Consider the following 57,671-nt stretch of genomic DNA (forward strand, 5'->3'; position numbering starts at 1 on the left):
AGCGCATCGCTCGTATAGGCTTCGAACGGTGTCCGGCTTGCGCCGTCCCCCTTCCAGTCGAGCGCGTGTGCGATATCGATGGGTGAGTTCAAGAAAGCTCCTTTCAGTAAGAAATGGCTTGTACGGTGCCGGCCGGAACACCCGGTACCAGAAAGCCGACTCGGGACCGCCGTCGCGACGCAACCGCGGCGGCGAACAGCTCGATCAGTGCAACCGTGTCCTCCCAGCCGAGACAGGCGTCCGTCACGCTCTGCCCGTAGGTCAAGGCCCGGCCGGGCACGATGTCCTGCCGCCCCTCGACGAGAAACGACTCGACCATCACGCCGGCAATCGCGCGCTGCCCGTCGCGCAGTTGCCCGGCCACGTTCTCGCAGACGGCGATTTGCGCGCGCGTCTGCTTTCCGCTGTTGCCGTGACTCGCGTCGATCACGACGTGCGGCGGCAACTGCGCATCGCGCAGCGCCGCACAGGCGGCCGTCACGCTGACGTCGTCGTAGTTCGGCACGCGCCCGCCGCGCAGCACGATGTGCGTATTCGGATTGCCCCGCGTGGACGCGACCTCGAGCCCGCCTTCGTCACGCGGACGGAGATAGTGATGCGCGGCCCGCGACGTGCGGACCGCGTCGATCGCGATCTTCACGTTGCCGTCGGTGCCGTTCTTGAAGCCGATCGGCGCATCGAGGCCGGATGCGATCTGCCGGTGAATCTGCGACTCGGTCGTGCGTGCGCCGATCGCGCCCCAGGACACCAGATCGTCGAGGTAGGGCGCCGTGAGCGGATCGAGAAACTCGGTCGCGACCGGCATGCCGAGTGCGTTGACGTCGAGCAGCAGGCGACGCGCAAGACGCAGCCCGTCGTCGACGCGATAGCTTCCGTCGAGCAGCGGATCGTTGATCAACCCCTTCCAGCCGACCGTGGTGCGGGGCTTTTCGAAGTACGTGCGCATCACGACCTCGAGCGTATCGGCGTAACGCGCCCGCAGCGGCGCGAGCCGGCGTGCGAATTCGAGCGCGGCGTCCGTGTCGTGAATCGAGCACGGCCCGACGATCAACGCGAGGCGATCGTCCCTGCCCGCGAGGATGCGGGCGAGTGCGCGCTGGGCGCCCCGTACCACGCGAGTGGTCGCGGCGTCGGCATGCAACTCGCCGCGCAGTTGCATTGCCCCGGTGACCGCCGCCGTCCCTTTCAGATGAGGCTGTTCCACTTGACTCTCCGATTTCGATTCGACAATACGAAACTCACGGGGGTCAATTAAAGCTTTATCAAATTCGATTGGCGACTGTCATTTATCTCAGTCGCCAATCGAATTCCTCAATCTGCTATTTTTTACAGTATCTAAAACCATCCGATTCAATTTATTTTCATCGCGAGGACATGCGCCATTGCACCTCGCACTCTCACATGGAGATACACATGACGAAAAATCATTATGAAACTGAAATTACAGTTAAATACCGGGAGACAGACGGACTCGGGCATGTCAGCAGCCCCGTTTATTACGATTACCTTCAGCACGCATATCTGACGTTCATGCACGACCTGCTGGAGTTGCCGTATTCGGAGAAGTTGCCGCACATCATGGTCAAGACGTCGTGCGAGTACCTGAAGCCCGCCCAGTACGGGGATACGATCACGGTACGCAGCAGCATTACCCGTTTCGGCTCGAAGAGCTTCGAACTCGAACACCTGATGATGCGGGACAACGGCGCGGCCGGCGACGACGCGATCGTTGCCCGCGCGCAGTCGACGCACGTGATGTTCGACTATGCGAGCAATGCGACGATGCCGGTTCCCGAAGAGTTCAAGGCGCGCGTGCTGGCGTTCCAGGGCGCGATCTGACAAACGGCTTCCCGGGGCGGGCGCCCCGGGTCCTTTCTAAACGAATACGATCAGGCCCATCAGCACGGCTTTCACGACCGCGTTTGTCTTGTTCGAAGCATCCAGCTTGGCAATGGAGCGTGAAATGTGAAAATTGATCGTACGTTCGGTCAATCCGAGAATCATGCCTATCTCATAGGCAGTCTTCCCTTCGGCTGCCCATTTCAATACTTCACACTCTCTCGTGCTCAACGCGACCGCAGTGGGGGGTGTCATGTTCAATGCCAACCGAGTCATTCTCATCTCCAGAACAATTAACCATGCCGGCCGACTCGGCGCACGCCCGTCCTGCGAAGCGTGAATCATCCTGTTCAGCCCTCGAAAGCGCAAACGACAGTGCTTGGTGCGAAAGCACCAGCCTGTTTCTTTATTTATTAAGCCAGTAATGCACGCGATTCGGCCAGGTGCCGCTCGCGTCGCCCGGGATCATTATCAGCAACGATCGGGCAACAATCGCGGATCAAAGTGCATTGAACGAAACAATGCAATACGGATTAATTACGCCGGACGCAGCAATCGGACAAGGTTGAGCATACCGAGTTGCAATCCCGCGCGGAAGATGCGTCACGCTCAATGTATTCATGCAGTTGACGCGCGCGAACGTGACGTGTGCACCGTCATGGTTCAGGTGCGCCGACATCGTACAACGACGGCGCCTGGGTCGCGCAGACACGCCGCAGGCAGCTGCGCAGCCAGCGATGCGCGGGGTCGTTGTCGAAGCGCGGATGCCATATCTGCGAAACCGTCAACGTGGCAGTCAGCACCGGCAACGGGAAGCTGAACATTCCCCCCCGCGATTTCCCGGTCTGCCGTTCCGGAACATTGGCGATCAAATCCGAGTCGCGCGCCAGGGACAATGCGGCGGGAAAACCGGACACGATCGCCGCGACGGTTCGCTGCAGCCCCAGCGTATCAAGCACGTTGTCGATGGGACCGCTGAGTTGCCCCCGCCGCGACACGCTGATATGGCCGAACGATGCATATCGCTGCGGCGTGACCTCCTCCCGCGCAAGCGGGTGACCGGCCCGAACGACGCCGATGAAGCGGTCGCGGAACAGCGCCTGTACACGCAATTCGGGGCCCGTATGGCCCACCACGCCGATCTCGAGATCGACGGCCCCCATGCGCAACGCCTCGACACTCTTGTCCGGCTTCGGCGCGAAGCGCAGCCGCACGTTCGGCGCGGTTTCCATCACCAGCGCGAGCAGTTCGGCCGCGAACGTATCGACGAACCCTTCGTTGGCGCGGATCGTGAACGTGCGCTCGAGCCCGCCGAGGTCCGCGTTCTTGCACGGACACAGGACGGCCTGCGCGCCTTCCACGAGCGCGCGAACCTGGACCCGCAGTTCAAGCGCATGAGGCGTCGGCACCAGATCGCGTCCGGCCCTGACGAGCAGCGGATCACCCGTCGTGGCCCTCAGGCGGGCCAGGGACCGGCTCAATGCCGACGGGCTGAGGCCGAGCGTCTCCGCGGCCCGCGCGACGCTGTTCTCGGACAGCAAGGCATCCAGAACAATCAGGAGATTGAGGTCAGGTGCATTCATCTTGTTCAACTCGTGCCGATCGGGACCCGGCCTGGATTGACGATTAACGGGAACCGCGAATTCGACGTGATATCCGCGCAGCGCACGATGACGGACAACCGCGCCGGCCGATCGCCGGCACGGCGTTCCATCCGTCATCGAGCGCCGGAATACGTGAAGCGAGACGGCCCGTTTGCGCGATGTCATTCTGTTTCCGGATTGTGCACCGCACGCGATTCGATCTCAACCGCCATTCGACGTCGCCCCCTGTCCATATCGGCCGCGGACACCGGGTGACGGCAAGCAGGAACCTGTCGTCACGGGTCGACGCGATGCGCGTGCGTTCGCGCCGATGCGGTGCCCTGCTGGCGGCCGGGAATCGACAGGGCACGCAAATCGAACGGCATCCCGAACGCGATCTCGCGGTGTTCCGGCTACCTGCATCGGCCGCGCTTCGCGGGCGCGCGTCGCCACGCTACTTCGGCTTGTCGCCCATCGGATTCCGCAACCGGGCCCGCTGTCGGCGCGCGCACGAGTCGCACACGACGACGTCGCGATTCATCAGCGCCACGAGGGTTGGGTCACGCGCGTATCGCAATCGCCGCGCCCCCTGCGCGATCTGTCGATGCTCGCGCGTATACTTGAGGCGGCCGAGCGCGGGAACGGACCGCGCACGTGGCGTTACCGGTCGTGAGAGGAACCCCGGTTCCCCCGCGTCGAGTGCCCGGGTTCGGCACCGGCCGGCGCGGAAGCGGCAGAAGCAGCCAGCGGCGCGTTCATGTACGCCGGGACAGCCTTCTTTCCCTGTCGGACGCCAGGCGGCGGCGCCGTCGGGCGCTGCTCCATGTCGGCCAGCATCTGCCCGCACGGCAACGAACGACTGCGGCCCGGCTGCAGCAACGCGAGCAGACTGGCGAGCGGATTCAGCAAGCCCAGCCCGATCGCGGCACCGCCACGCGCGATCAGTGCGCCCGCCTTCACCCCGACGTGCGGTTGCTTGAAGGACCCGGTGACGTACAGCGGCGAGCGTAGCGATATCACCCGGAAGCCCTTGGTATGGGGATGGATCGTCAGGTTCATGGTCTCGTCCCGCAGGTTCACGGTGCCATCCATGCCGATCACCGCATCCTCGGTGTCGAGCGCGAATACGCGCGAGTCGAGCACGCCGTTGGTGACCACGAAGTCGGCCACACCGCAGTTGATCCTGACGTCACGCGTGCCGAACAATTTCTCGTACACCACGTTTGCAACGTTCAGCCCCGCGGCTTCCATCAGCAAGAGACTCACCGTGCCGTCGGTCACCAAGGTCTTCACTTCCCCGTTGGAAGTCGCGGCGAGCGCCGCCGGCGAATTGCCGGTGGCCGACAGCGCGGCATCGCCGTTGACCTCGCCGAGCGCCGTTTGCATCACCGGGAACGTCGGGAACAGTTGCTTGAGTTTCAGATGTCGCGCCTGCAGCGAGAACCGCCCCTTGAGCGGCATGCCGCTGCCGTCCAGGTGAATGTTCGAAGCAAGCGTGCCGCCCGCGACGCCGAAGTTCAGCGGGTTGAGCGTCAGCACGCCGTCATGCAACACGACGTGGGTCGACAGGTCGGTGATCGGCAAGCTCGCGGTCTTGACGATGCGCCGCCCGGTCAATCGAACGTCGGCGTCGATCTTCTTCCAGCGGTCCGTGCGGAACGCCTCGACCGGCAATGCCTTGTTCGCAGGCTGCGCGACGGCGGCGCCCCGCCGCGCCTTGCTGGCATTCGTGTCGGCGCCGATGAGCGGCGCAAGGTCGGAAAACTGCAGCAGCCTCGACACCAGCGTACCGGACAACAGCGGCCTCGGTTCGCGCGAAACGTACACCAACGAGCCGTTGATGTCGCTGCCGCCGACGCGTCCCGTGAAGTCCTCGTACTTGAAGACGTTGCCGGACGCCCGGAACTGGCCGACCAGTCGGCCGTCGGTCGCATAAGGCGCGGTTTCGGGAAGGGTGAGGCCCGTGACGTCATACAGCTTGGCCATGCTGGTGCCCGCGAGCCACAGTCGAAGATCGACCGCCGCCAGGTGAGCCGGATCGGTCAGCGTGCCGACGAGCGCCAGATGCGTATCGCCGAAACGCAAATCGGCTTGAACCGGAAACGGGTGTTGCGCGCCCTGCACCTCCAGCACATTGCCGATCTTGCCCGTGCCGGCGACCGCGCCTTTCCTGTAGGTCCCCTTGACGGTCCAGCCGATCGTGTACGTGCCGACGCCGGCAGATGCCGCGGATGCTGCGCCCGTCGATGCGCCCGTCGATGCGCTCGTTGTCGCCGAAGCCGTTGCGCCCGATGCGGCCGCTGCGGGCGCGCTCGATGCCATCGACGGGCCTGATGCAGCCGGAGCTATCGTGGTGCGAGACGTCATCGCCGCAGCATGTGAAGCCGCGGCCAACGCTTGCGACGCCGCGGCCGACGCGCGGGACGCCGCCTCGGCACCCGAGGCCGGCACCACCGGTTGCGCCGGGCCGGAGCGCGCCTGGGCCGCGAGCTTTTTCTGACCTGCCGGCCCGACGGCACGCGCCGATTCGTGTTGCGCCAACGCCTGCTGCTGTTTCACCACCGCGCCGAACGGGATCGGCTGGCCGAGCGTGTCGACCACGGCGCTCAAATCGAATTGCTTTTGCTGATCGTAGTAACCGAGACGACCCTGGGCAAACGCGACCTGATGCAGATCGAGCGTCCATCGGCCCGGCTGCGCGGGCCTCTTGAGCTTGAGCGTCCAGTTGACTCGCCCGTCCTTGATGCGCTCGAGGTCGACGGACGGATTGACCAGGTCGATTGCCGGAATCACGATGCGGCGTGCGATCAGCGGCAGCGCCTCGACTTCGAAGCTGATCATGTCCAGCGCGACGAAATGCTTCGTGCGCGCCCAATCGGGATTGGCGATCGTGACATCGTGTGCGCTGAATCGCGGCCACGGCACCCATGCACGCCAGCCTTGCTCGCTCACCGGCCGACGCCAATCGATACGCAAATCACCGTTGATGGCGAACTGACGCCCGATCGCGTCCGATACCTTGTCATCGATCCACGGCCGGGCTCGATTCCAGTCGAACGTGACGACGAAGATGACCAGCGCGGCAAGCGCCAGGGTGACAATGACGGCAAGCCACGCGGCCACCTTGCCGACGGTGTGGCCAATGTGCATTGCTCCCTCCCCGAGTTTGCTGCACCGTATCCAGCAATTCGTGTTCCTGAATACGGGGGCCTTTCGCGAGGTAGCGTGCGGGCATTCGAAATGGGGTTCTTACGACTTTTCAGGCGTCGATCTTCGCAGTAACGTTCCGGATCGACTGCTCTACCTGTCCTCGCCGCGTCACGCCGGCAAGCTTGCCGAGCGAGAGCAGCGGACACCTGCAGCAGTGCTTCCTGCATCCGCGGGATGCGATCGGGAGGATCAATGGATCGTCGCCATTTCCTCAAGTCGTCGGCCTTTTTTACCATTGCGGTTGCCGCCGCTGCCGTCCCGCACGACGTTTCATCAGCGGGCTTGCCGGGCAGCACCGCGCGCAAAAAAAACAGTCAATTTCCGCAAGGTGTCGCAAGCGGCGATCCGCGCGATCGCTCCATCGTGTTCTGGACACGCTGCGTGCCGGTACCGGGCGGCGACCAGCACGATGCGAGAAGTGCCGCGCGCGCGGTACCGCTACGACTCGAAGTATCGACGCTGCCGGATTTCTCGACGCTCGTCGCCAGCGTACCGCTGAGGGCGCTGGCCATCTACGATTTCACCGTGCGCGCGAAGGTGGCGGCACTCTCGCCGAAGACGACCTACCACTGCAGGTTCGTCGCCGGCGGCGACGTCAGCATGACCGGTGTCGCGCGCACGGCACCCGAGGCCGGCGAGGCCAACGAACGGGTTCGCTTCGCGTGGCTCACCTGTCAGGACTGGAGCGTCAACCACTGGCAGGCGATGACGCTGATGGCCGCCGAACGCGATCTCGATTTCGTCGTGCACGTGGGTGACTATATCTATGAAACGGTCGGGACCTCTCCCCCCGGCCAGGCCGAGCCGGCACATTCTCCGCTGCATCTGCCCGACGGCAAGCGGCTCGCGGACGGCCGCGCGTATGCCGATTCGCTCGACGACTACCGGACGCTCTATCGCACCTATCGTACCGATTCGCGCTTGCAGACACTGCACCAGCGCCTGCCGATGATCGCGATCTGGGACGACCACGAATTTTCCGACGATTGCTGGCAGGATCATCAGGTCTACACCAACGAGGAGCGACAGGAAACCCTGCGGCGGCGCAACGCCAGTCGCGCGTGGGCAGAGTACATGCCGGTGGATTGGGGCGACGTGCGCTTCGAGCCGGACGATCCGTCGTACACGAATATTCGCATCTACCGCGATTTTCGCTTCGGCATGCTGATGCATCTGGTGATGACGGACGAGCGGCTGTATCGCGACGACCATGTCGTGAGCGAATCCGCTATCGCGCGTGCGCACGGGCACGACCCGGTGCACGGTGACGATGCGGCCGGCTCGCGCTACTTCGTCAAGCAGGATGGACTGCAACGCGACGAGGCGCGTCTTGCCCGGCAGTTGGGCCGCCCGCCGTCGCTGCTCGGTCCGGAACAGACGCAATGGTGGAAAGCCGCGATGAAGGACTCGCCGGCAACCTGGAAGGTATGGGGCAACGAGGTGATGTTGAACCGTCTGTGGTTCGTGATGCCGGGTGCCCCCCAGACACCGGGGGCCCGCCTCGTGGTCGATTGCGACGCATGGGACGGTTATCCCGCGCACAAGCACGAACTGCTCGCCTACTTGAGGGAGCACGGGATCCGTAACGTCGTCGCGATCACCGGAGACCTGCATGCATTTCAGTGCGGCGTCGTGCGGGACGATCCCGATCCCGCGACGGGGGTGCCGGTCATCGTCGATTTCGTCTGCGCCGGCATCAGCAGCATGTCCTTCTATTCCTGCCTGAAGGCCGCATGGAACGGCACACCGCTCGCGTCCATCGCGGCGACGCCTGTCAGACTCGACCGCTTCCTGATGGCGAACAACCCCGATCTGTGCCACGCCGACCACGACGCGCAGGGTTACGCGTCGGCCACGGTCACGCCGGACTACTTTTCCGTCACCTTCAACAAGATGAAGCCGTTGAACCCGGACGGCACCGCGCCCGCGGATGCACTGCTGGGCCGCACGCGATTGACCGTGCCCAGGGATTCAGTCGAGGTACGCGTCGAGCACTTGTAGGTTCCGACGCGCCGCCATTTCCCGGCGGCATTGCGCGTCTCCGGAAACTCGAGCAAGCGGCCCTGTGCGGTCATGCACAGGGCCGTTCCGCGCGGCGCGTCAGTGTAAATGTCCGCCGAAAAGCCCGAGCAACCCTATGATGATCAGGTAGAGCGCAACGATGTAATTCAGCAAGCGCGGTACCACCAGAATGAGAATCCCGGCGATCAGCGAAACCAATGGGCTCCAGTTCGTGAATTCGTGCATGGCGCGGCCTCCTGACAGTGGATCGCGAAATCAGACGTGCGTCGGTGCGACGCTGATCCACGTATAGGAGCGATTTCCATGCCCGGCTCGACGCGTGCCGCGTCGGGTCATCGAATCGGCGCACGCTCTTCCGGAGCCGCGCACATCGCTCAATCAGCGGGGGGCAGCTTCGCGGACAGGTCCGGGAAGTGGAGTTCGCCTTCGTAGGTCTCGGCACCGGCTGCGAGTATCGCCTTCACACGCGCCTGTATCGCTTCGTTGGCCACGCAAAGATCGGCCTCGTGCGCTTCCACCAACAAGCCTTCGGAGAAGGAAACGTCGGACCCCATGTCCACGGACCGCTTCAGGTGTGCAATCGTGGAGGGCGGGAACGTCGCGATGCGGCGTGCCAGCTTGTCCACGAACGGGCCCAGTTCCCTGGCCGGCAATGCACGATTGATATAGCCGTAGTGATCGGCCAGCTCCGCGGAGAAGTCTTCCCCGGCCAGCAGTACCTCGAGGGCGCGGGCGCGTCCCATCCGCCGCGGCAGGCGCTGCGTGTTGCCGCCGCCGGGGACGAGCCCGCACACGACCTCCGGCTGACCGAACACGGCTTCGCCAATCGCGGCGAAACACATGTCCGCGGCCAGCGCGATTTCGCAGCCGCCGCCGCGGGCGATCCCTTCGACCTTCGCGATGACGGCCTTGGGCATGTTGCGCAAGCGCTCGCCAAGCATCTGTGTCAGGCGGAAGGTGCGCGTATTCGAAGTCGTCTTCGGCGCCGAGCCGACACGGTGCAGGCCCGAGTGGGCAATGAAGAACTTCGGCACGGCGCTCTGCAGGACAACGACACGTACGCTCGCATCTTGTTCCAGCTGCCGGGTCAGCGAGTCGAACTCCTCCGAGAGAACCTCGTCGAGCAGATTCAGCGGCGGATAGTCCAGGGTAACCGTGGCGACGCCGCTATCGCGGGTAACCCGGATATGTTTGTAATCGGCATAGCTTCCGCCTCCCCCTTGTGATGGCGCGGAAGGTTGGGGAGCGGCGCCCCCTTCCGAAGACGCGAGCAACACACCGGGCGCGAATGTGGCGGCACCGATTGACTGGACGAAGGTACGTCGAGAGATAGTCGACATGGCAGACTCCTGGGTTGGTTTCATCTCGCCTCGGCAGAGCCGCGCCCGGCTCGCAATCCGCGGCGGCATCAAGTAACGCAGTTGCAATCCCCTGGCGCGGCGGTCCCCATGTCACTGCGGATGGCAATGACTGCGCCGGCAATCCGGCGTCGTTGAGCGGCATTCGTCAGTTTGAAAAAGCAAGCTTCGCCGACGTCATGATCCTCGTCCCGTCGGGGCCTTTGCAAGAATCCTCCCTAAGTGGGGGGGGCGCCCCGATCGACCTCGCGCGGCAGCGCGGAGCGGGTCGATCCTGTACGCCCTCCCCGAACAGGGGGCTGCCTTCGCGCCGGGCCATGGGTACTTTTGGCGGCATGGCCCCTTCGACACATGATCCGGCGCGCGTCTCCCTTCCGGGGCATCCGCCCGACTCATGCCTGTTGAAGTGCGTACCGGCACGCTGTCGCTGCATGGTCGGCAGACCCTCGCGGCCGCGCACCGACGACACCACGGAATGATCCGCCCCATCCATGAACAAAAGCCCATCATCCGGCGACAAGCCGGCGCCTGAGTCAGGCCGGCGCGTATTCCTCAAGCGCGTCGCCATTGTTCCCGCCGCCGTCGCGATAGGCGGGTGCCATTCGGGCGACGACGCATCGCCGGCACCGACGGCGACGCAAAATGCCGGCAGCGGCGTTCGGCTCGACACCTATCGTCCGGTGTTCTTCACGCCCGAAGAATGGCACTTCGTGCTCGCGGCGGTGGATCGCCTGATCCCGCACGACGACGAGGGGCCCGGCGCGCTCGACCTGAACGTTCCCGTCTTCATCGACCGGCAACTGGAAACCGGTTACGGCTACGCCGCGCACTGGTACATGCAGGGTCCGTTTCGCGCGGCCTCCCCGCTGTTCGGCTATCAGTCGAGGCTCACGCCGCGCGAGCTGTACCGGGCCGGCATCCAGGCGACGAACGCACGCTGCATGCGCGCGTTCGCCGGCAAGCGCTTTGCCGAACTCCCCGTCGCGGAACAAACCGGCGTGCTCGCACGCCTGGAGTCCGGCGCGATGGCATTCGACGCGATCTCGTCGACGGATTTCTTCGCGTTTCTGCTGGAGAACACCCGCGAAGGCTATCTGTCGGACCCGATACACGGCGGCAACAAGGAGATGGGCAGCTGGAAAATGATCGGCTTTCCCGGGGCCAGGGCGGACTTCCTCGACTGGGTCGGGACCGGCAAGCGCTACCCGTATGGGCCCGTCAGCATCGAAGGTCAACAGGGTTGAGACGCATATGCCGCAAATCACGAAGCCGGAAGTGGATGCCGTCCTCGTCGGGATGGGTTGGACAGGTTCGATCATGGGGATGGAGCTGGCCGAGGCCGGCCTGACCGTGGTCGGCCTGGAGCGCGGCGCAAACCGCGATACGAGCCCCGAGTTCGCGTACCCCGCCATCGCCGACGAGCTCGCCTACATTCAGCGGCGCAAGCTGATGCAGAATCTTGCGCACGAGACGGTCACGATCCGGCATGCGCCGAACGAAGACGCGTTGCCCTACCGGCAGCTCGGCGCATTCCTGCTGGGTACCGGGGTAGGCGGCTCGGGCGTGCACTGGAACGGCACGACCTGGCGTGCCAATGCCGCCGACCTCAAGATCCGCTCGCACTACGTGCAGCGATATGGCGCCGGGTTCATCCCCGGCGACATGACGATCCAGGACTGGCCTTACTCACTGGACGAACTCGAACCGTACTTCGAGCGCCTCGAGGCCGTGATGGGCACGTCGGGCAAGGCAGGCAATCTGCGCGGCCGGATCGTCGACGGCGGGAATCCCTTCGAGGCCATGCGCCGGCGCGACTATCCGTGCCCGCCGCTCGCCGACAATTATCCGGCGACGCTGTTCCGGAACGCGGCGCGCGACGCCGGTTTTCATCCCTTTCCGATACCCGCGTCCAATGCGTCGATCGCCTATCAGAATCCGTACGGGATGCAGCTCGGCCCGTGCAACTTCTGCGGCTATTGCGAAGGTTTCGGCTGCTACATGTATGCGAAGGCCTCGCCGCAAGCCTGCATCCTGCCCGCCTTGCTGGCCAAACCCAATTTCGAGTTGCGCGACCGATCCCATGTGACGCGTGTGCAGCTCGATTCGGACGGCAAGCGCGCGACCGGCGTGACCTATCTCGATGCGCAGGGCCGGGAAGTGTTTCAGCCGGCGCGCATCGTCGTACTGTGCGCATTCCAGATGCACAACGTGCGCCTGCTGCTACTGTCCGGGATCGGCACACCGTACGATCCGGCGACGGGAACGGGAACCGTCGGCAGGAACTTCGCCTATCAGAAGAACAGCGCGGTCTCGCTGTTCTTCGACAAGGACGTCCACATCGATCCGTTCATCGGCGCCGGCTCCGGCGGCCAGGCATTCGACGACTTCAATGCGGACCACTTCGATCATTCCGCCGCGGGGTTCGTCGGCGGTGCCTATATCAGCGCGATGGTCACCGGCGGCCGCCCGATCGGACAGACCCTGCTGCCGGAAGGCACGCCCAAATGGGGCTCGGCGTGGAAGAAGGCGCTCAAGGACAACTACCTGCATTCGTTTTCCATCGGTACGGCTGGGTCGGTCATGTCTTACCGCACGAACTACCTGGATCTCGATCCGACCTATCGCGACGCATACGGCCTCCCGCTGCTGCGCATGACGTTCGACTGGCACGACAACGAGATGCGCATGACGCGCTTCGTCACCGGCAAGGCCGAGCAGGTCGCGCGCGCGATGAAGCCGAAATCGATGTCGATCCACGCCGGGAAGATCGGCGATCACTTCGACATGCGGCCGTACCAGACCACGCATACGACGGGCGGCGCGGTCTGCGGGGATCGTCCGGACACGAGCGTCGTGAACAAGTACCTGCAATCGTGGGACGTCCACAACGTATTCGTGACGGGCGCCTGCGCGTTTCCGCAAAACTGGGCCTACAACCCGACAGGCATGGTCGGCGCGCAAGCGTATTTCTCGGCGCGCGCGATTCGCGAGCAGTACCTGAAGAATCCCGGTCCGCTGCTACCGACATAGGAAAGGCAATGGGTGAGCGATACAAGAAACTGGCCGGAATCTCATTCGGTCTGCTATGCACTTTCACCGCGCTGGCTACGTGGTTGCAACCGGCCGACGCGAACGCGCAGGATGCCGGGCAGATCGCGCGCGGCGCCTATCTGGCGCGCGTCGGCGATTGCGTGGCATGCCACACGTCGCGCCGCGACCAGCCGTTTGCGGGCGGGCTGCCGATGGAAACGCCGTTCGGTACGATCTATTCGACGAACATCACGCCCGATACCACGCACGGGATCGGCCGCTACAGCTACGACGATTTCGCGGCCGCGCTGCGCCAAGGCGTCGCGAAGGACGGGCACCTGCTCTACCCGGCCATGCCGTATCCGTCGTTCTCGAAGGTCAGCGACGCCGATACCCGTGCACTCTATGCGTACTTCATGCACGGCGTGCGCCCGATCGGCCAGCCGAACACCGAGACGCGGCTCCACTTTCCGTTCAACCTGCGCGTGCTGCTCGCGGGATGGAATCTTCTGTTCCGGCCCAGTGGCACGTATCGCGAGGACCCGACGCAAAGCGCGACGTGGAATCGTGGTGCCTATCTCGTGCAAGGGCTCGCGCATTGCGGCGCATGTCATACGCCTCACGGTCCGATGGGCCAGGAGAAGGCGCTGGACGCACGCGGGACGGACCTGTACCTGAGCGGCTACACGCTCGCGGGCTGGCATGCGCCCGACCTGCGCCCCGGCGGCGGAAACGGTGCGGGCGAGCGCACACGGGACAGCATCGTTCAGCTTCTGCGCACCGGACGATCGCACGGCAGCGCCGCGTTCGGCGGAATGTCCGAAGTGGTGGAGAACAGCACGCAGTATTTCAGCGACGCCGACCTGGCCGCGGTGGCCGATTACCTCGTCAGCCCGGGCCCCGTTCGCGCAACGCGGACGTCGGCGGCACCTCCCGTCAAGTCCGATACGACCGCGGCGTTGCGCTCGGGCGTCACGCCGACAGGCGGCGCGTTGCTGTACCTCGACAACTGCAACGCGTGCCATCGCTCGGACGGCAGCGGCGCGATGAAGGCATTTCCCGCGCTGGCGGGCAACGCGGTGGTCACGTCCGACGATCCGTCGTCGGTCATTCACGTGATTCTGACCGGCTCGCGGATGCCGTCGACCCGATCCGATCCGGCGCCGCTGGCCATGCCCGCATTCGGCTGGCGGCTGTCGGACATGCAGGTCGCCGAGCTCGCGACGTTCGTCCGCGGCAGCTGGGGCAATCGCGCCGGCGAAGTGAGCGCCTCCGACGTCGCGAAAGTCCGGCGGCAGGTCGATCCGGCGCAACTGAAGCGGATTCGGGCCGCCGTCATGAACGAAGTGACCGACGACGGCGCGCCCGGTTCGACCGGCAAATGATCTCGGGCGGCGGCCCGTATCACGCGGAACCCATCGCCCGCACACGATCGAAGGTCTGCGCGGCGCGGGCCTTCCACTTGTTTGACTCGATTATCGGAAAACCATCATGCGATTCATCAGCTTTGTCCGCGACGGCGCCACCGGCGTCGCCATCCGGTCCCGTGACGGCCGTTATCTCGGACTGACGCGTAGCGACCCGGACTTTCCCGGCGATCTCGACACCCTCGTTTCCGGCGGTCATGCCGCGCTGGCGCAGGCAAGCGAACGCCTCCAGCTGGCCGGCCGGCCGCTGGACCTGGCCGATTGCACCCTGCTCCCGCCCGTGACGCGGCCGGCGAAGATCATCTGCGTCGGGCTCAACTATGTCGAGCACTCGCACGAGGCGGGATACGAGGTTCCGTCGTATCCGACACTCTTCGCACGCTTTCGCAGCAGCCTGACCGCGCACGGCGCCGCGATACGCATGCCGACGGAATCGGATCAGCTCGATTACGAAGGCGAGCTGGCGGTCGTCATCGGGCGCGGCGGCCGGCGCATCGCGCGAAGCGATGCGTTGGACCATGTGGCCGGTTATGCGGCTTTCAACGACGCGACCCTGCGGGACTATCAGTTCAAGACGCCGCAATGGACGGTCGGAAAGAATTTCGACGAAACGGGCGCACTCGGCCCCGAGCTGGTGACCGTCGACGAATTGCCTGCGGGCGCGGCCGGTCTCAGGCTTCAGACCCGGCTCAACGGTGTCGTCATGCAGGACGCCAATACGAACGACATGATCTTCGACATCGCTACGCTGATCGCCACCATCAGCGAAGTCATGACGCTCGAGCCCGGCGACGTCATCGCGACAGGCACGCCGTCGGGCATCGGCATGGCGCGCAATCCGCCGCACTGGATGCGCGCCGGCGACGTGTGCGAGATCGAGATCGAGGGGATCGGCGTACTCAGGAATACCGTCGTGCAATCGTGATCCGGTCGGGCCGGCGCAGTGCGCGCCGGCACGCGTTCAGCCAGGCTGCATGATCAGCGCGTCGTTCGCGAGGATCATCGCGCCGGCGTTGGTGGGCCTCGGCCGCTCCGCCGGACGAAACACCGCGTCGCCGGGGAAGATCGGCACATGCGTCAGCACGCAGATGCCGCGGCGCGACGCGATGACACGCCGCCAGCGCTGCTCGCCGAAGTGCCGGACGCCGGGCTCGACCCAACGAACCACCAGCACGCTTCCGTCGCATTCCAGCACCGTCACCCGGGCACCCGCGAATTCGCGGGCGGAACCCACGCGCGGCCCGTCGTCCAGTCGTGAAATCGCATCAGGCATGTCCCACCCGCAAGCCGGTGCGGTCGAGCCGTGGGCCCGGTCGACCGCGCGTGTTCAATCGGTCACGTGATCCTGACCAGCATCTTGCCGGTGTTGGTCCCGTTCATCAGCCCGATAAAGGCCTCCGGCGCGCGCGCGATACCGTCGACGATCGTTTCGTCGTGCACGATCTGCCCGGCCCTCAACCACTCCGCCATTTCGTCGACGAACGCGTCGCGGTGCTGCCGATAGTCGTGCAGCAGGAAGCCCGTCAGCGTCAGGCTCCGGTAGACGACGTTTTCCATGAACCGCGGCCCGGGCGACACGCCGACGCGGTCGTACTGCGAAATGGCACCGCAGATCGCCGCCCGTCCGCCGTAATTGAAGGCCGACAAGGCCGCCTCGAGATGATCGCCGCCGACGTTGTCGAAATAGACGTCGATACCTGCCGGTGCCGCCGCCGCCAGCTGCTCGAGCACCGGCGCGCGCCGGTAGTTGAACGCCGCATCGTATCCGTAGCGTTCGCGCATCACGGCAACTTTCTCGTCGCTCCCTGCCGAGCCGATCACGTGCGCGGCGCCTTTCAGCCGCGCGATCTGCCCCGCGAGCGAACCGACCGCGCCCGCCGCGGCGGACACGAATACGACTTCATCCTCGCGCATGCGTGCCACCACGAGCAGCCCGACGTAGGCCGTCATGCCCGTTGCGCCCATGACGCCGAGGTGAACGCTGCTCGGCAAGTCGGGCAAGTCCGCGACGCGGGTGAATTCGACTGCGGCGCCCTGCACGATGTCGCGCCAGCCGTAGCGATGCAGCACGAGATCGCCGGGTGCGAACGTGCTCGACGCGCTGTCGGTCACGCGACCCACCGCTGCGCCCGTCATCGTTTCATGCAGCTTGAACGGTTCGACATACGACGGCCGGTCGTCCATCCGGCCGCGCATGTACGGATCGACCGAAACGTATTCGTTGCGTACGCGAACCTCGCCGTCCGCCAACGCCGGAAGCGGCACCTCGACCGTCAGGAAATCGTCCGGGACCGGCTGACCGTTCGGCCGTCTCGCCAGTTGAATCTGCGTGCTGATCGTGGATAACCTCACCGCCCCTCTCTCCTTGCAAGAACCCAGGGTGCCGGCGGTGCCGGCCGGGCACGCCGCACGGATGCGGCGGCGTACCGCGCCTCATGCACCGGCGATTCGGACTTCGCTCACGTGCTCGACCGACGGCGGGCCCACGAAGAAGGGGCCGGCCAGTTCGCGCCAACGCTGAAAATCGGCTGTCTGGCGAAAGGCGTCGTGCAGCGCGACGCTTTCCCATTGCACCATCAGGCGGTAGCGCGATGGTTGCTCGATACCGCGATACAGGCGCAAGCCATGGCAACCGGGGGCGCGTTCGATGAGCGGCTTCGCCTCGGCGACCGCGCGCTCGAATCCCTGCTCTCCGTTTTCCTGGATCTCGATCTGGGCAATTTCAAAAATCATGGCGGGTTTCTCCGCGCAACGCGAACCGTCGCGCAGTGCAATTGACACGATGCCGGCATCGATCCCGGGCCGGACATTCCGGGTGGGCGGCGCGTGCATGCGCGCTGCCCTGCTGCCGGCTCGCGTGGACAGGCGAACGCGTCCGGTCGAGCAATGCAATCGTCGACGGGTTCATGCGCGGTTCAGCACGACGTCCCGGCAGTTTTTTCAGCCGCGGTCGGATCGGCAGATGAGGTCGGTGCGGAACGATCGAGCCGTTTCATGCTGCGCGGCCTCGCTCCGGAACCGGACGACGTCACCGCACCCGCTCGATACGAACCGGCCTGCATCGTTTCGGCCCGTCGCGACGATGAGCCAACGATAGCGTTGTCCTGTCGACCGCTCTACCCCCAGTACGGGGGGGTGAAAAAACCTCTGGAAGCACCGGCACCCGACGCTGACGGCAACCCGCAGCCACGCATGCCGAACTCGCCGACCGACGGGCGCTCGTTCGAGCCGGTCACTGTTTGCCGCCGACGACCCGCTGCCATGCGGCGGCCTGTTCGTCGCGCACGAGCTGCTCGGCGGATTCGGGCCTGACCGTGCGATACGGCGGCGCCTCCGCCTCGATCACCGTGACGATGGCGTCGATCATTTCCGCGGGATCGTGTTGCCGATTCAGTTCGCGCTTCGGCCAATGGGCGACGACGCGCTCGCCTTGATCCCACCACTGATCCATGCTTTCCATGCCGGTATCGTTGAAGCCGGTGCGATAGGCACCCGGATTGATCGTGACGACTTCGACGCCGTAAGGCTGCAGTTCTTCCGCCATCGCGGAGCAGATGCCTTCGACGGCATGCTTCGACGCGGCGTAAGCGCCGTCGAACGGCACCTTGATCAATCCCGCGACCGACGACATCCAGACGATCCGGCCATGCCCGCGCGCGACCATCCTGCGCGCGAAGCCCTGCGCGACCTCCAGCGCCGCAAAGACATTCGTTTCGAACACCGAACGAAACACGGAGATCGGGATCTCCACGAGCGGGCCGGACTCCATGATGGCCGCGTTGTTCAGCAGGACATCGACCTCGTGCGTCAATGCGTGCGCACGATCGATTTCGTTCGTCACATCGAACTTGATGACCTGCATGTCCACGCCGCGCGCCTTGGCCTCCTGACGCAGTGCCCAGACCTGCGGCCAGATCTGGCCGCACGCGATGACGCGATGCCCCCGCTCCGCCAGTGCGAACGCGACCCCTCGCCCGAATCCGGACCCCGCACCGGTTATCAACACCGTTCTGGTCATGCATCCTCCCGCTCGGTTCACGATGATGGCGCCGCCCGGCCGGACGACCCGCCCGGACGGCGATCTTGCCGACTACGTTACGGCGTTTCCCGCAGCCAACGGCCCCCCCGAATGGGGAGGCGGACCGCATCGACGACACGGTTCGGAAGCGGCCGCATGCCGTCAGTCGCGGCAACGCCCGATTCCGGCGAGCGCCTTATGACACGGCCCTTGCGGGGAACGGATACCCCGTTCGCCGTGGCCATGCGCGCCACGTCAACCGCAAACGGGACCGATCGGAAAGCGCGAAATCGCGCCTCCCCCTCACTAGACGACTGGTCTACTCAGCCGTATGATCCGCGTCACGGTCCGACCGCCATGTCGGCCCTCGCACTCATGCGATGCATGGCGCAACCCGGCGCACCCCCGCAGGTCATGCCCTGTGACGTTGCCCGCAAGCGTTCACGCTATAGACGACTGGTCTACTTTGTTCGTGCGTCGTGCCGTCGTGGCACGTCGTCCCGCGCATCTCGACCGTCACGCGAATAACCCGCCGCTGCCGGCCCGATCCGGGCGGCGAAACCGTTACACAGAGGTCATCCATGCCGCATTCCCCATCCGTCAATCGCCGGGTCGTCCTGGCCAGCCGCCCCGTCGGTGCGCCGGCAGCGCACGACTTCCGGCTCGAAACCACGGCGGTGCCGACGCCCGCCGACGGCGAAGTCCTCCTGCAGACGCTTTACCTGTCGCTCGATCCCTACATGCGGTGGCGCATGAGCGACGCGCCGTCCTACGCGCCGCCGGTTGCGCTCGGCGACACGATGGTGGGCGGCACCGTCAGCCGCGTCGTCGCGTCGAAGCATCCCGCGTTCGCGGTGGGCGAGCTGGTGCTGGGCGACAGCGGCTGGCAGGACTACGCGCTCTCCGACGGCACCGACCTCATGCCGCTCGGCACGGATCTCGAGCGCCCGTCCCATGCGCTTGGCGTACTTGGCATGCCGGGCTTCACCGCCTATACGGGCCTGCTGCAGATCGGGCAACCGAAGCCGGGCGAAACGGTCGTGGTCGCGGCGGCGAGCGGCGCGGTGGGCGCCGTCGTCGGCCAGATCGCGAAGCTCAAGGGCTGCCGCGTCGTCGGCATTGCGGGAGACGCGGAGAAATGCCGGTACGTCACCGAGACGCTCGGCTTCGACGTGTGCATCGACCGGCGGGCCCCCGATCTTGCACGGCAACTCGCGCAAGCCTGCCCCGACGGCATCGACATCTATTTCGAGAACGTCGGCGGCGCAATTTTCGACGCCGTGCTGCCGCTCCTCAACGTCGGCGCACGCGTGCCGCTCTGCGGCCTGATCTCGCAATACAACGACAGCGAACCGGCGCCGGGCCCCGATCGGCTGCCGCGCCTGACCGACACGCTCCTGAAGAAACGGATCCGCATGGAGGGCTTCATCATCCTCGACCACTATGCGACCGGCTATCAGGCGTTCCTGGCGGAAATGGGCCGCTGGGTCGAGGCCGGCGAGATCACGCCGCGCGAAGACGTCACCGACGGCCTGGAACGCGCGCCGGAAGCGCTCATCGGCCTGCTGGCAGGAAAGAACTTCGGCAAGGTGGTCGTGCGCGTCGCCGAAGTCGCTGCATGAAGCGAATTCGCGCATCCATCATTCATCTCCATCCCTAGACATCATGAAACTTCTGTTCGTCCTGACTTCCCACGACACCCTCGGTTCGACCGGCGAGAAAACCGGCTTCTGGCTCGAGGAATTCGCGGCCCCCTACTACACGCTGAAAGACGCGGGCGCCGACATCACGCTGGCGTCGCCGGCCGGCGGCCAGCCGCCGCTCGATCCGAAAAGCGCGGACCCCGCGTTCCAGACCGACGCCACGCGCCGCTTCGAAGCCGATCCGGACGCGCGCGCCGCGCTCGCAGCCACGCAAAAACTGTCGGAGGTCGCGGTCGACGCGTTCGATGCGGTGTTCTATCCGGGCGGCCACGGCCCCCTCTGGGATCTCGCCGAAGACGCACGGTCGGTCTCGCTGATCGAGCAGGCCATCGCACTGGGCAAGCCGGTCGCGGCCGTCTGCCACGCACCGGGTGTGCTGCGCCATGCGAAGGGGCCGGACGGCAAGCCGCTCGTCGCCGGCAGGAACGTCACCGGCTTCTCGAATTCGGAAGAGGATGCCGTCGGGTTGACGAACGTCGTGCCGTTTCTCGTCGAGGACGAACTCAAGTCGAAGGGCGGCCGTTATTCGAAAACCGATGACTGGCAACCGTATGTGGTCGTCGACGGCCTGTTGATCACCGGCCAGAATCCGGCGTCGTCCGAACCGGCCGCCCACGCGCTGTTGAAACTGCTGACGCGCGCCTGACCCGAGAAGCGCCCCCCGCACCGGCGGCGAGCACCCGGCTCGCCGCCGGCTCGCGCACGAACGAAACGCGCGGGAAGGCGGCCGTCGCGCGCTCACATCGATCCTGATCCGGAAAAAGCGTTTAACACCACGCGCAATACTCGAACGCGCCTCCGGAAAATACAATCACGGTCGTCCTGTCGCCGCACGTCTGCATCGCGCACCACATCCATCATGTCTTCGCCGCCCTCCAGATTCACGTCATCTATTTCGGATACCAAAACAGGTATCGCCGATGCGGCCCGTCATTGGGCCGGCACGAGCGGCGTCACCTGGCTGTACATCTTCAAGACCCTGCTCGCCGCGCTGCTGGCGCTCGGCGTGGCGATGAAGCTCGAACTCCCGATGCCGCGCACGGCGATGACGACGGTCTTCGTGCTGATGCAGCCGCAAAGCGGCATGGTGCTCGCCAAGAGCCTGTACCGGATCTGCGGCACGATCGTGGGCCTGCTGGCCATGCTGGTGCTGATCGGCCTGTTCGGGCAGGTACCCGAACTCTTCCTCGGCGCCACCGCGCTCTGGATCGGCATGTGCACCGCGGGTGCCGCGCGAAACCGCAACTTCCGGACCTATGGGTTCGTGCTCGCCGGCTACACGGCCGCGCTCATCGGCATCCCGTCATGGCAGCATCCGGACGCGGCCTTTCTTTCTGCGATGACGCGCGTGACGGAGGTGACGATCGGCATCCTGAGTTCGGGCGCGGTCAGCGCGCTCGTCTTTCCGCAGCATGTCAGCGAACAGATCAGCCGCGTGAACCGCACGCGGTTCACCGCGTTCGCGGACGATGTGCTGTCGATTCTGTCCGGCCGGATCGACCGGTCGTTTCTCGAGGCGCTGAGCGTGCGCATCGTCGACGAGACCGTGAGCGCCGAAGCCGCGCGCAGCGCAGCGGTGTTCGAAGGCCCCGACACGCGCTTGCGAAACGGCCGCCTGACGCGGCTCAATGCGGAGCGCATGGCGGCGTCGACACGGCTGCACGCATTGAGTCAGCTGATCGCCCGGCTGCGTGCCGCGCGAGCCGATGGGGTGCTGACGGAGATCGACGCACTGATGGCCGGTATCGCAGAGCCGCTCCGACTCATACGGCAGGACGCGACGCACGCCGACGATATCGACGCATTCGCCGCGTCGCTGGCCGCCACGCTCGAGCACTGCCGCACGGTGTTGCCCGGCCGCGCGCAGTTGGCGCGAAACCGGCTCGGCGGCGGCGCGACCGCGCTCGATTTCGACACGGCGGTCGACCTGCTCGACCGGTTCCTGGGCAGCTATGTCGCCTATGCGAGCACCTATCTGTCGCTGAACGCCACCGCGCACGAACGCGAACAGTGGGTGACGCCCTACGAGCCGCGCACCAATCCGCTCATCGCGGCAGTCGCCGGCGTCCGCGCGATGCTGCTGACGCTCGTGCTCAGCGCGTTCTGGATCGCGACCGCGTGGCCGTCGGGCGCCCTGCTCGTGCTGAACGGCGGTGCCATCTGCGCGCTGGTCGCTTCCTCCGCGCACCCGTCTCGCACGGCGTTCCAGATGGCGATCGGCACCGCGTTCGCGTCCGTCGTCGGGCTGATCGTCATGTTCGTCGTCTATCCGGTCATCGACGGCTTCCCGCTGCTCTGCGTGGTACTCGCCGCGCCGCTCGCATTGGGATGCTGGATGACGACGCGTGCGTCGCTGGCCGGTTACGGCATCGGCTACTGCATCTACTTCTGCTTTCTGACCGGCCCCGACAATGTCGTCGCCTACGATCCGACGTCCTTCATGAACGACGCGATCGCGCTGGTCCTGTCCATGCTGATGGCGTCCGTCGCGTTCGAGCTGTTCCTGCCGCCGACGATGCGCGGGTTGCGCCGGCATCTGCTGGCCGACCTGCGCAGGCAGGTCGTGTTCGCATGCACCGATTCGGTCGCAACGCTGCGCACGCGCTTCGAAAGCCGCACGCGCGACCTCATGTATCAGGTCCGGTCGATATCGCGTGACGACCCGGCGGCAAACGGCGAGTCGGTCGAATGGTTTCTGTCCGTCCTCGAGATCGGCTCGGCCGTCGCGGACCTGCGCGACGCAACGGCCATCGAGGCGGCGCGAACCGCGCCGGACACCGCACCGGCCTGGCTCGACGATTGCGCATCCGCGTGCCGCGCGATCCGGCTGCTGTTCGAGGCGCCGACACCGAAGGCCGGCGCTGCTGCCGCGCACGCGGTACAGGTTGCAATCGCCGCGCTGCAACGGACGATGCAGACCACCGATGCGGCAAGCCCGTCCGCGCCCCGCCTTCAGACGGTGCTCGGCAGCCTGCATTTCATTCACAGCGCACTCGCGGCACCCGACTCGCCGCTCTCCGCTTTCCGCCCGCACTGACCTCGCGCCGGCACCCGCCGCGCACACCGGCTCGTTCACCGGCGCGCGGCGGGCGACGCGGTTCGTTCCGGTCAATGCTCGACGGCCCGTTCCGCACCGAGCCCGGTCTGGGCGCGCACGAACTGGGCGTCGAACGCATGCCGCTCCGCGTCGGCCTTCGAACTGCGATCGAGTGTCGACATCACGTAGCTCGCCAGGAACGCCAGCGGCATCGTAAACAGCGCCGGATGATCGTACGGGAACACGGCAGCCGGATGCCCGAGCACCGACTTCCACACCGCCGGCGACAGAATGACCAGCGAGACCGACGAGACGAGCCCGACGACGCCGCCGCAGACGGCCCCGCGGTTCGTCAGCCCCTTCCAGTACATCGAAAGCACGAGCGGCGGAAAATTCGCCGAAGCGGCAACGTTGAACGCCAGTGCCACGAGAAAGGCGAGGTTCTGCCCTTTGAACAGGAGGCCGAGCACGACGGCCACGGCGCCGATCGCCAGCGTCGTCCACCGCGTGACGCGGATTTCATCGGCCCCGCTCGCTCGGCCCTTGCGCAACACGCCCGCATAGAGGTCGTGCGATACGGCCGACGCACCCGCCAGCACCAGGCCCGACACCACGGCCAGGATGGTGGCGAACGTCACCGCCGCGAGGAAACCGAGGAACAGGCTGCCGCCCGTCGCGTCGGCGAGATGCATCGCCACCATGTTGCTCCCGCCGCGCAGCACGCCGCCCACGCGTCCGCCCTCGAAGAACTGCGGATCGGTGCCGACGATCACGACGCTCGCGAGACCGATGACGAACATCGCAATGAACATGAAGCCGATGCACGTGCTCGCCACGAACACGCTCTTCCGGGCTTCCCGTGCATTCGGAACGGTAAAGAAGCGCATCAGCACGTGCGGCAGTCCGGAGAGCCCGAACACCGTTGCGAGCGACATCGAGACGGCCGAGACGGGGTCCGAGAACAGGCGGCCCGGCTCCATCAGCGCGTTCCCCGCGTGGTGTACCGAGATCGCCGACCGCGCGAGCCGTTCGAAGCTGAAACCGAAGTGACCGAGCGCCAACAGCGTCAGCAACGTGCCGCCGAACATCAGCAGGACGGCCTTGATGATCTGAACCCACGTCGTCGCGATCATCCCGCCGAACGTCACGTAGACGATCATGAGACACCCGACGCCGACCACCGCATAGTTGTAGTCGATGCCGAACAGCAGCTGAACGAGTTCCCCCGCGCCGACCATCTGGACGATGAGGTAGAAGAACACGACCGTCAACGAACTGACCACGCCCATCCAGCGCGTGCTGACCGGATCGAGCCGGTAGGCGATGATGTCGACGAACGTGAACCGGCCGAGATTGCGCAGTCGTTCGGCCATGAGGAACAGCATCACCGGCCATCCGACGAAGAAGCCGACGACATAAAGCAGGCCATCGTAGCCCTTCGCGTAGACGAGACTCACGACGCCGAGCAACGTCGCGGCGGACATGTAGTCGCCGGCGACCGCAAGGCCGTTCTGAAGCCCGCTGATTCCGCCGCCGGCGGTGAGGAAGTCGTTGACCGTCCTGGTACGGCGCGCCGCCCAGTACGTGATGCCCAGCGTCATGCAGACGAACACCATGAACATCGCGATGGCGGCCGGATTGAGTGGCTGACGCTGCCCCGCCTCCACGGCGGGGCCGGCCCATACAAGGCCGCCCGGCGCGGCGGCAAGCGCGAATGCCGCGGTCGAAACGCGTGCGATCGGTTTCATTGCCCCACCTCACCCAGCAATTCGCCGGTCAGACGTTCGAACCGGTCATTCGCGACGCGGACATACAGCCACGTCAGCCCCCATCCCGCCACGATCACGGCGATCGCGAAGATCACGCCGACGGTCGTGACGCTGCCGGCCCACGCGGCGCTGCGCAACAGGTCGGGCCGCAACGCGACCAGCGCAATCAACCCGAAATACGCGCCCAGCACGATGACCATCGACACCCGGCCCAGGCGTGCGCGTTCGTCGACCAGCTCACGAAACTTCGCGTGCTCCCGGATACGTGAAACTGCGCTTGCATTCAACGTCATTTGTCTCCTCCATCGCCAGTTTTGAGAATCGGGATCGCCTTGCGTATCCGTCATCCCGTCAATCGATTCGTCATCCATAAGACAGGGTTCGCTTCCCCACCCGGCCGGCCCTGGCTGCGCGATCGCCAGGACAACCGAGCATATTTCCGCCATCGGCGAATAACAGCCCCACAGGTGGGGGGCGTCGGCGTGCTCACGCGTCCCCCGGGGAAACACCGACGGTTCCCGTCGACGACCGTCACTCGGGGCTCGCGCACGCACGGATTCCCGGGGCGAGCGGCGCGAGGCGAACCGCCCCCCGTCCGGGGGGTGGAAAAAACGTGTCTTCGCGCGGTATTTCTCACGAATCGCCGCCGCTGCCACGCCCTCCTTTCATTCGCGACGTCATGAACCTTTTCCGTACCGACCTGAACCTGCTGGTGGTACTCGAACGCATCTACGCCCAGCAGAGCATCACGCGCGCGGCGCAGCAGCTCAGCCTCAGTCAGTCGGCGGTCAGTCATGCGCTGAACCGGCTGCGCGAGTTGCTCGGCGACCCGCTGTTCGAGCGCCACGGCAATGCCATGATGCCCACCCCGTTCACGAGGGCGATCATTGCGCGCGTGCGCAACGGCCTGCATACGCTCGAATGCACGCTGCATGAAGCCAGCCGGTTCGATGTCGCGACGACGATCAGGCGTTTCACGATCGGCATCCTCAATGCGCAGGAACCGGTGGTATTGCCGGCCATCGCGCAATACGTCGCGCAGCACGCACCGTCGATCGATATCGCCGCGGTGCAACACGACCGGCGCGCGATAGAGGCCGACCTGCTCACCGGCTCGCTCGATGCCGTGATCGACGTGCTGCTGCCGCACCCGCAATCCGTCCGCAGTACCCGGCTGTCGACCGACCGGTACGTCGTGCTGTGCCGGCGCAATCATCCGCGTGTCGGACAGCACCTCGACCTCGACGCCTATCTCGCCGAAGAGCACGTGCTCGTGACGAGCCGGCAGCGCGGCGGCGGCGTCGAGGATGCCGCGCTCGTCAGGCTCGGCGCCGAACGCCGCGTCCGCCTGCGATGCGTCCGCTACTTCGCCGCGTGCCGCGTCGTCAACCAGACCGACCTGCTGCTGACCATGCCGGAGCGGTACGCGCGGCTGCTCAACGAGATGTGCGGCAACCGGATGCTCGAATGCCCGTTCGACGCGTCGATCGATACCTATCTCTACTGGCACGCGAATTCCGATGCCGATCCCGCGAACGGCTGGCTGCGTCGGCAACTGGGCGACATATTCGATCCCGTTCGCGCGGACACGGCGAGCCACCCGTGATGCGGTGCCGCGCCGGCCGCGCGCTCACCCGCGCAACTCGCGCCGCAGGATCTTCCCCGTCATGGTCTTCGGCAGTTCGTCGATGATCTCGACGATGCGCGGATACTTGTACGCTGCCATCCGCTCCTTGCAGTAGGCGATCAACGCGTCGGGCGAGACTTCGGCATGCGGCTTCAGGCTCACGACCGCCTTGACGGTTTCGCCCCGGTAACTGTCCGCCACGCCGACGACCGCGGCCTCGCGTACCGCCGGATGCGAGTACAGGACATCCTCGACCTCGCGCGGCCAGACCTTGTAGCCGCCCGCGTTGATCATGTCCTTCTTGCGATCGACGAGATAGAACCAGCCGCGCCCGTCCATGAAGCCGACGTCGCCGGTGCGGAAGTAGCCGTCGACGATCGCTTTCGCACTCTCCGCCGGCTTGTTCCAGTAACCGGGCACGACCATCGGCCCACGCGAGATGATCTCGCCGATCTCGCCGGGCGGTAGCGGGCGGCCGGCTTCGTCGCCGATGTACGACTCCACGTTGAATACCGGTACGCCGACAGCGAGCGTGCCCGTCGACGGATCGACCGGTGCGTCGCGATCGAGCGGCACGCAGTGCGTCGGCGAGTTCGTCTCGGTCAGGCCGTAACCGTTGTGAATGTAGTGGCCGAAGCGCTCGCGGAACGCATCGATGACGCTCGGCGGAATCGGGGCGCCCCCCGAGTAGATGCGTCGCATCGACGCCAGATGCTCGCGCGTTGCATGCGGATGGTTCACCAGCGCGATGAACGCGGTGATCGAGCCGATCGTGAATTCGGCGCGATGCTCGCGGATCGCATCGAGCACGACGCCCGGCTCGAAACGGCACGCAAGTATCAGCGGTGCCGCGCAGATCAACGCGGCGCCGATATGTCCCACCAGCCCGGTGATGTGAAACAGCGGCGCGACGCCGAGGATCGGGCCGCCTTCCCGCAGCGCGATCCAGTCACGGTACACCTGCGCGTTGAACGCGATGTTGCCGTGCGTGTTCATCGCGCCCTTCGGCACGCCGGTGGTGCCCGACGTGTACACGAGCATCGCGACGTCCGTAGGCCCGAGCGTGACGGGTGGCGGCCGGTGGCCGCGATGAGCGGCAATCGTCGTCGACAGATCCTCCACACCTAGCGCCGGCTGCCGGCGCGTACCGGCAAAGAGCCGTGCGTCGTGCCGGCGCTGGTATTCGAGTTCACTCGTGGTCATCACGGCCGGCTGCACCGCCGGCTCGCCCCGCGCGGCGGCCCGCGCTTCCTCCGCGAGAAGCGGGCCGACGACGTCCGCATGCAGCGATTCGTGGCAGATCAGCAGTCGCGCGCCCGAATCCGCGAGCAATACGCGCAGCTCGCGTGAGCGGTTCATCGGATTGATCGACACCGCGATCATCCCGAGCTTCCACGCGGCCACCAGCGCGATCACGAACTGCGGCACGTTCTGCAGATACAGCGCGACGCGATCGCCGGCCACGCAGCCGCGCGCGCGCCACGCGCTTGCGAGGGCATCCGATTGCACGTCGAGTTCGGCGTAGCTCAGCACGCCGTCGAAGTACCGTATCGCGTCCCGCTCGGGCGCCCGTGCGACGGCCGCGCGGAACATCGAGAGCGCGTCGGTAAATACCGGCGCGATCGTCGCCGGATGGCCGGCCGCGTAGTTCGCGAGCCAGGGCTTGTTGTCATAGGGCGTCATGGACACTCCAGAAGCGGGCGGCGCGGCTTCACGTGCGTGCGCCGCCGGAATTGCACTGCGCGCCCGGCGCTTGCGGGCATCGGGCGCGGTCGGGCCGGAGCCGGGACGGCCTACTTGATGACCACCGGGTTGACCGGCGCGCCGCTGCCGCTGACGACCTTGAGCGGCGCCGCCGTGTAGAGGAACGACCATTGACCGTCGTCCGCACAGTCGGACGCGAGCGGATCGAGCTGCGCGATCTCGGTCAGCGTGACGCCGAGATTGCGCATCAGCGCGTTGTGCAGCGGCAGCGCAACGCCCGATTCCGGATCGATCGTCACCTCGTTCGCGATCGTATCCGTGACGAGGTTCGGGATCTCCATCCGCTGGAACCATTCGACGAGCGCCGGGCTGTAGGTCAGGCCGGGTTCGATGAAATTCTTGTAGAACTCGCTCCTGTCGCGCTCGTAGAACGAGCCGATCCAGCCGGTGCGGATCACGAGGACGTCGCGTTTTTCGATCGTCACGCGCTGCGCTTCGGCGGCCTCGAGCAGGTCGCGATGCGTGAAGGTCTCGCCCGGATCGAGCACGGCCTTGCCGCGATGCCGCGCAATGTCGATCAGCACGCCGCGCCCGACGATGCCGCGCTCCGCGATCGGCAGGACGCTCGCCTTCGCGAGGCCGCCGATCGTCGATTTCGCGTCATAGCCGTTCCAGATCTGGTCGCCGTACCACACGTGCCCCAGGGCGTCGTACTGCGTGGAGCCCTGCAGATACATGATCATCATGTCGTCCGCATACTCGAGGAGCCCGGGGAACAGCGGCCCCTTGCCGCACATGTAGTGGCCCTTGTCCATCACGTTCATGCGACAGGCCTGGGAGCGCCCCGGCCAGACAGGGTCGCCCTTCGGATTGCCCATCTGGATCTGCAGCGTGAAGGTCTTGCCGGAACGCACGGCCGCGACGCCGCGCAGTACCTCCGTCTCGGTCAGGTAATTGAGTGAACCGACTTCGTCGTCCGGCCCCCACTTGCCCCAGTTCTTCGGCGCATCGCGCAACAGTTCAGCCATCTCCGGAACGTTCTTCGACTCCATGCATCGTCTCCTTTCAAGTCCACCGCTCATATTTTCCCGGTCGGCTGCAGGCACGGAAGACTTCCGCCCAGAGCGCCGGGATTCATCGATTTTTTATGGTTGAAAGCGTAGGCAGGCAGAAAATTCGACGCAAATGAATTGTTTTCATGGCCCTCGATTTATTGCGTACATATCTAGTGCTACTACCGTATTTCAATGCGGCGGCACCATGATCTAACATCGATCGAAATGAAACGGAAATACGTGGCCGGATGATTTCCCGACTCATTTATTCAAATAGATTCAAAAATCACAAATCATTAGAAATCCACATTACATTGGAGACAATCAACGATGTCATTTCGCCCCGGAATTCGTGAAGTCGCACTGGTCACCGCCATCATGGGAGGGGCGGTACCGCAGGCCCATGCGCAGGGCAGCGTGACGCTTTACGGCATCGTCGACAGCGGCATCCTGTACACGAGCAAGACGGTCGATCCGGCGACCGGGCGAAACGCCGGCCATCAGTTTTCGCTGATCAGCGGCGGCATGACGCCCTCGCTGTTCGGCCTGAAAGGCAGCGAGGATCTCGGCGGCGGCGTGAAAGCGATTTTCACGCTGGAGAGCGGCATCGACCTGTCGAAAGGCGGTTTCACCGATTCGAACGGAAACTTCTTCGGCCGCCATGCGTGGATCGGTATCGAGAGCGGCGCGGGTACCGTCAAGGCCGGCTTGCAGTTTTCCCCGTTCGTGCTCTCGCTGATCGCGACCGACCCTCGCTCCGTCTCGTTCTTCGGCAGTCAGGTACCCGTCTATGTGGGCAACGTGTTCGTCACCGGCATCTTCAACGCGAATGCCATCTCGTATGCGAGCCCGACGATTGCAGGCTTTCAGGGCAACGCGATGCTCGCGCTGGGGGGCGCCGCCGGCAATTTCCAGGCGGGCCGTCAGTACTCGGCGAGCCTGAACTACACCTATGGGCCGATGCTCGTCAGCGCGGCGATGTATAGCGGCAACGCCGGCGGCACGGCTGCGGCCACGCCCGTGCCGAGCGCGGTCGCGTTCTCGGGCCGCACGATCGGTGCGCGTTACGAATTCAACGACCTGACCGTGAACGCGGTATTCGTCAATTACAAGGTCGCGGGCGCATTCGACAGCCGCGTCTACGGCGGCGGCCTGAGCTACCGCTTCACACCGACGATCCACGCCGACGCGGGCGTCTGGTACACGAGCGACGGGAACGATACCGCCAACCATTCGATACTGGCCGCAACGGGCCTGACCTACAGCCTGTCGAAGGCGACGCTGATTTACGGCCAGCTCGGCTTCGTCAACAACCACGGCAGGATGAACACGGGACTGTCGACCAACGGCGCGCTGGACGGCGTGTCGGGATCGACTTTCGGCACCGTCGTCGGGATTCGGCATCTCTTCTAGGTCACGTGCGGCCCGCGCGCCGAGCCGGGCGAATCGGGAGCCTGTCGATCCCGGCCATCCGATCGCCCGCCGCAGCGCGCGGGCGCCGATTCAAGCATGCGGCAGGCTCGCCGCATCGCCGTTGATCCGGCGGCGGTTCATCATGCGCGCGACGGGTCGAATGCAGCGCCCTGCATGGCGAAGATCCTCCGGATGCGAACATCCGGAGGATCCGGTATCGCTCAGCAATACGACATACGGCGAATCACTGCCCGCCTTCCATGCGCAACTGAAGCTTGCTGGTCACCGACGTGACGCCCGGCACCTGACGAGCCGCTTCCACCGCGGCCTTGTCCTGCGACTCGTCGGTAATCAGTCCCGCCAGCGTCACTTCACCCGTCTTTGCCTTGGCAAAGACGGTGACCTGTGCATTGCCGATCCCGTGCGCTTTCACGATCGCCTGACGGACCTTCTTCGCAAATGCACGGTTTTCCAGGCGCTCGGCCTTCTTGGCCGATCGAGACGGGGCAGCCGTTTGCGCGTCGGGGCTGGCGGATTGCGCGTAGGACGTGACGGACGTCAATGCGACGAAACCGGCGACAACGATCATAAGGCGTGACTTCATCATCCTCTCCTCAATTTGAACGAACGGGAAACTACGGGTGGGTGGGTACTCGAATCGGGCCCGGTATTGCGCCTGCGTCGCGCCGGCCACTGCCGGTTGCAGTGCGCAGGCCTTATGCGGCAATCGCATTCAACGCACCTTCGTCGGCTTCCAGCGCCGGCGAAAGCGTCATGCGCAGATGCTCGAGAAATGTCCGTATCTTCGCGTCCATGAACTGCCGGGATACGTACATCGCGTAAACGTCGAGCATCGTCAGGCGGTAACCCGGCAACACCCTGACGAGTTTCCCGCTCCGCAGATCGTCAATGACGGAATAGATCGCCAACGACCCGATGCCCATGCCGGCACGCAACGCGATCGCCAGCGCTTCCGGTGCATTCGCCTGGAACGGGGCCGAGAGAACGGAGTGTGATTCCACCTCGCCGCGCGTGCCATGAAGCAACCATTCATCGTTCGAGTCGGCCGGCGTGTCGAGGCGCAAGCACGTATGGTCGGCGAGATCGGCCGGCTTCGACGGCGTGCCATGCCGGTCAAGATAGTCCTGCGACGCGACCAGCACGCTGTAGCACCTTCCGTAGGTATGCGCGATGTATCCCGAATCGGGAAGACTCGACGCCGCGACCACCGAAATGTCATAACCGTCTTCCACCAGGTTCGGCATCCTCTGCGAATAGGTGATGTCGACGGCCACCTCGGGAAAAGCCGCCTGATAGGTGACGACGGCCTCGGTGACATGGCTTTGCCCCAGGCCCGGCATGGTGTGCACGCGCAACCGCCCGTATGGCCGGACGAGTGCGTTTCTCGCCTCGGCATTCGCCTGGTCGACATCGCCGAGGATGGCCAGCAGGCGCTCGAAATAACGCCGTCCGCTGTCGGTCAGCGAAATCCTCCGGGTCGTTCGATTCAACAAGCGGGTCTGTGCATATTCCTCGAGGCCGGATACCGCCCGCGATACCTGTGCAATCGCCACATCGGTCTGTTTCGCCACTGCCGTAAAGCTGCCGGCCTGCACGACGCGCACAAACGTCCGCATGTTCTCAAGGATGTCCATTTCGACCCATCATCCAGTGCTGCATCCACGCGACACGCCAGCGAGGTGCGGCGACGCGTTCGGTGCCACCGATTGTCCGGCATTCCGCGCCGACACTTCAGCCCCCCGGTCGGGGGGCTGAAGTACCGGTCGATCATGTGGAATGCTTGGCGTTTTCGTCAACGCGCTGATCGCGCAGACGCACCGGTCGCGAGCCGATATGACGACGGAACCTCATTCGCACGAGCGTGGCGCGCGCATCGTGACGAACGAACAGTCCGTACACCTATGGGTCGACGGTCGATTTCCGGATCAGTGGCTGTGTCGCCTGCTCCGGCCAATCGTCTGCGGGCGCAAGCCGTTCATTCGCCGCCGGAGCGCGTGCGGGACGCTTCGAGCGCCAACCCGCTGCGCACGGCCTGGATGCGCGACGTGACGTTGAGCTTTTCGAAGATGTTCTTCAGATGCCACTTGATCGTCTCCGGCGCGACGCGCAGCGCGCGGGCGATTTCCTTGTTCGAGAGCCCGCGCGCGACGTAGTCGAGGATCTCGACTTCCCGTGCGCTCAGGTTGCCGGCCACGCCGGGCCGCCCGGCCGGTGTTGCGCCCGCGGCGCGCTGCGCGTCGAACGCGCGCATCAGTTCGCGCGGATACCACGCCCCGAGCGCCGGAAACCGGTCGAGCCGGTTCTGCACGCGCGCCAACATGCGCTCGACCGGCGGACCTTCGTCGACGAAGGTCCGCACGAGCCCGTTGCCCTGACCGTATTCGAGCGCGCGGGCGAGCATCGCGAGCGCCGTCTCTTCGTCGCCCGCCTGTTCGCACGCGAGCGCGCGCAACACGGCCGCCTGCGCCGCCAGCCAGTCGAACCCGCGGGCGGCAAGCAACTCGTGCACGGTCGCCATGACTTGCGCGGCCTCGTCCGCGCGCGCATCGGCAAGCAGCAGGCGTGCACGTGCGGATTGCGCCATCTGCCATGTCTCGACCTGGCTCGACGCTTCTCCCGGCGGCGCCTCCGACACCAGCGACGCGAGCGCCCGCCCGACGCGATGCGCCTGCGTCGGTTTCCCGGCGTCGAGGTGAAGCCGGATGCCGGTCGCCATGCATGCAACGCGCAGCCGCAGCCATTGCCGGCTGCATGCGATGTGATCGGCCTCGTCGAGCAGTTCGTGCGCGCGCGCTTCGTGCCCGGCCTGGAACTGCAGCAATGCGGCGGTCTGCACGAACCTGAGCAGCGGCCCCAGCGAACACGCCTGCATCGCGATGTCGAAGCGGTCGGCCTGCGCGTCGCGCACCTTCTGCCAGTCGTTCCATTCGTAGTAAATGGCCGACAGGTAACCGGCCGACAGCGCCGTTGCCGCCGACAGGCGCCCCGCCGCCCGCTCCGCGGCACGCAACGCCGTTTCGAACGTCTTCGACGCGTCGTGCAAGCGGCCGGCGACGAACTCCGCGAGGCCGGACATGTTCTGGCGATACACGTTCGCAAACAGCGGTTCGTGGCCGGACGCCGCGCGCTCGGCCCGCGCCCGGAGGTCCAGCGCGTCGTCGAGGCGGCCCGCGTACCCGAGCCCGAAACTCAGCGCGGTCTGCCCGATCTGCTCGACCCACGAGCCGGACGGCGGGCCGGCCGAGAGTACGCGCTCGCCCAGGTGCAGCGCCTCGATGCTGCGATCCGACAGCGCGACGATCAGCGAGCGGACGGCCAGCAGTTCGGTCGCCGTGACGGCATCGGTGTCGAGCCGCCCCGCGTCGATGTCGGCTTCGAGCGCATCGAGTGCGTGCCGCGCGTCGATGATCTGCATCGCCAGTGCCAGCGCCCAGGCATGCGCGATCCTCAGCCGCAGCCGGCCTGCCAGCGCCTGCCCGGGCAGGCGCGACACCCAGTCGAGCACGGTGCGCACGTCGCTCGACGCGATCAGCTTCATCGCGCATGCCTCGACCCAGGCGGCGGCCGCGTCGAAATCGCCCGCTGCCAGCGCGTGCCGGACGGCGTCCGGCCACTGCCGCTCCGCCGCATACCACTCGCTCGCACGGCGATTGAGCGTCGCCACCGCATCGGGCTCGCGCAGCGCCAGTTCCTCGCGCAGGTACTGCAGAAACAACGCGTGATAGCGATAACGCTGGCGGTCGCCATCGATCGACCGGATGAAGAGGTTATGCCCGATCAGCCATTCGAGGCAGCCGAGCGCATCGTCCCGGCCGGTCAGCGCGTCGCACAGCGTCGGCGTCATCCGGTCCAGCACGGCCGTGTGCAGCAGGAAGCGACGGATCGCGTCCGGCACCTGCGTCATCACGTTCTCGTTCAGGTACGCGGCGATGCCGGCCCGGGCATGGCTGACCTGTTCGGCCACGCGCGCCGCATCGGCGTCGTCGTTCAATGCAAGCGCCGCGAGTTGCAGGCCCGACACCCAGCCCTCGGTGGCCGCGCGCAGGCGCTCCACATTTGCCGCGTTGAGCGGCTTGCCGGCGATCAGCTCGAAGAACGAGCGCGTTTCGGTATCGTCGAAACGCAAGTCGTTCTCGTCGATTCGCACGAGCTGGTCGCGCGAATCGAAGTAGCTGAGCGGCAGCGCCGGTGCCGAACGGCACGACAGCACGACGTGAAGGTTCGACGGCGCATAGCGGAGCAGACCGAACATCGCGTCGTGGATGACCGGCGACACGAGGCGATCGAAGTCGTCGAGCATCAGGAACAGTTCGACACCCGAACTTTCCAGCTCGTTGAGCAGCTCGTCGAACACGACCTTCAGCGGAATCAGTGCGCGGTCGCGCAGCATCTGCCGGGCATGCGCGCCGACCCCGCCCGTCGCGTCGACGATTGCCGCGACGACGTAGGACGAAAAGATCGACGCGTTGTCGTCGTCCTGGTCGAGGCTCACCCATGCAACCTTCCTGTCCGATTCGACCAGCGCGTTGCGCCATTCCGCCAGCAGCGTCGTCTTGCCGTACCCGGCAGGCGCGCAGACGAGCGTCAAACGGCGATCGAGGCCGCGGCGCAGCCGCCCGAGCCGCGTGATGCGCGACACGATCCCGCTGGCCGACGGCGGCGCGAGCTTGGTGCGCACGAGCACTTCGATCGTGTCGGCGTCCGCCGGGCTGGTTGATCGTCTGTTGTCCCTCGGCGTCATGCTGTTCACGTTCTCCTCGCGCACTGCGCGTATCCGCCCGTCCGGAATAAGCACCGCCGGCTGCCCGGCCGGATGCTCGACGCTCGGCGCTCGGCGCTCGGCGCTCGGCGCTCCGCAACAGCATAGCGAGTCGGCGCCGGCCGTCAAAAGTAGGTGATGTCCGTACCGATCCGCCCGCTCGCGGCGCCGCGTCGCGGTCGGCTCCAAAGGACCCGCATTGTTCTTGAACGGGCGCACAATGTTCAGCCCCCCATTCGGGGGGTACCTCGCACGACAATGTCGTTTCATTCTGGCAACTCGGCATCGCGGGTGACCCGCGCCGCCACCGACGCTGCGCTTTCCCCAGGAGCCGCCATGAACAGTCGCGACGCCGTCGCCGCGTTTTTTGACCGGTATCGCCGGCACGACATCGAAGGGATGCTCACGCTGTTCGCGCCGGATGCCACCCTCGACTACGTGCCGATCGGCGTGACCGGCCGGGCGGACGTGCAGGGCAAGGCCATCTGGGCGGCGCTGCTGGACACATTTCCGGATCTGCACAACGAGGTCGACGCCATTCATGCGGACGACGCCGGCCGTCACGCCACCGCCGAAGTCACGATCGGCGGCACGCAGGTACGCGAATTCGCCGGCATCCAGAACCGCGGACGCACGTTCTCCCTCCGGCATGCGTTCGTGTTCGAGTTCGATACCGACGGCCGCATCGAGCGGCTCGCCGCCTACTGGGACAACGTCCGGCTCTTCGAGGATCTCGGCAAGACGACCCTCGGGTGACGTCCTCGGGACGATTCCGTTGCGCCGACCCGGCGCCGCACCGCAAGGGCGAGCGGCGCCCGGCGGCAACGCCGCACTCAGTCGGGCTCGTAGCGCTCGCGCAGCGCGCGCTTGTTGATCTTCCCGACGCTCGTCTTCTCGATCGCGTCGACGATCAGCAGGCGCTCCGGCACCGCATAGCGCGAGATCAGCCCGCGGTCGGCCACCTGCTTCACATGGGCCTGCAACTCCGCCGGCCCGACACGGCCCACATGCTCGTCAGCCAGCACGACGAGCGCGAGCGGCCGCTCACCCCACCGCGCGTCCTTCACGCCGATCACGGCCGATTCCCGGACGGCCGGATGGCGCGACAGGATGTCCTCGAGCTCGAGCGACGACACCCATTCGCCGCCCGTCTTGATCACGTCCTTGATCCGGTCCGTGATCTGCAGCCGACCGTCCTTGTCGATCACGCCGATGTCGTTCGTATGAAGATATCCGCCGGCCCACAGCGCGGCCGATGCCGCCCCGTCGCCGAGATAACCCTGCGTCGCCCACGGCATCCGCACGACGATTTCGCCCGCCGAGCGGCCGTCGTGCGGCACGTCGCGAAACTGGGCGTCGACAATGCGCAGGTCGACGAGCGGCAGCGGCAAGCCTGCCTTCGTCCGGCGCGCGATATCGTCGTCGTCCGTCGTGCAGCCGGCCCCGAGCGGCGGATCGACCTGCGCGATCGTCATCAGCGGGCAGGTTTCGGACATGCCGTAACCCGTGTACACCTCGATGCCGCGCGCGAGTGCCGCCCGCGCCAGCCCCTCGGGCAGCGGCGAGCCGCCCACGATCACCTTCCACGACGACAGGTCGATCCCGGCCAGCGCCGGGCTGTCGAGGATCATCGCAAGCAGCGTCGGCACGCAGTGCGAGAACGTCACCGATTCGCGCGCGATCAATGCGAGCAATCCGTCCGGCGAATAGCGCCCCGGATAAACCTGCTTGAGGCCGAGCGCGGTCGCGATATACGGGATGCCCCAAGCGTGCACGTGGAACATCGGCGTGATCGGCATGTAGACGTCGTCACGATGGATGCGGCCGCGATCGCGCGCGCTCGACAACGCCGCCATGCCGGCCAGCGTGTGCAGCACGAGCTGACGATGGGTGAACGCCACGGCCTTCGGCAGCCCCGTGGTACCGGTCGTGTAGAACGTCGTCGCGCGGGTCTGTTCGTCGAAATCGGGGAACACGAAATCCGGCGGGCTGGCGCTGACCCAATGCTCGTACTCGTCGACGAACCCGTCCGGAAGGTCGATCTCGGCTCCGTCGCCGATCAGCACGAACCGTCTCACCGTTTCGAGCCGGTCTCGAATGCCGGCGAGCATCGGCAGAAAGTCGCGATGCACCAGTGCAACCTGCGCCCTCGAATGATTGAGGCTGTACAGGAGCTGATCGGGAGACAATCGAACGTTGGCGGTCATCAGCACCGCCCCCATCATCGGAATCGCGAAATAGCACTCGAGATAACGGTGGCTGTCCCAGTCCATCACCGCCACCGTATCTCCGGCCCCGACGCCGATCGATGCCAACCCGCTGGCAAGTTGACCGAGACGATGGCGAAAGGTCCAGTAGTCGTGGCGCACCTGGTCGCCGTAAACGATTTCCTGTTCCGGCCGCGTCGCCAGCGGGGTGTGAAGCAATTGCTTGACCAGCAGCGGATACGTGGACGCGGACGGCAATGGCTCATCCCGGGAGCCGGAATGCGAAGGGTTCATGAGAGTCTCCGTGAGCGGCGACGTGGCCCGATTCAAGGTTTCTGGCGGCCATGCAGGCCGTCGTCGACGCCGGTTCGCGTCGGCCAGGGTGACAGTCAAGATACCGTACCGGCATGCGCCGGACACCCCCACGTTTGGGGGGACAAGCCGTCCCGGCGGATCGGCCATGCCGCGCCCGATCGCGCGGGTTGCACTCGCCCGGCCGGGCGCGAACCCACCTGATCGGGGGGGCAATTAATCCCGGCCGCGTTGTAAGATCTCCGGGCATGCTCGCGCGGCCTGGCGACATCGTCGTCTTCGCCTCGAAGTGCAAAGGAGACCTACCGAGCCGACTCAAAGGCATTCGTCGGTGGAGCACGGCCAATCGTCGACGCCCCGCCGATTCCTGAACCATGTCCAGTGAAAGGAGCAGTCATGACCACCGAGCCGCAGCAAACGGACAAGATCCCCTCGCCCGATCCGGCCGAGAACAATGCGTACTTTCCGTCTCCGTATTCGTTGTCTCAGTACACGTCTTCAAAGACCGACTTCGACGGCGCGCATTACCCGAACCCGTACAAGGGCGGCAAGTGGAAGGTCCTGATGATCGCCACGGACGAACGCTACGTCCTGATGACGAACGGCAAGATGTTCTCGACCGGCAATCATCCGGTCGAGATGCTGCTGCCGATGCATCACATGGATCAGGCCGGCTTTGAAATCGATATCGCGACGCTTTCGGGCAATCCCGCCAAGCTGGAGCTGTGGGCCATGCCCGGCGACGACGAAGCCGTGCAGTCCACGTACCAGAAATACCTGACGAAGCTCAAGACGCCGCTCAAATTGTCCGACGTGCTCGAGAAGGACCTCGGCGCCGATTCGCCGTACATCGCGGTGTTCATTCCCGGCGGCCACGGCGTGCTCGCCGGGATTCCGCACAGCAAGGAGGTGAAGCGAACCCTCAAGTGGGCGCTCGACAACGACCGGCACATCATCACGCTGTGTCACGGCCCGGCGTGCCTGCTGTCGGCGGCCGTCGACGAGGATCCGCAAAACTATCCGTTCAAGGACTACGAGGTTTGCGTGTTCCCGGATGCCCTCGACAAGGGGCCGAATCTCGATATCGGTTACATGCCGGGCCCGCTGCCGTGGCTCGTCGCCGAAAGCCTCGAAAAACTCGGAGCCAAGGTGTTGAACAAGGACATGACGGGCCGGTGCCATCAGGACCGGAAACTGATCACGGGCGATAGCCCGCTTGCGTCCAACAACATCGGAAAACTGGCCGCCGCGGCACTGCTGAAGGAAGTCGGGAACTGACAACCGGCGCGCATCGCGCAATTGCACTGGTGTTACGCATCACCAGTGCAATTGCTGCCGTCATCGGCGCCGGCGACAGGCAACGGTTTCCCCCGCGACGCGTGTGCTCCGCGTTCGATCCGTTGGCGAAGCCTTCGTCGAGCATGGGTGCGCTTCAATGGCGACTAAACCGCAATCCCCGATTTGATTGGCTTCGTTTGCTGCGTGTGCTCACGCAGCATCAGGATCGGCGCCCCAGGATCCTTCGAGAATACCGAGGATGCCGAACCATCGAAAAAAGTCATTCCTGTGTTATCTGCACAGCGCATCCCGAGCAGCCTGGAGTATTTCTTCCGACAGCGCCTCGTTATCGACCACGCGCGACATCATCAGTGCACCGATCATGGCTGACGCGGCCGCCAGCGACTTGCCACGCTTGCTTGCTTCCGTGCCGCCCAACTGTGCCTCGATGAGACCTACGAGACGTAGAAACCCGTCCGTCGCGACTTGCCGTGTACGCGAATCGGCTCTCGCCATATCTCCACCCAGCGCCGCAAACGGGCAGCCTATCGACATATTGTCGCGATGCGTGACCGACAGGTAACGCTCCGCAATCTCCCGGCGCGCCTCACGAGGCGGTTTCCCCTGCACGAACGCCTCGAGCGTCCCGTACAGCGTCGCGCTGGCGACATCGCATGCTTCCGCCACGAGATGGTCCTTCGACTCGAAGTGTCGATAGAACCCGCCTGGGGTCAAGCCGGCAGCCGACATGATGTCGGCAATCCCCGCACCAACCACGCCCTTCTCGCGAAACTCCCTTGCGGCGGTTTCCACGATCCGCTTGCGGGTCTCGCTTGCCTCTTCCCTGGACTTTCTCATTTCGATCTTGCGCCTGAGCGCTCCGTGTAAAACTTCCCGTTGACACTTAGAGTGTATTCATACTCTAATTGGATGTCGACCATACTCTTATTTATCCAAGGGGGCGGAAGTGGGACAGGACTGGAAACATGGATACGTCCATACCAACGGCATTCGCATGCACTATGTGGAGCAGGGATCCGGGCCGCTGATCCTGCTCTGTCACGGGTGGCCTGAATCGTGGTTTTCGTGGCGCCATCAGATCGCGCCCTTGGCGCGGGCCGGGTACAGGGTTGTCGCAATGGATCAGCGAGGCTACGCCGACACCGATGCACCGCACGCAATCCACGCATACAACGTCCTGAATCTCGTTGCGGATCTGGTCGGCCTGGTTCATGCGTTGGGGGAAGAACACGCGATTCTCGTCGGGCACGATTGGGGATCCATGGTCGCAGCGCCCGCCGCACTGCTTCGTCCCGACATGTTCCGCAAACTGGCTTTGCTGAGCGTGCCGTACCTGCCGCGCCAGACACTGCGGCCGGCCGTCCGCTTTCAATTGCTCGCGCAAGAGCAGCATTTCTATCAACAGTATTTTCAGGAACCGGAGCGGATCGAGCGCGAGCTCGAAGCCGACGTTCGACGCGCTTTGCTCGGCATTCTGTATTCGGCCTCGGGGCAGGCTCGCTCGAGTGAAAAACACCGCCATTCCAGCTTCGTCCGTTTCGACAAGGCCAGTCGTCTTGTCGACAGTCTCGTGTTCCCCGACGAGCAACCCGCGTGGCTGACGACGGAGGAACTCGACTACTTCACCGCACAGTTCAAGATGTCGGGTTTCCGGGGCGGCATCAACTGGTATCGGAACTTCGATCGGAACTGGGAGCGGACGCCGTTCCTGGACGGCGCGCGCATCCTCCAGCCCACGGTCTTCATCGCCGGTGAACTGGATGGCGTGCTGAAGATGGCAAAGGACGAATACGAGACGCTCGAACGCAACGTGCCCAACCTGAAGGGGAAGCACCTGATTGCCGGAATCGGTCATTACGCGCAGCAAGAAGCGCCTGACGCGGTCAATCAGCTGCTGCTGTCGTTCCTGTCCGACCGGGGATAGGGACGAAGCATATGGATCAGACTTCAAACAAACCCGATGCCGGCGCGCTACGTCGCGCCCGCATTCTGGGCGGCCCCCTGTTTCGAACGCTGCTGTCGCTCGGGGTCACCACCATGGCCGTATTGATCGCCCAGACGTTCGTCGGCGTGCTGGAGACGTGGTACGTGAGTTTTCTCGGTACCGATTCGTTGGTCGGCGTGTCGCTTGTCTTCCCGATCTCGATGTTGATGACGATGATGTCCAACGGCGGCATTGGAGGTGGCGTCGCGTCCGCCGTGGCTCGAGCAATTGGCGGCGGCAAACGGCGCGATGCCGATGCGCTCGTCCTGCATGCGGTTGTCGTGGCCGTGGCGCTCGGCTGCCTTTTCACGATATCGGCGTGGTGCTACGGTCCCGAGTTGTATGCCGCACTCGGCGGCCGGGGGCCGGGACTCGCCGCGGCGGTGACCTATTCGAACTACGTATTCGCCGGCGCCATACCGGTCTGGATCGTCAACTTGCTGTGCGCAGCCCTGCGAGGCAGCGGGAACGTCAAGATTCCCGCGATCACGACCTTCGCCGGTGCGCTGGTGCTGATTCCGCTTTCGCCCTTGCTGATTTTCGGCATGGGCCCCGTACCCGGCCTGGGCATTGCCGGTGCGGGTATTGCCGTCTCCCTCTATTACAGCATCGCCGCCGTCGCGCTCCTGTTCTACATGGCCAGGGGGCACGCCGGATTGGTCCTGACACGCGCGCCGCTGAATCTGCGTTTCTTTTCGGACATTCTTCGGGTTGGTGTGCTCTCGTCGATAGGCGCACTGCAACTGAATCTGATGGTCGTATTGCTGACCGCGGTGGTCGGGCGTTTTGGCCAGGCTGCGCTGGCCGGCTACGGCATCGCTTCACGACTCGACTACGTCTTGATACCGCTGCTGTTCGGTCTAGGTACCGCCGTGCTGACCGTCGTCGGGACATGCATGGGAGCGGGCGACGTCGCGCGGGCCCGACGAGCCACCTGGCTCGGTATTGCGATGGGAGCCGGCTTCACGCAGATCATAGGGTTGGTCGTCGCCATTCATCCCCCCGTCTGGCTGGGTCTGTTCACGCATGACACGGCCACGACACACTTCGGAATCCTCTATTTGAGGATCATCGCGCCACTCTACGGTCTGGTCGGCGTGTCTTTCATCCTCTCGTTCGCGGCCCAGGGTATCGGCCGTCCTTTCTGGACAATCCTGGGTGGAACGGCTCGCTTGCTCATTGCGGCCGGTGGTGGATGGCTGGCCGTCAATCAGCTGGGGGGCGGCATGGGGACGCTGTCCGCCTTCGTCGCGGCGGGGACGATCGGTTCAGCGCTGGTATGCGCGGCCACGATGGTGCCCAAACGTATCTGGACTCGGGTCGAGGTGTGACGGATCGCGCAACGACCCGCCGTTATTGATCGGCTATATCTGGAGAATTGTGAAATGAATCGTACCGTCATCGCTGGTTATGTGCGCACGCCTTTCGCATTTGCACGCAAGGGCCCCTTTCACGCAACGCGGCCGGATGATCTCGCCGCCGTCGCACTTGCCGAACTGGTCCGACGCAGCGGAATCGATCCACACCTGATCGAGGATGTACTGATGGGGTGCGCCTATCCCGAGGGAGCCCAGGGCGACAACGTCGCACGTATCGCATCGCTGCTCGCCGGACTGCCCGTTCAAATCGGTGCCGCGACGGTCAATCGCTTTTGCGGCTCGTCGATGTATGCCATCCACATGGCGGCCGGACAGATAGCCATCGGTGCCGGCGAAGCGTTCATCGCGGCCGGTGTCGAGAGCATGACGATGGTGCCGCAAGGCGGCTTGTCGGCATCTCCGAATCCGCGTTTCGCGTCGAGAGAACATCCCGATGCAGACGTTCCGACCCAGGCGTACACGCCAATGGGCGTCACTGCCGAAAACGTGGCGGCACGCTGGGCTATTTCGCGTGAGCAACAAGACGCGTTCGCCGTCGAGTCTCAGCGCAAGGCGTCACGTGCGCAAGCCGAAGGTCGGCTGGACGATGAGCTCGTGCCGGTTATCACGCCCGATGGCACCGTGGTCGATCGCGATCTTTGTCTGCGTCCGCAGACTTCGCTCGAAGGGCTCGCTGCGCTGAAACCTGCGTTCGGGGAAGGCGGTACCGTCACGGCTGGTACTGCCTCGCCTTTGACGGATGGGGCCGTTGCCGTACTCGTCACGTCGGAAGCATTCGCGCGACAGCATGGGCTCGACATGCTCGCCCGCGTACGATCGACCGCAATTGCGGGCCTTGAACCCGAAATCATGGGGATGGGGCCGGTACACGCGACCCGCAAGGCACTTGCGCGTGCCGGCTTGCGCATCGAGGACATGGATGTGATCGAAATCAACGAAGCCTTTGCCTCGCAAGCGATCGCATGCATGCGCGAGCTCGGCATCCATCCCGATCGAACCAATATCGACGGCGGAGCAATCGCGCTTGGCCATCCGCTCGGCGCAACAGGCGCACGGATCACGGCCAAGGCAGCGACGCTACTGCGCCGTGTCAATGGTCGTTACGCGCTTGCCACGCAGTGTATCGGTGGCGGACAAGGGATCGCGACTGTTCTCGAAGCGTTGTAGTCACCCGTTCGATACTCGCCCTGCGGGCTGCGGCGCTCCGCGCGCGGCTTTGAACGTGGGGCGAAGCGACCGCCACCGACATCCATGTCGCTGCCGGCAACCAGCATCCGCACTGCGTGTTCATCTCCTCGCCGTGTAAGGGCGTATCTGGCAGACGTGTGAAGCACGGAAGGAAGACCCGGTGGAACTCATCGTGTTCGAGAACGTGCCACGGCTGGCGACGCGGGCGCCACCTGCTCGACCAGAATGGGCAGATCCTGTGCCACTACAACTACACCGTGAACGAGGCGACACACGACTGCGGCGAGATCGACGGTCTCGCACAGAGCCGGAAAGCGACTTATCCCCACCCGGCGAGCGGCTTCGAAGCATCAATCACCGCGCGAATGCCGAGGTAGCACCCAGAGCATCCGCCCCACTGCCTCGGCCTGGTTCCGGGTGTGCGTCTTCTCGTAGATCGCGCGCAACTGGGTGCGAATGGTCGCGAGCGACACGCCCGCGCTGGCCGCGCATTCGTCCGGCGTCTTGCCGCCGATCAACGCTTCGGCGACGGCGGCTTCCGCGCTCGACAAGCCGAACGCCTGCCGTAGCTGTTGCGCGGCGACGAGCGGCGCCCCGCTACGTTGCCTGGCCGTGACCAGCAGCGTCGCATCGCCGAGAACGGCATGCCGCCCGTGTCCGGACAAGGCGGCGATGCTCAGAAAGACTTCGTGCGCGGCGTTCACGGCGCTGGACAGGGCCAGACTCTCGCTTTTGCGGGTTTTCGCGACACGCCCCAGCGCCGCCTTGAGCGCGTCATTCTGAGGCGCACTTACCGCGCCAAGATGACCGTTCTCGAGCTTGATCCAGGTGGCCGCGCGAAGCATCGCTTCGGCCGCCCTGTTGACGAACACGATGCGTGCATGCCGGTCCAGCGCGAAGACGGACAGGCCCAGTTCCTCCATCAGTTCGGTACCGAGTGCCGCGTCGTGATGCAGTACCCTGGCGTCCTGCCACAGGTTGATCGAACGTTGCAGATGCCCGGCCATGCCGGTCAGCGTCGCACGCTCTTCCGGTGAATAGGGCGGGCGCCCGTGCGCGCGCAACAGCCCGAGCAAGATGTTGTCGCTACCGGGGCGGGCGAACCGGATGCCCATCAGATAGCGAATGCCCGACGGAATCTGATAGTCCTGGAAGAATTCGCTGCGTTCGATATCGCGCTCGGTCAGGTGATCCTGGCAGCAAACGAATTCGCCTAGCGGTGCATTCTCCACGAAGCCTCGGCGTGGATCGAGCGCGCCGTAATACTGGTCGTAGAGCGCGACGATCTCGTCGAATTCCGCGCGCGGAGAATAAATCGAGAATTTCGGCGCATTGCGTGCGGTGTCCCAACTGAACATGTGAAATACATTTGCACCGAGGCTTTCGGATACCCGGTGAAAGACTTCGAGAAAACCATCCGGATGCAGCGCGGCCTCGTAGAGGTCCCCGATGAGTTGGTCACGGTGCATGTTCCCCCCGTCGCTTCGCGATCTTCGTATGTTGATTTTGTCTGACGATATTGCTTCGAATACCGAATGTTTTCAGGCTAACACAGGTTATTTGCATGCAGTGCCATGTTATTTCCTGATTTTCATCCACCTGAATGATGATCAAAAAAAATGGCTTTGCGAGAATCCCGGCCATTCAGCGTGCATCAGCAGTGCATATGGCACGTATCAACCAGCAGGCTCTCGGGGGAAAAACAATGAAGCTCACACCTGTCGTATCCGGTATTGCAGTGCTCGTCCTGTCGGCTTGCGGCGGCGGTAGCAGTTCGTCCTCGTCGCCTGCCGAACCAACCGCACAGACGGTCAGCGGGGTCGCGGCCGCCGGCGCGGCGATGCAGGGTTCCACCGTGAAGCTGGTCGACGCCACCGGCAAAGCGGTTGACTGCCCGGCCGATGCGTCGACCGGCGCGTTTCATTGCACCGTGACGGGCTTGAGCGCGCCGTTCGCATTGTCCGCGTACGGCAACGTCGCCGATTCGCAAGCCACGCTGATCGCGCTCAGCGCGAAAGCCGGCACGCAGACCATCAACATCACGCCGATCACGAACGCAATCGCCGCCACGATCATCGGCGACAACCCGACGAAGCTGCTCGCCGACACCGGCTTGCTGCAGAGCAAAGTCACCGCGCAGGCGGTTGCGAGCACCGTGCAAGCTTATTCGTCTGCGCTATCGGACCTGCTGGCCGCGACCGGCAATACGGGTGTCGACCTGATTTCCGGCCCGCTGACCGCCGGCGCACCGGGCCTCGACCGGCTGCTCGACCAGGTGAAGGTCAACGTGCTGCCGGATGGCGGCGTCCAGATCAGCTCGGTGGCAGGCGCGTCCAGCGATACGCCGGTACAGCTTCAGCTCGCACCGGGTGTCGCGCCGCAGGCCAGCGACAAGGCGAGCCTGCCGGCCGCCGCGACCATCAACGGTGCGGTCGTGTCGAATTTGCCGAGCGCCAGCGATCTGGCAGCATTGCAGACCACACTCAACCAGTGCTTCGCCGGCTCGACCGGCACCGCGCGCACGGGCGGCAGCGTAGCGGCGTGCGGCCGGATCTTCGTGGACGACGTTGCAGCGAGTGCGCTGAACGCCGGCGTGCCGGCTGCATATCTCAACAACGGGATGTCGGCCGACCAGGAGTTCGGTGCAGTGGCCGGCAGAACGCCGGGTATCGTCGCCGACGATGCAATGAACAACGCCAGCTTCAGCTTGCCGGAAGTGATCCGCGTCGTTGCCGGTGACACGATGTGGGTCAAGCTCGCGTGGACGCGCAGTGACGGCATTCGCGACGGCATGCAGCAGCACGTGCAACTGGCGGTGCGGGCGGGCAGTCTCACGAGCGGCGACAACGGCTGGCGCGTGGTCGGCAATCAGCGCGCGGTACTGACCAAGGTGAACGCGAACGCACAAAAATGGGACTGGCTGAATCCGGCCAACCCGTCGACGGGAACCAATGCATTCGTCGATTCGCTCAACCTCCAGGTGGGCGCTGTCGATGCGACCGGTACCGCCGTGGACTTCGCGATCGTGAACGGCCCGGGCTTGCGCAACGGCGTGTTCCTGCAGCCGTCGAGCGGCACCTGCGACACCCTGAACATCCGGGCGCAGATCGCGAGCGGGCAGACGCCGGCGCAGCTTGCCGCGCTGTCGAAGAATGCGCTGTGCCGCAACAATTTCCGCCTCGCCGGCGTCGCGCAGGATCCGGCCACCCAGGGCCAGTTCACGTGGCCCGGCGACGCGCCGCGCAACAATACCGCGTGGGCGAAACCGCAACTGAGTGCCGCCGAGCTGGCCGACATCAAGCCGTTCAGCGCCTATACGATCGACGTATATCAGAACGGCAACACGTCGACACCAGCCAAACACTATACGGTTCGGTTGCGTACGCCGTCGCCGCTTCCCGAAGCGCTGCGCCAGTACGCGTGGCACGAGCTGGCGCAATCCACGCGCGACAAGCTGACGCCGGGCACGGCCGATACATTCGTGGGCGGCACGACCTTCCCGCTGGCATGGACGTCGAAGGCCGGACTGCCGTTCGTCAAGCGCGGCAACGTGCAGATTCGCGCAACCGCGGCCGGGCAGACGGCGGCGACGTTCGTCAACGGTTCGGCATCGGCGTTGCCGGTCCAGCCGGGCGCGGCGGCGACGCTCAACGTGCCGGGCGACCAGGGCGTGGCGTTTCCGTCGGTCGCCGGATGGACCGGCAGCACGGACTTCTCGTTCGTGAATTTGAACTGGTCCGATCCGGTCGACACGCTCTTCACCGAGTCCTTCGAGTACGACCGGTAACGGGAGGCCCAAAATCGGCGCTCGCTGACAGTCCCGTGCATGCCGGATCACCTTGGTCGTGTCCGGCTGCGAGGAAAACGGCGAGCGTCGCGTCGAACCCGGCTCCGTGTCGTCGAGTAGCGGATCGTCTCTTCCCGAGCCGTACGAAGACGGCGAGCGGACATTCCGTGAAGCGATGCCTCGCGCCTGGCCCACACGTGATGGGTCCAGGTCACCCTGAACAAGCGACGAGCATTCGCGGCATTTCCGGCACGACAGAAACAACTCGAAACCATGAGTGCCGCCGCTCTCCCCGCGACTCGCTCACTGGCCGCAAGGATCTGCGCGCATACAGGTCAAACCGATAGCCGCCGATAAGGGCGATCTATCTCAGAAACGGCGCCAACGCCTCGGATGCTTCGGAGAACTGCTTTTCGAGGAAGTCGAGCAATGTGCGCACGCGCGGTGCCATATAATGCGTGCGCTGAAAGAGTGCGTTCACTGGCACGTCCGGGCAACGCCACTCCGGCAGGAGCAGTTTCAGCCGCCCGGCCTGCAGATCTGCGCCGATGTCCCAGATCGACTTCATGGCCACGCCGCGACCCTCTATCGCCCATTCGCGGGCAAGCGAACCGTCGTTCGTTTGACGTGAACTGTCGAGCGGTGCCGTGAACAATGCTGTCTCGCCGTCGCGCGCGAAACGCCAGTTGTTCGCCGCGCCCGCTGCCGAAGAAAGTACGACGAACCGATGTTCGCGCAAATCGTCGGGATGGTTCGGCATGCCGTGCGCGGCAATGTAGTCGGGCGACGCGCATAGTGCACGGCGATTGTCGGCCATGCGCTTGGCGACCATCGAACTGTCGGCCGGCACACCGAAGCGGATCGCGAGATCGATGTCGTCCTGCAGCAAATGTGACAGCGAATCGGACAGGACCAGCGTCAGCGTGACGTTCGGGTGGCGTTCGTTGAATTCGTCGAGCCATCGACGTAGCACGGTGCGTCCGAAATCGGACGTCGCCGACACGCGCAACGCCCCACTCACCGACGCCCGTCCGGCCTGCAATGCAGCGCGCGCATCTTCCAGGGTTTGCAGCGCATGCTGGCAATGTACGAGGTACAGGCGACCTTCGTCGGTGAGGCGCAGCTTGCGGGTCGACCGCTCGAACAGCTGAGTATGGAGTTCTCCCTCGAGCTTCACGAGCCGGGCGCTCGCCGCGGCGGGGGAGAGGCCGAGCTTTCTGCCGGCAGCCGAGAGACTGCCTTGGCTTGCCGTTTCAACGAAGAGGCGAATATCACCGAGATTGTCCATGATCGCGTCACGCGAAAATAATGATGGGTTGTGCCGCGCGATGCCCCGCGTGGGCCCCGGCATGGTAACGCGATGCGGATCGCATCAGGAAAAGCCGACCGGCGGGGTCGGCCCCATGCCCATTTACCTGGCGACCACGCCGAGTTGCTGGAGGAACGTCAGATTGTCCTCGAGGTGCCAGTTGTCGGTGATCTTGCCGTCGCGAACGCGATAGATGTCCGTCGCGATGAAGTCGACCGCCTGCCCCTTTCCCTGCACGCCGTTGAAGCTGCCCGTGAAGTGACCGGTGAAGTGCAGATGGGTGATGACGCGGTCGCCTGCGACGATCATCTGTTCGACCTCGGCGCGAACGTCCGGCACGGCACCATGGAAACCCTTCGATGCCGCAAGTGGCCCCGCGATGCCCTGCGGCCGGCCGGCGGGCAAAGTGCGGTCGGTGAAATCGGCCGCCAGCGCCTCGCGAGCCTGTGCCTCGTCACCCGTGCTCCAGAAGGTATCGTAAAGACGTGCCGCACGGATCTGTTGCTCGGCCTGATGCTTCGACAGACTCTTGTCGATAATCAGCGTTTTCGGCTGTACGAGATTGTCGTCGGTGGCGGAAACGGCAGGCAATGCGGCAGCAGCTGTGGCGGCGGCCAACGCGATACGGGAAACGGCGGAAACGACGGTGCTGGTTTTCATGTCAGGCTCCTGTGCGGTGTGTTCGAAAAACGAAATGAATCCGGAAATGACGCGACTTTGAATGTTCAAGCGGGAATGCGTGCTGCGCGATCGAATCAGTGCGCAGCCGCTCGGGCAGTACCCTAGATCGTCTCGCTTTCGCGTACCGTAATAGGGCTTTTCAGGACGAACCGTGCAATGTCGTCCTTGCGCATGAACGCAACGCCGGGATGACTCTTCGCATAACGAAGAAACGCGTCCCATGCACGTGTCATCTGCGGCGTTCCGCTGATACGGTCATGCGCGCTGATCGACATCATGCGTCGACGCGATCCCGCCTCTTCGTACAGCTGATCGAAATCGAACTTGATCTGTTCGAGGAATTTTTCCGGAGAGTAATTCCGACCCTCGACCAGCAGGATGTCGTTATTGCGCAGTGTGTACGGAACCACAACGAAATCCTTGCCGTTGACCTTTTCGATGAACGGCTCATCACGGCTCGTATCGTCGATGTGATACACGTAGCCGAGCTCCTGCAGCAACGACAACGTGTTCGGGCCGCGTCGCAGCCAGTTCGCGTTGTAGCCGATCGGGCGTTGACCGGTCACCTCTTCCACCATCGATCGCGCCTGGATCAGGAACTCGCGTTCCTGTGGCCGCGACATCGCGTACTGCGAGTTCCACGTCGGCCCGTGGCCCGAAGCTTCATGGCCACGCGCCACGATCTCGCGGGCAATCTCCGGATGCCGCTTCGCCGCCTCGCCGATCATATGAGCCGTCACCTTCACGTCGTGACGATCCCAGAGATCCAGCATCCGGGGAATCCCTTCGCGATATCCATACGCAAACCACGCTTCGGCGGCCAGGTCGGCGGGGACACTCGCCGGGAAATCGACTTTCGGGAACGGATTGTCGGCCCCCTTCGGGGGCTGCCCGCCCGCCTCGAACTGCATCGAGATTGAAATGACCAGCCGCGCGCCGTCAGGCCAGAATTCTCCCCGCCCGGGCGCAGCGACCGCGTTCGATTGGGAATGACTCGTTTGCGCGTCGACCTGTGCCGTTTGAAGCATCGCACCGACGGCGAAAGCACCCGCGCCGACACCGGCCTTGGTCAGGAAGGAACGACGCGTCGGCTGATCCGGCGCCCGATTGACTGAATCACGATCCGTTTGATCGACCTGAATTGCCATAGTTGAACTCCTCACGACGCACAAGCGCGTCTCTGTCACCGCATTGCGGTGCACGATGACGAATGAACAGATATTGAATGTCGCGCCAAAACCGTGCGCGTGGAATGAATTCTCGGCAAACGCCCATATTTTGAAAATGGGCCTTGAAATGAATAGACTTTCAATCCAGACCAAAAAATTCGGATCTCACCGAGACAGGTCAGGCAAACTCGGCATGCGTCTCTTCAATGCCTCGCCACCCGCCGGTAAATGACGGTGAGTAACGCAGCCGCCAAAGCACTCAGTGCCAGCAACATGGTCGGCCCGATCGCATCGTGATGACGGTCTTTCAACCACCCGAACGCGATCGGTCCGGCGAAGCCCGCAAGGTTTCCGAAACAATTGATCGTCGCGATCCCCGCTGCCGCGGCCGTGCCGGTCAATCGCATGGTCGGCAGATGCCAGAACAAAGGCAATGCGGTCAGCGTACCCGCAGCGGCGAGTGAAAGCCCCGCGATCACTGCCGGCAGAGCGCCACTGAACGATGCGCTCAAAATGAAACCAACCGATGCCACACCGGCGCCGCCTACGACATAGGCCGCCCAGTTACCCGCTTGGTCCGCGCTACGTGCTCCGATATTCATCGCCAGCACCGCGATCAAATACGGAATCGCACTGCAAACGCCGATCCATGACAGTTTCGTCAGACCCGTGTCCTTCACGAGCGTCGGAAGCCAAAAGCCGATTCCGTACAGACCGACGAGAAGCAGGAAATAAATCGTCGTCAGCAACACCATCTCCGATGCCGGCAATCTGGATGCGCGCTGCGCCTTCCCGGCACGACCTGCACTGACATCGAGGCCTCGCAACACCGCATCCGCCTCTTCCGGCGACAGCCAGCGGGCATCGTTCGGGCGGCTCGGTAGCAGATAATGCACGGCGAGACCCACGACGACCGTCGGCAAGCCTTCAATTACAAACGTCCATTGCCATCCGGACAGCGCCGCGAATCCGTCGAGATTCGTCATGATCCAACCCGACAGCATGTTGCCGACAATGCCTGCGACCGCCGTCGCGCTCATGAACAACGTCGTCATCCGGCCGCGCCGGTGAGCAGGAAACCAGTAGGTCAGGTACAGCACGATGCCAGGGAAAAATCCGGCCTCCGCTACGCCAAGGATCAACCGCTGCAGATAGAAAGTGGCGGGAGAATGTACCCACGCCGCCGCGGCCGAAACGATCCCCCAGGTCACCATGATGCGGGCAATCCACACGCGCGCGCCCACACGATGCAGCATGAGGTTGCTCGGTACTTCGAACAAGAAATAGCCGACGAAGAATATGCCCGCGCCGATACCGTAGACGGTGTCGCTCAATCCAAGATCACCTGCCATCTGCAGTTTCGCGGCTCCGACGTTAACCCGGTCGAGATACGCAAGAACCTGAGCCACCAGAAGCAACGGCATCAGCTTCCAACCGATGCGTCGATAAAGTGCGTCGAGATCCGCAGGCGACGAGTGTGCCGGGATTGCTTTTCGTTCGTCGGGTGTCTCACACCCGGTGCTGCGCATGATGTCCATTTCAGTCTCCATGAATTGTTGTTAGCACGTGCCACGTCATGCAGAAGCACCCGTCCCGGCGTGGGTCCCGTCACGAACGGTCTTGATGTACGGCGCGCCGCTGAAATCGCAGACGAGTACGCAGCTCTGCCAGCCGAACGCCGGCTGGATACGCTCGACGTCGTCTCGCACGACGTCGTGAATCAGCCTCCCCATTTCGTGCAGTACCGGCTCGCTCCTGGGCTTCGTCAGCAACAGCCTGACGACGACGAATTCGTTTGTCGGATCATCTCCGGACAAGAACTGTTCGGCCGTATAGGTGCGGCTCTTCAATTCGGCGAGCAAAGCATGCCCTTGTGCCGCGAGCCGTTCGTGCAACGTACTCGTCAAGGATCGGAAATCGATCAGTCTCGCAATCCCGGGCGTGGATTCGATGATCAGGTGCGGCATGTCTTCACCTCTGTTGAAAGAATGCGTGGGTGAGAGGTTAGGATTCGGATCACCTGATGTAAATTTATGTTTTACGCATCGATTCATTAGCCCCTGTTATGTATTCAGCCATCGATCTTCGCCTGCTGCGCAGCTTCATTGCGGTCGCACGCTCAGGCAGTGTGACCCGCGGGGCAGCGCGGCTGCATTTGACTCAATCGGCACTCTCGCAGCACCTCCGTGAGCTCGCGGATCTGCTCGGCGTGACGCTGTTCGATCGGGTGGGTCGCGGCATTCTGCTCACTCAAGCGGGTGCGGACCTGTTCGCGGAAGTCGAGCCGATCCTGGAAAAACTCGACGTGACGCTTGCCAACGTCCGGAACCGCTCGCTCGAAGTTCACGGCACATTGCGCATTGGTGCGATCGACACCTACGCAAGATCGCTCGTGATACCGACGATATCGACGCTACTCGCCCGGCATTCTCAGCTACGCGTGTCCGTTCACGAACTCCCGGCCCCGGCGATCGATCAAGGGCTGATCGAAACTGAACTGGATATCGGCGTGTCGTTCTCTCACTTGTCGAATGCGGACATCGAGCAGAGAACGTTGTTCACGGAACGGCTGGCGCTCGTCCGGCGATCTACCCGTCGCAGGGCCGGAAAGACCGTCAGCCTGCAAGAAGTTGCGCCCCAGCCGCTCGCGCTGCTGAATCGGACATTCGCCATGCGCGGGCAAATCGACGCCGCATGCGCGAATGCAAACATTGCGCTGAACGTTCGCGTAGAGGCTGCCAATGTCGATTCGCTGATACGGCTCGTCGAGCATGCCGACTACGCAACAATCGCGAGCCCGCTGGCAGTGCAGGCCGGCTCGCGAATCGAAACGACGACTATCTCGGACGACGGCCTGGCGCGCATCGCTGCGTTGCGCTGGCGCCGCGGCAGGACCTTTACACCCGCCATGGAACGTTTTGAAGAAGCGATGTTGCAAACGATTCGTTCGTCCGGCCTGGAAACGCCAGACGACGATTCGGTACGCATGTCGGAGCCGTCCCGCCGTCCACGTATTCGACGGCGCTGACGGCATCCTGAACACGCCCGTGGCGTAGGCGGAACGGCTGTTCAGGAGGCGGATACTCCCCTTCGCCCCGACTCCGGGCGGACGTGAGCGATTCGCGAAGGAGTTCCGCGAAAACGCGGACGCGCGGTACCAGTTGAAGCTACGGGAACTGACTGACTATCGGTACGATCCATGCGCGCCCGGGTTGTCCCGGCGCAGGGTGCTACGCGAGCGCGCCACCACCGTCTACCAGCACCGTCGAACCCGTCGCATAAGGAGTCGACGCGAGGTAGAGCACAGCGTTCGCGACGTCCTCGGGTTGTCCAACTCGACCGGCCGGCAATCGCGCCGCCGCGCCTTCGTACATCCGGTCGCGCGCTTCCGCATCGATCTTCGACCAGAGAGCTGTCGCAATCAGGCCCGGGGATACCGTGTTGACACGTACCGGTGCAAGTTCGAGCGCAAGGCCTCTCGCCAACGATTCAAGCGCTGCGTTGATCGCGCCTTGCAAGACCGAATTCTTGCTCGGCCGCACGCTCAGAAAGCCCGACACAAACGTCAGGGAACCGCCTTGCCGAATGCGGACGGCCCGTGCGACGCGATACGCTCCCCAGAACTTGCTGTCCATCGCCGCGTAGGCGTCATCAAGCTCCAGACCACGCGCCGAACCCGTGGCTGTCTGGGCGGCCGATACGACAACGTGGTCGAATTCGCCCGCCGAATCGAGAAATGCACGTACGCTCGCGTCGTCGGTAATGTCCATCACGCCGGTGCTCACGTCATAACCGATCCTGTCTTTGCTCGCCGCCAGCCTGGCCGCATCGCGCGATGCAATCGTCACTGTCGCTCCGGCCTCCGCAAATGCACGTGCGGTCGCTTCACCTATCCCGGAGCTTCCGCCAACCACCAACACCCTTTGATCATCGAGTTTCATCGCCCGTTTCCTCCGTTAAGAATCTGTCCTTCGAACGCCACCGCCGATGGCACTACCGGCAACGCACCATAGTGGAAAGTCGGGTGCGACATCCTGCCTGCACGCCAAAGCTGTACAAAGATGCGCCCGCCCTCTGCATGCACCGCCTCTGTCACGTTACGCCAGCCTTCGAACTACGCGTCACAGTCCGACATACCGATTCAAGCATTCTTGATATCGCCTTGATCATTGCTTGCGAGTGTCGTCACGAACTCGACGCAAACGCCCGGCGCAATGGACACGAACAGCTGTCGCTCGTTGGAAAGCGGCACGTCGCTCAATGTGTAGTCGATCCGTCTGGTGGTCAGCCGCTCGATCAATGCCTCCCATTCGCGGCGCGCGTCGATGCGCAGCGCAATATGATCGATACGCGGTGTGCTACGAGCTTTCTGCGCAGGAAGCGTCGCGCGCGTAACGTGAATCATCGGGTGACGATCGAGGTACAACCAATAGCCGTCCACGCTGAACGGCGGTCGGGGCCCGGTGTCGAGACCAACAACCTCATCGAAAAAGCAACGGGTACCGTCGATATCATCGGTAACGATGGTGGCGTGGTCGAAATGCATGGCTCATGCCTGTACGAGGGTGCGATGTCGTATTTTGTTGCCCCCGGTCGATCTTGATAATTGGCTTTGCGATTGAATGATTTTCAACGATGACAAGAAGATGGGAAGTGCATGTTTCCACGCTCCCGATCAGCCTGGTCAGTGGCCGGGAAGATACGGGAAGGTCAACGGAAAATGAAAACGGGTGCAGACCATGGTCTGCACCCGTTACGTCTCTTCCTCATCCCGGTATACCCCGTCACGAATTGGTGGTGACTGTAGCGCGACTCCGTCACTGGATCGGCTGCGACGATCAAGCCGGGATTGCTCGTCCCGGTGTGATTCGCGACCTCGATCAGACTTCTCAAGGTGCCTGCACGATCGACGGCCGCACCTCGCGACACGCCGGTAATGGCATCAGCCAAGTGATTCGCAAGCGCATCGAAGAGCACTTTGGCTGGTGCAAGACCGTCGGCCGGATTTGGCAGTCCGCGTATCGCGGCATCAAACGGGTCGACCAGCACTTCAAGCTGACGATGCTGGCGAGCAACCTAACTCGAATAGCTCGAATACGGGAATCGATGCCGCTGGGAGTGGAACGGCGAGCCGCTCCTGCGCAGCCGTTGCGCGGCAACGCGTCGGTTGGCCCGCTGACAAGCGGGGCATCCGGCACGATCCGCCAGCGACTCAACGGCCAATTGCATACGAAACCCATTTAAGTAGCGCCTCGGTCGTCACAACGAGGCGTTTTTCAACAGCCTGCTAGAAGTCCCCGGGTTGCGCAATCGGCCGAAGCGTAGCAGCATCGTCCGGCAGGAGATAACGCTCCTTGATCGACTTTGCTTTCGCCGCCTCGAATTCCTGCTCGTAGTTCTGGTAATTTCCGTACAACTTTCTCATCTTGCTTTTCGAATACGGAATCTTCGTGTCGTAGATCAGACCGCAACCCGTTTCCTGGTCGGTCATGTAGGTCGCGGACGGCACCTGAATCCAGGGTGGACGGACTCCTCCCTCCATGTTTCCAGTTACCAGATCGCGCACCACGGCCTTTCCGTTGCGGACGACCCTCGGCGCCTTCGGCATGGTCTCGCCGTTCCGCACCCATCTATCCATCCCGTCAAGGATTGCCGATACGACGTCCTCCACCGGCTCGTCATAGAGCGTTCGGCAACGCGGATCGTTACCCTTGCCGATATCGGCGGCCACCCACTCCTTCTCACCCGTGCCGAGATCGGCCTTTCGCAAGTGCGGCATGCCCGTCACTTCGTAATAACGAAGCTTGGGGCTGTCGGTGTCCGGCGGCAGCGGAATACCGGCGAGCACATCGTGCATCAATTCGGATTCGCTGAAGACCGTCACGAACGGTGCGTCGTCCGGCATCTTGCGCGGAACGCGAATGGATTCGCCCCCCACCTCGCCATAGGCCATGCGCCCCGCCATGTACGCGTCGATCAAAGGACGACCGTCAGGCATCCGCCATTGCTGGTGACGCCCCTGGTCGAGATAGTCCATCCATACTTGCGCCGTCACGGCCCAACTATCGACATAGACCCGCCGAACCTTCAGTGGCGCGAGCGGACTTTGCGGCATATCGGACTTCAGCATCAGCGCCAATTGCGCACCGATGCCTTGCGATTGCGGAATGAAAGGGTCCGGCACGTTGCCCAACACGAAATGCTCGGGATCGTAATACACGCCCAGCGGCGCATAACGCGCGTAGTCGAAGCGACGCATGAAGTCGAAATTGACGATGTTTCCATACAACGCGATCTGTCCCGCCTGCTCCTTCGGCGTGTCCGATATGAACTTCGGATCGACCGCCGGCTTGTTGCTATTGAGCGTGTATCCCACGTAGGCGTATCCGCGACTCAGCAGATATTTCCGGGTAAGGATCCAGCCGGCGCCGCGCTCTCCGAACCAGCTGAACGGCTCGATTATCACGGTTCCATTGAAGCGGGCCGGGTCGGTCGGTGCGCGGACGAGAATCCGTGTCAGGTACGGCGCCTGGAACATCGTCTTCCCCGTCGCGGTAATGACCGGGGCGATACCGGATAGGTAGTATTCCTTCTCGGTGTACCCGTATCTGGCCAGATCGATATATTCGGTTCCAGGGCGGGAAGCCGACGACAGAGGCAGCTTACCGGAGGGTGGAACTTCGACGACGGTGGGCATTTGCGGGACCTCCGCGCGAACCGGTGCGGCCGTACCTGCCACGATCCAAACTCCCATCAAGACAACGTATCGGGTTTTCTCTAT

At 64.3% G+C, this 57,671-nt stretch carries 47 protein-coding genes and 2 pseudogenes (1 of these 49 running past the window's edge); 20 read left to right on the top strand and 29 right to left on the bottom strand.

Going from position 1 to position 57,671, the window contains the following annotated elements; genetic code table 11:
* On the bottom strand, window positions 1-92 hold the 5' end (the start) of the coding sequence (locus VK92_RS10410; RefSeq protein ID WP_048027818.1) for a Rieske 2Fe-2S domain-containing protein. Its footprint begins 1,168 nt before the window's first position; only the first 92 of its 1,260 coding nucleotides appear in the window; the start codon lies at window positions 90-92; its stop codon lies beyond the left edge, outside the window.
* An 11-nt stretch (window positions 93-103) separates the two neighbouring features.
* On the bottom strand, window positions 104-1,204 hold the full coding sequence (locus VK92_RS10415) for a 3-deoxy-7-phosphoheptulonate synthase (protein ID WP_021157711.1): 1,101 nt from the start codon (window positions 1,202-1,204) through the stop codon (window positions 104-106).
* Window positions 1,205-1,413: 209 nt separating this feature from the next.
* On the opposite strand from VK92_RS10415, the gene VK92_RS10420 reads away from it, so the two are divergent.
* A complete protein-coding gene (locus VK92_RS10420; RefSeq protein WP_021157713.1) occupies window positions 1,414-1,839 on the top strand; it encodes an acyl-CoA thioesterase in 426 nt (141 codons plus the stop codon).
* 36 nt (window positions 1,840-1,875) lie between these two features.
* On the opposite strand, the gene VK92_RS10425 is transcribed toward VK92_RS10420, so the two are convergent.
* The 3 genes from VK92_RS10425 to VK92_RS10435 form a co-directional block, all read right to left on the bottom strand.
* The gene (locus tag VK92_RS10425; RefSeq protein WP_225723211.1) at window positions 1,876-2,115 is read right to left on the bottom strand and encodes a LuxR C-terminal-related transcriptional regulator; all 240 of its coding nucleotides are present in this window, start codon (window positions 2,113-2,115) and stop codon (window positions 1,876-1,878) included.
* Window positions 2,116-2,495: 380 nt separating this feature from the next.
* Window positions 2,496-3,422 (bottom strand): LysR family transcriptional regulator, encoded by a 927-nt coding sequence (locus VK92_RS10430; protein WP_042973685.1) that lies wholly within the window; start codon window positions 3,420-3,422, stop codon window positions 2,496-2,498.
* A 660-nt stretch (window positions 3,423-4,082) separates the two neighbouring features.
* Entirely contained in the window at window positions 4,083-6,572 is a 2,490-nt protein-coding gene (locus tag VK92_RS10435; RefSeq protein ID WP_048027819.1) for an AsmA family protein, read from the bottom strand.
* Window positions 6,573-6,824: 252 nt separating this feature from the next.
* Here VK92_RS10435 and VK92_RS10440 point away from each other — a divergent pair, with 252 nt between their 5' ends.
* Window positions 6,825-8,633 carry an alkaline phosphatase D family protein gene (locus tag VK92_RS10440; protein WP_048027821.1) on the top strand — a complete coding sequence of 603 codons (1,809 nt, stop codon included), beginning with the start codon at window positions 6,825-6,827 and terminating at the stop codon, window positions 8,631-8,633.
* Window positions 8,634-8,732: 99 nt separating this feature from the next.
* Here VK92_RS10440 and VK92_RS39770 read toward each other — a convergent pair whose 3' ends face one another.
* Both VK92_RS39770 and VK92_RS10445 read right to left on the bottom strand, forming a co-directional pair.
* A complete protein-coding gene (locus tag VK92_RS39770) occupies window positions 8,733-8,879 on the bottom strand; it encodes a DUF3096 domain-containing protein (protein WP_081062303.1) in 147 nt (48 codons plus the stop codon).
* A 149-nt stretch (window positions 8,880-9,028) separates the two neighbouring features.
* Window positions 9,029-9,994, bottom strand: coding sequence for an enoyl-CoA hydratase/isomerase family protein (locus tag VK92_RS10445; RefSeq protein WP_053077851.1), 966 nt, complete (start codon window positions 9,992-9,994; stop codon window positions 9,029-9,031).
* A gap of 509 nt (window positions 9,995-10,503) precedes the next feature.
* Here VK92_RS10445 and VK92_RS10450 point away from each other — a divergent pair.
* The 4 genes from VK92_RS10450 to VK92_RS10465 all read left to right on the top strand — a co-directional run bounded on the left by VK92_RS10450 (window position 10,504) and on the right by VK92_RS10465 (window position 15,394).
* Window positions 10,504-11,256 carry a gluconate 2-dehydrogenase subunit 3 family protein gene (locus tag VK92_RS10450; protein WP_048027823.1) on the top strand — a complete coding sequence of 251 codons (753 nt, stop codon included), beginning with the start codon at window positions 10,504-10,506 and terminating at the stop codon, window positions 11,254-11,256.
* 7 nt (window positions 11,257-11,263) lie between these two features.
* A complete protein-coding gene (locus tag VK92_RS10455) occupies window positions 11,264-13,042 on the top strand; it encodes a GMC family oxidoreductase (RefSeq protein WP_048027824.1) in 1,779 nt (592 codons plus the stop codon).
* Between the two features lie 8 nt (window positions 13,043-13,050).
* Window positions 13,051-14,427 carry a c-type cytochrome gene (locus VK92_RS10460; protein WP_048027826.1) on the top strand — a complete coding sequence of 459 codons (1,377 nt, stop codon included), beginning with the start codon at window positions 13,051-13,053 and terminating at the stop codon, window positions 14,425-14,427.
* A gap of 106 nt (window positions 14,428-14,533) precedes the next feature.
* Window positions 14,534-15,394: a fumarylacetoacetate hydrolase family protein gene (locus VK92_RS10465; protein ID WP_048027827.1), complete on the top strand. Its 861-nt coding sequence runs from the start codon at window positions 14,534-14,536 to the stop codon at window positions 15,392-15,394.
* Between the two features lie 36 nt (window positions 15,395-15,430).
* Here VK92_RS10465 and VK92_RS10470 read toward each other — a convergent pair whose 3' ends face one another.
* The 4 genes from VK92_RS10470 to VK92_RS10485 all read right to left on the bottom strand — a co-directional run bounded on the left by VK92_RS10470 (window position 15,431) and on the right by VK92_RS10485 (window position 18,487).
* Window positions 15,431-15,742: a DUF3331 domain-containing protein gene (locus VK92_RS10470; RefSeq protein ID WP_081072764.1), complete on the bottom strand. Its 312-nt coding sequence runs from the start codon at window positions 15,740-15,742 to the stop codon at window positions 15,431-15,433.
* Between the two features lie 62 nt (window positions 15,743-15,804).
* Window positions 15,805-16,821, bottom strand: a complete 1,017-nt coding sequence (locus VK92_RS10475; RefSeq protein WP_048027830.1) for an NADP-dependent oxidoreductase — start codon at window positions 16,819-16,821, stop codon at window positions 15,805-15,807.
* 81 nt (window positions 16,822-16,902) lie between these two features.
* Window positions 16,903-17,301: an antibiotic biosynthesis monooxygenase family protein gene (locus VK92_RS10480; protein ID WP_346656417.1), complete on the bottom strand. Its 399-nt coding sequence runs from the start codon at window positions 17,299-17,301 to the stop codon at window positions 16,903-16,905.
* A 400-nt stretch (window positions 17,302-17,701) separates the two neighbouring features.
* Window positions 17,702-18,487 carry an SDR family oxidoreductase gene (locus VK92_RS10485; RefSeq protein ID WP_048027832.1) on the bottom strand — a complete coding sequence of 262 codons (786 nt, stop codon included), beginning with the start codon at window positions 18,485-18,487 and terminating at the stop codon, window positions 17,702-17,704.
* Window positions 18,488-19,068: 581 nt separating this feature from the next.
* On the opposite strand from VK92_RS10485, the gene VK92_RS10490 reads away from it, so the two are divergent.
* The 3 genes from VK92_RS10490 (at window position 19,069) to VK92_RS10500 (ending at window position 23,227) form a co-directional block, all read left to right on the top strand.
* Entirely contained in the window at window positions 19,069-20,109 is a 1,041-nt protein-coding gene (locus VK92_RS10490; RefSeq protein ID WP_048027834.1) for an NADP-dependent oxidoreductase, read from the top strand.
* A gap of 43 nt (window positions 20,110-20,152) precedes the next feature.
* Window positions 20,153-20,836 carry a type 1 glutamine amidotransferase domain-containing protein gene (locus VK92_RS10495; protein ID WP_048027836.1) on the top strand — a complete coding sequence of 228 codons (684 nt, stop codon included), beginning with the start codon at window positions 20,153-20,155 and terminating at the stop codon, window positions 20,834-20,836.
* 213 nt (window positions 20,837-21,049) lie between these two features.
* Window positions 21,050-23,227 carry an FUSC family protein gene (locus tag VK92_RS10500; protein ID WP_048027838.1) on the top strand — a complete coding sequence of 726 codons (2,178 nt, stop codon included), beginning with the start codon at window positions 21,050-21,052 and terminating at the stop codon, window positions 23,225-23,227.
* A gap of 71 nt (window positions 23,228-23,298) precedes the next feature.
* Here VK92_RS10500 and actP read toward each other — a convergent pair whose 3' ends face one another.
* Both actP and VK92_RS10510 read right to left on the bottom strand, forming a co-directional pair.
* Window positions 23,299-24,975: a cation/acetate symporter ActP gene (gene actP / locus VK92_RS10505; protein ID WP_053077841.1), complete on the bottom strand. Its 1,677-nt coding sequence runs from the start codon at window positions 24,973-24,975 to the stop codon at window positions 23,299-23,301.
* Window positions 24,972-25,367, bottom strand: a complete 396-nt coding sequence (locus VK92_RS10510; RefSeq protein ID WP_165589104.1) for a DUF485 domain-containing protein — start codon at window positions 25,365-25,367, stop codon at window positions 24,972-24,974. Before VK92_RS10510 ends, actP begins: the two co-directional genes overlap by 4 nt.
* 308 nt (window positions 25,368-25,675) lie before the next feature.
* Here VK92_RS10510 and VK92_RS10515 point away from each other — a divergent pair, with 308 nt between their 5' ends.
* A complete protein-coding gene (locus VK92_RS10515) occupies window positions 25,676-26,602 on the top strand; it encodes a LysR family transcriptional regulator (protein ID WP_048027841.1) in 927 nt (308 codons plus the stop codon).
* A 24-nt stretch (window positions 26,603-26,626) separates the two neighbouring features.
* Here VK92_RS10515 and VK92_RS10520 read toward each other — a convergent pair whose 3' ends face one another.
* Window positions 26,627-28,306, bottom strand: coding sequence for a class I adenylate-forming enzyme family protein (locus VK92_RS10520; protein ID WP_048027843.1), 1,680 nt, complete (start codon window positions 28,304-28,306; stop codon window positions 26,627-26,629).
* A gap of 110 nt (window positions 28,307-28,416) precedes the next feature.
* Complete coding sequence (locus VK92_RS10525; RefSeq protein ID WP_048027845.1) at window positions 28,417-29,379, bottom strand: cyclase family protein; 963 nt, start codon at window positions 29,377-29,379, stop codon at window positions 28,417-28,419.
* 333 nt (window positions 29,380-29,712) lie between these two features.
* On the opposite strand from VK92_RS10525, the gene VK92_RS10530 reads away from it, so the two are divergent.
* Entirely contained in the window at window positions 29,713-30,795 is a 1,083-nt protein-coding gene (locus tag VK92_RS10530) for a porin (protein WP_082163776.1), read from the top strand.
* A gap of 244 nt (window positions 30,796-31,039) precedes the next feature.
* Here the strand turns inward: VK92_RS10530 and VK92_RS10535 are convergent, their stop codons facing one another.
* The 3 genes from VK92_RS10535 to VK92_RS10545 all read right to left on the bottom strand — a co-directional run bounded on the left by VK92_RS10535 (window position 31,040) and on the right by VK92_RS10545 (window position 35,557).
* Complete coding sequence (locus VK92_RS10535; RefSeq protein ID WP_231616435.1) at window positions 31,040-31,528, bottom strand: BON domain-containing protein; 489 nt, start codon at window positions 31,526-31,528, stop codon at window positions 31,040-31,042.
* Entirely contained in the window at window positions 31,512-32,450 is a 939-nt protein-coding gene (locus tag VK92_RS10540) for a LysR family transcriptional regulator (RefSeq protein ID WP_048027848.1), read from the bottom strand. The genes VK92_RS10535 and VK92_RS10540 overlap by 17 nt, the downstream gene beginning before the upstream one ends.
* A gap of 341 nt (window positions 32,451-32,791) precedes the next feature.
* Window positions 32,792-35,557 (bottom strand): LuxR C-terminal-related transcriptional regulator, encoded by a 2,766-nt coding sequence (locus VK92_RS10545; protein ID WP_048027933.1) that lies wholly within the window; start codon window positions 35,555-35,557, stop codon window positions 32,792-32,794.
* A 309-nt stretch (window positions 35,558-35,866) separates the two neighbouring features.
* On the opposite strand from VK92_RS10545, the gene VK92_RS10550 reads away from it, so the two are divergent.
* Entirely contained in the window at window positions 35,867-36,331 is a 465-nt protein-coding gene (locus VK92_RS10550; protein WP_231616436.1) for a nuclear transport factor 2 family protein, read from the top strand.
* A gap of 77 nt (window positions 36,332-36,408) precedes the next feature.
* Here the strand turns inward: VK92_RS10550 and VK92_RS10555 are convergent, their stop codons facing one another.
* Window positions 36,409-38,076, bottom strand: coding sequence for a fatty acid--CoA ligase (locus VK92_RS10555; RefSeq protein ID WP_048027853.1), 1,668 nt, complete (start codon window positions 38,074-38,076; stop codon window positions 36,409-36,411).
* 414 nt (window positions 38,077-38,490) lie between these two features.
* On the opposite strand from VK92_RS10555, the gene hchA reads away from it, so the two are divergent.
* Complete coding sequence (gene hchA, locus VK92_RS10560; RefSeq protein WP_048027854.1) at window positions 38,491-39,372, top strand: glyoxalase III HchA; 882 nt, start codon at window positions 38,491-38,493, stop codon at window positions 39,370-39,372.
* Between the two features lie 291 nt (window positions 39,373-39,663).
* On the opposite strand, the gene VK92_RS10565 is transcribed toward hchA, so the two are convergent.
* Entirely contained in the window at window positions 39,664-40,230 is a 567-nt protein-coding gene (locus VK92_RS10565) for a TetR/AcrR family transcriptional regulator (protein WP_048027855.1), read from the bottom strand.
* Window positions 40,231-40,387: 157 nt separating this feature from the next.
* Between VK92_RS10565 and VK92_RS10570 the strand changes: the two genes are divergently transcribed.
* The 4 genes and pseudogenes from VK92_RS10570 to VK92_RS42865 form a co-directional block, all read left to right on the top strand.
* Window positions 40,388-41,317: an alpha/beta fold hydrolase gene (locus VK92_RS10570; protein WP_048027857.1), complete on the top strand. Its 930-nt coding sequence runs from the start codon at window positions 40,388-40,390 to the stop codon at window positions 41,315-41,317.
* A gap of 11 nt (window positions 41,318-41,328) precedes the next feature.
* A complete protein-coding gene (locus tag VK92_RS10575) occupies window positions 41,329-42,708 on the top strand; it encodes an MATE family efflux transporter (RefSeq protein ID WP_048027858.1) in 1,380 nt (459 codons plus the stop codon).
* Between the two features lie 54 nt (window positions 42,709-42,762).
* Window positions 42,763-43,923, top strand: coding sequence for a thiolase family protein (locus VK92_RS10580; RefSeq protein WP_048027859.1), 1,161 nt, complete (start codon window positions 42,763-42,765; stop codon window positions 43,921-43,923).
* 56 nt (window positions 43,924-43,979) lie between these two features.
* Window positions 43,980-44,258 (top strand): annotated as a pseudogene (locus VK92_RS42865) (DNA cytosine methyltransferase); the annotation flags it as partial.
* A gap of 36 nt (window positions 44,259-44,294) precedes the next feature.
* On the opposite strand, the gene VK92_RS10585 reads toward VK92_RS42865, so the two are convergent.
* Window positions 44,295-45,413 (bottom strand): helix-turn-helix transcriptional regulator, encoded by a 1,119-nt coding sequence (locus VK92_RS10585; RefSeq protein WP_048027860.1) that lies wholly within the window; start codon window positions 45,411-45,413, stop codon window positions 44,295-44,297.
* Between the two features lie 236 nt (window positions 45,414-45,649).
* Between VK92_RS10585 and VK92_RS10590 the strand changes: the two genes are divergently transcribed.
* A complete protein-coding gene (locus tag VK92_RS10590; RefSeq protein ID WP_048027862.1) occupies window positions 45,650-47,731 on the top strand; it encodes a hypothetical protein in 2,082 nt (693 codons plus the stop codon).
* A 364-nt stretch (window positions 47,732-48,095) separates the two neighbouring features.
* Here the strand turns inward: VK92_RS10590 and VK92_RS10595 are convergent, their stop codons facing one another.
* From VK92_RS10595 to VK92_RS10615, 5 genes are all read right to left on the bottom strand, one after another.
* A complete protein-coding gene (locus VK92_RS10595) occupies window positions 48,096-49,019 on the bottom strand; it encodes a LysR family transcriptional regulator (RefSeq protein WP_042973658.1) in 924 nt (307 codons plus the stop codon).
* 123 nt (window positions 49,020-49,142) lie between these two features.
* The gene (locus VK92_RS10600) at window positions 49,143-49,700 is read right to left on the bottom strand and encodes an ester cyclase (protein ID WP_048027864.1); all 558 of its coding nucleotides are present in this window, start codon (window positions 49,698-49,700) and stop codon (window positions 49,143-49,145) included.
* A 122-nt stretch (window positions 49,701-49,822) separates the two neighbouring features.
* Window positions 49,823-50,869 (bottom strand): polysaccharide deacetylase family protein, encoded by a 1,047-nt coding sequence (locus tag VK92_RS10605; RefSeq protein ID WP_048027866.1) that lies wholly within the window; start codon window positions 50,867-50,869, stop codon window positions 49,823-49,825.
* 224 nt (window positions 50,870-51,093) lie between these two features.
* Window positions 51,094-52,419 (bottom strand): MFS transporter, encoded by a 1,326-nt coding sequence (locus VK92_RS10610; RefSeq protein WP_048027934.1) that lies wholly within the window; start codon window positions 52,417-52,419, stop codon window positions 51,094-51,096.
* Window positions 52,420-52,464: 45 nt separating this feature from the next.
* Window positions 52,465-52,857 (bottom strand): 5-carboxymethyl-2-hydroxymuconate Delta-isomerase, encoded by a 393-nt coding sequence (locus VK92_RS10615; protein ID WP_048027869.1) that lies wholly within the window; start codon window positions 52,855-52,857, stop codon window positions 52,465-52,467.
* A 98-nt stretch (window positions 52,858-52,955) separates the two neighbouring features.
* Between VK92_RS10615 and VK92_RS10620 the strand changes: the two genes are divergently transcribed.
* Entirely contained in the window at window positions 52,956-53,918 is a 963-nt protein-coding gene (locus VK92_RS10620; RefSeq protein WP_048027871.1) for a LysR substrate-binding domain-containing protein, read from the top strand.
* A gap of 202 nt (window positions 53,919-54,120) precedes the next feature.
* Here VK92_RS10620 and VK92_RS10625 read toward each other — a convergent pair whose 3' ends face one another.
* Together VK92_RS10625 and VK92_RS10630 are read right to left on the bottom strand one after the other, a co-directional pair.
* Complete coding sequence (locus VK92_RS10625; RefSeq protein ID WP_048027872.1) at window positions 54,121-54,831, bottom strand: SDR family oxidoreductase; 711 nt, start codon at window positions 54,829-54,831, stop codon at window positions 54,121-54,123.
* 200 nt (window positions 54,832-55,031) lie between these two features.
* Window positions 55,032-55,436, bottom strand: coding sequence for an extradiol dioxygenase (locus tag VK92_RS10630; protein ID WP_048027873.1), 405 nt, complete (start codon window positions 55,434-55,436; stop codon window positions 55,032-55,034).
* A gap of 344 nt (window positions 55,437-55,780) precedes the next feature.
* On the opposite strand from VK92_RS10630, the pseudogene VK92_RS39780 reads away from it, so the two are divergent.
* Window positions 55,781-56,008, top strand: a pseudogene (locus tag VK92_RS39780) (IS5/IS1182 family transposase); the annotation flags it as partial.
* Window positions 56,009-56,177: 169 nt separating this feature from the next.
* Here the strand turns inward: VK92_RS39780 and VK92_RS10640 are convergent.
* Window positions 56,178-57,587 carry an alpha/beta hydrolase domain-containing protein gene (locus VK92_RS10640; protein WP_231616438.1) on the bottom strand — a complete coding sequence of 470 codons (1,410 nt, stop codon included), beginning with the start codon at window positions 57,585-57,587 and terminating at the stop codon, window positions 56,178-56,180.
* Window positions 57,588-57,671 lie beyond the last annotated feature (84 nt).

It is taken from the genome of Burkholderia sp. LK4 (genome assembly GCF_001043615.1).
GTDB lineage: Bacteria > Pseudomonadota > Gammaproteobacteria > Burkholderiales > Burkholderiaceae > Burkholderia > Burkholderia cepacia.

What these genes read in the sequence shown, in the direction of transcription:
- VK92_RS10590 (WP_048027862.1), top strand. Translation starts at nt 45,650, where the DNA reads ATGAAGCTCACACCTGTCGTATCCGGTATTGCAGTGCTCGTCCTGTCG.
- VK92_RS10640 (WP_231616438.1), bottom strand. Translation starts at nt 57,587, where the DNA reads ATGCCCACCGTCGTCGAAGTTCCACCCTCCGGTAAGCTGCCTCTGTCG.
- VK92_RS10510 (WP_165589104.1), bottom strand. Translation starts at nt 25,367, where the DNA reads ATGGATGACGAATCGATTGACGGGATGACGGATACGCAAGGCGATCCC.
- actP (WP_053077841.1), bottom strand. Translation starts at nt 24,975, where the DNA reads ATGAAACCGATCGCACGCGTTTCGACCGCGGCATTCGCGCTTGCCGCC.
- VK92_RS10515 (WP_048027841.1), top strand. Translation starts at nt 25,676, where the DNA reads ATGAACCTTTTCCGTACCGACCTGAACCTGCTGGTGGTACTCGAACGC.
- VK92_RS10530 (WP_082163776.1), top strand. Translation starts at nt 29,713, where the DNA reads ATGTCATTTCGCCCCGGAATTCGTGAAGTCGCACTGGTCACCGCCATC.
- VK92_RS39770 (WP_081062303.1), bottom strand. Translation starts at nt 8,879, where the DNA reads ATGCACGAATTCACGAACTGGAGCCCATTGGTTTCGCTGATCGCCGGG.
- VK92_RS10460 (WP_048027826.1), top strand. Translation starts at nt 13,051, where the DNA reads ATGGGTGAGCGATACAAGAAACTGGCCGGAATCTCATTCGGTCTGCTA.
- VK92_RS10555 (WP_048027853.1), bottom strand. Translation starts at nt 38,076, where the DNA reads ATGAACCCTTCGCATTCCGGCTCCCGGGATGAGCCATTGCCGTCCGCG.
- VK92_RS10430 (WP_042973685.1), bottom strand. Translation starts at nt 3,422, where the DNA reads ATGAATGCACCTGACCTCAATCTCCTGATTGTTCTGGATGCCTTGCTG.
- VK92_RS10425 (WP_225723211.1), bottom strand. Translation starts at nt 2,115, where the DNA reads ATGACTCGGTTGGCATTGAACATGACACCCCCCACTGCGGTCGCGTTG.
- VK92_RS10420 (WP_021157713.1), top strand. Translation starts at nt 1,414, where the DNA reads ATGACGAAAAATCATTATGAAACTGAAATTACAGTTAAATACCGGGAG.
- VK92_RS10615 (WP_048027869.1), bottom strand. Translation starts at nt 52,857, where the DNA reads ATGCCGCACCTGATCATCGAATCCACGCCCGGGATTGCGAGACTGATC.
- VK92_RS10500 (WP_048027838.1), top strand. Translation starts at nt 21,050, where the DNA reads ATGTCTTCGCCGCCCTCCAGATTCACGTCATCTATTTCGGATACCAAA.
- VK92_RS10455 (WP_048027824.1), top strand. Translation starts at nt 11,264, where the DNA reads ATGCCGCAAATCACGAAGCCGGAAGTGGATGCCGTCCTCGTCGGGATG.
- VK92_RS10545 (WP_048027933.1), bottom strand. Translation starts at nt 35,557, where the DNA reads ATGACGCCGAGGGACAACAGACGATCAACCAGCCCGGCGGACGCCGAC.
- VK92_RS10520 (WP_048027843.1), bottom strand. Translation starts at nt 28,306, where the DNA reads ATGACGCCCTATGACAACAAGCCCTGGCTCGCGAACTACGCGGCCGGC.
- VK92_RS10480 (WP_346656417.1), bottom strand. Translation starts at nt 17,301, where the DNA reads ATGCACGCGCCGCCCACCCGGAATGTCCGGCCCGGGATCGATGCCGGC.
- VK92_RS10495 (WP_048027836.1), top strand. Translation starts at nt 20,153, where the DNA reads ATGAAACTTCTGTTCGTCCTGACTTCCCACGACACCCTCGGTTCGACC.
- VK92_RS10595 (WP_042973658.1), bottom strand. Translation starts at nt 49,019, where the DNA reads ATGGACAATCTCGGTGATATTCGCCTCTTCGTTGAAACGGCAAGCCAA.
- VK92_RS10535 (WP_231616435.1), bottom strand. Translation starts at nt 31,528, where the DNA reads ATGCGATTGCCGCATAAGGCCTGCGCACTGCAACCGGCAGTGGCCGGC.
- VK92_RS10565 (WP_048027855.1), bottom strand. Translation starts at nt 40,230, where the DNA reads ATGAGAAAGTCCAGGGAAGAGGCAAGCGAGACCCGCAAGCGGATCGTG.
- VK92_RS10630 (WP_048027873.1), bottom strand. Translation starts at nt 55,436, where the DNA reads ATGCATTTCGACCACGCCACCATCGTTACCGATGATATCGACGGTACC.
- VK92_RS10490 (WP_048027834.1), top strand. Translation starts at nt 19,069, where the DNA reads ATGCCGCATTCCCCATCCGTCAATCGCCGGGTCGTCCTGGCCAGCCGC.
- VK92_RS10525 (WP_048027845.1), bottom strand. Translation starts at nt 29,379, where the DNA reads ATGGAGTCGAAGAACGTTCCGGAGATGGCTGAACTGTTGCGCGATGCG.
- VK92_RS10450 (WP_048027823.1), top strand. Translation starts at nt 10,504, where the DNA reads ATGAACAAAAGCCCATCATCCGGCGACAAGCCGGCGCCTGAGTCAGGC.
- VK92_RS10540 (WP_048027848.1), bottom strand. Translation starts at nt 32,450, where the DNA reads ATGGACATCCTTGAGAACATGCGGACGTTTGTGCGCGTCGTGCAGGCC.
- VK92_RS10620 (WP_048027871.1), top strand. Translation starts at nt 52,956, where the DNA reads ATGTATTCAGCCATCGATCTTCGCCTGCTGCGCAGCTTCATTGCGGTC.
- VK92_RS10465 (WP_048027827.1), top strand. Translation starts at nt 14,534, where the DNA reads ATGCGATTCATCAGCTTTGTCCGCGACGGCGCCACCGGCGTCGCCATC.
- VK92_RS10445 (WP_053077851.1), bottom strand. Translation starts at nt 9,994, where the DNA reads ATGTCGACTATCTCTCGACGTACCTTCGTCCAGTCAATCGGTGCCGCC.
- VK92_RS10585 (WP_048027860.1), bottom strand. Translation starts at nt 45,413, where the DNA reads ATGCACCGTGACCAACTCATCGGGGACCTCTACGAGGCCGCGCTGCAT.
- VK92_RS10440 (WP_048027821.1), top strand. Translation starts at nt 6,825, where the DNA reads ATGGATCGTCGCCATTTCCTCAAGTCGTCGGCCTTTTTTACCATTGCG.
- hchA (WP_048027854.1), top strand. Translation starts at nt 38,491, where the DNA reads ATGACCACCGAGCCGCAGCAAACGGACAAGATCCCCTCGCCCGATCCG.
- VK92_RS10625 (WP_048027872.1), bottom strand. Translation starts at nt 54,831, where the DNA reads ATGAAACTCGATGATCAAAGGGTGTTGGTGGTTGGCGGAAGCTCCGGG.
- VK92_RS10435 (WP_048027819.1), bottom strand. Translation starts at nt 6,572, where the DNA reads ATGCACATTGGCCACACCGTCGGCAAGGTGGCCGCGTGGCTTGCCGTC.
- VK92_RS10600 (WP_048027864.1), bottom strand. Translation starts at nt 49,700, where the DNA reads ATGAAAACCAGCACCGTCGTTTCCGCCGTTTCCCGTATCGCGTTGGCC.
- VK92_RS10470 (WP_081072764.1), bottom strand. Translation starts at nt 15,742, where the DNA reads ATGCCTGATGCGATTTCACGACTGGACGACGGGCCGCGCGTGGGTTCC.
- VK92_RS10485 (WP_048027832.1), bottom strand. Translation starts at nt 18,487, where the DNA reads ATGACCAGAACGGTGTTGATAACCGGTGCGGGGTCCGGATTCGGGCGA.
- VK92_RS10570 (WP_048027857.1), top strand. Translation starts at nt 40,388, where the DNA reads ATGCACTATGTGGAGCAGGGATCCGGGCCGCTGATCCTGCTCTGTCAC.
- VK92_RS10610 (WP_048027934.1), bottom strand. Translation starts at nt 52,419, where the DNA reads ATGCGCAGCACCGGGTGTGAGACACCCGACGAACGAAAAGCAATCCCG.
- VK92_RS10575 (WP_048027858.1), top strand. Translation starts at nt 41,329, where the DNA reads ATGGATCAGACTTCAAACAAACCCGATGCCGGCGCGCTACGTCGCGCC.
- VK92_RS10605 (WP_048027866.1), bottom strand. Translation starts at nt 50,869, where the DNA reads ATGGCAATTCAGGTCGATCAAACGGATCGTGATTCAGTCAATCGGGCG.
- VK92_RS10580 (WP_048027859.1), top strand. Translation starts at nt 42,763, where the DNA reads ATGAATCGTACCGTCATCGCTGGTTATGTGCGCACGCCTTTCGCATTT.